The following is a 56,556-nucleotide window of genomic DNA, read 5'->3' as shown; positions in this document are numbered from 1 at the left end:
GCTGGTGTGAACTCTCTCCCACCGGCGGGGAAATCAGGGCCGGCGCCGGCAGCACCCCGGGAAAAAGTCTGATATCATCCCGTCTCTTTTACATGCCTCATTACTTGGATCTGGAGCTACATCTCAATGTCCCAATACGACTCTATCGAACAGAAGGCCAGCTATGGCATCGGCCGCAACATGGGTGATCAACTGGCGCAGCAAGCGTTCGCCGGTCTGGATATCCCGGCCCTGCAACAAGGTCTGGCAGATGCCCTGAATGGTCTGGAGTTCGCGGTCAGCCGTGACGATATCAACGATGCCTTCCAGGTCATCACCGCCCGCATGCAGGAACAGCAGGAAGCCGTTGCCAAGGCCGCTGCCGGTGAAGGCGAAGCCTTCCTGGCCGACAACGCCAAGCGCGCCGACGTCAAGGTGACCGACTCCGGTCTGCAATACGAAGTCATGGTGGAAGGCGATGGCGCCGTGCCGGTGGCCGGTCAGTCCGTGCGCGTGCACTACCACGGTACCTTCACCCACGGTGGCGTGTTCGACAGCTCAGTCGCCCGTGGCGAGCCGGCCGAATTCCCGGTGACCGGCGTCATCGCCGGTTGGGTGGAAGCGCTGCAGATGATGCCGGTAGGCTCCAAGTGGAAGCTCTACATCCCGCACGATCTGGCCTACGGTGCCCGTGGTGCCGGCTCCATCCCGCCGTACTCCGCGCTGGTATTCGAAGTGGAGCTGCTGGACATCCTGTGATCCGGCTGGCTTGATGCAAACGGCGACCCTTGGGTCGCCGTTTGTTTTTGGGGCCTCGGGGCCGGGCAATGGGCAGATGCCCGAGTTATAGTCAGGGCTTCTCCCAGGAGAGCGACCATGGCAGCCATCATCGAGGTCATCGACCTTATCAAGCACTTTCCCGGCGTCAAGGCGGTGGATGGCCTCAGCTTCGCCATTCCCGCCGGCAGTTGCTTCGGCCTGCTCGGGCCGAACGGGGCGGGCAAGACTACCACCATAGAGCTGCTGGAGGGGATCCTCACCCCGGACAGCGGCCAGATCCTGTTTCATGGCGCCCCCCGCGGCCCCGATTACCGCTCCCGTATCGGCATCCAGTTCCAGCACACGGCGCTGCAGGATTTCCTGACGGTGCACGATACCCTGCGTCTGTTTGCCAGTCTCTATCCCAATCCCCTGTCGCGGGAACTGCTCATCGAGCTGTGCGCCCTCGGCGAGTTTATCGATCGGGACAGCCGCAAGCTCTCCGGCGGCCAGCGTCAGCGCCTGCTGCTGGCGCTGGCGCTGCTCGGCGATCCCGAGCTGCTGTTTCTGGACGAACCCACCACCGGGCTGGATCCCCAGGCGCGTCATCACTTCTGGCAGCGTATCGAGGCGATCAAGGCCCAGGGCAAGACGGTGGTGCTCACCACCCACTACATGGACGAGGCGCAGCAGCTGTGCGACCGCATCGCCATCGTCGACCACGGTCACCTGCTCAGCCTGGATACGCCGGCGGCCCTGCTGGCCCGCCACTTCGACGGCGTGCTGGTGCGGCTGATGGATCACCCGGCCCTCGCCACCCTGGGCCATCCGCTGCAGCGCCATGGCGATCAGGTGGAGCTGAGCTGTCCCGACGTGGCGGCCCTGCTGCCGAGACTGCTCAGCCTGGGGGTGCCGCTGACCGGCATGCAGGTACGCTCCCCCAATCTGGAGGATCTCTTCCTCTACCTGACCGGCCACAGCCTGAGGAGTGGCTCATGAGCGGCTCGATGAAGCGCATAGGTGCACTCTTCCATGCCCGCAACCTCGAGGATCTCTTCCCGCAGCGGGTCGGCCATAGCCTGAGGAGCGGCGCATGAGCGGCTCGATGAAGCGCATAGGCGCACTCTTCCATGCCCGCAACCTCGAGTTTGTGCGGGACAGGGCGGCGTTGATCTGGAACCTGGCCTTCCCACTGCTGCTGGTGATCGGCTTCTCCCTCATCTTCTCCGGCCCCCCCAAGCCGCTGGTGCAGATCGGGGTGCTGGGGGCGCTGCCCGCCGCCTACCAGCCCCTCGGTGCCATTCCGCTGCTCAAGCTGATCCCCTATGAGGACGAGGGGAGAGGGCGGCTCAAGGTGCGCCACCATCAGCTGGATCTGCTGCTCTCGCCGGCGCAGGGTCGCTACTGGGTCAACCCGGATGCGCCCCAGGGGGCCATGGCGGAGTATTTGTTGCGCCAAGCTGTGCTCATGCCGCTGCAGAAGGAGACCCTGAGCGGCCAGGCCATCCGCTATGGCGACTGGCTGCTGCCCGGGGTGATCGGCATGAACCTGATGTTCTCCGGCCTGTTCGGGGTTGGTTTCGTCATAGTGCGCTATCGCAAGAACGGGGTGCTCAAGCGATTGCGAGCGACCCCGCTGTCGGCGGCCGAGTTCCTATGCGCGCAGCTGCTGTCGCGTGTCCTGATCACCCTGGTGGTGAGTCTGCTGGTGTTTCTGGTGGCGTACTGGCTGCTCGGCGTCCCGCTGCTTGGCTCGGGCTGGTTGCTGCTGCTGATCGCTCTGGCAGGTGGCGCCGCCATGGCTTCGCTCGGGCTGCTCATCGCTGCCCGCATCCAGAACGAAGAGCTGGCGAGCGGTTTGCTCAATCTCATCAGTCTGCCCATGATGTTCTTATCCGGCGTCTGGTTTTCGCTGGAAGGCTCTCCCCCCTGGTTGCAAGCGGTGGCGGCGCGTTTGCCGCTCAGTCAGATCATCGATGCGGCCCGCGCCGTGATGCTGGAGGGAGCCGGTTGGCAGGAGGTGGCTGGGCCATTGGCCCAGGTCGTCCTGTTCGCCCTGGTGTGTGTCACGCTGGGGGCCGCGTTGTTCAAATGGAGTGCAAAATGAAGTCAATGTGGTGGTTGCTACTGCTGGTTGCCACGCTGCCGGTGAGCGCCGGTACCCTGCGTTGCAAGAGTACCCTGCTGACCGAGGGGGATACCACGGCCGAGCTGCTGATCCGCTGCGGTCAGCCGATGCTCAGGGAGGACCTGACCCGTTACGAGGAGAACGGCTTTGGCGCCAGGATGACGGTCAAGTATGCCGAGCGCTGGACATACAACTTCGGCAAGAGCGAGTTCATGCAGTTTGTCACCGTCGAGAACGGCGTCATCACCGAGATCGAAGATGGCCCGCGCGGCGGCTGATCCCCTGGCCGCCCGGCTGCATTATCACAGAGCCAGTGCGGGCAGGGGCCAATGGTACCCCCGCCTATGGCGTCCCCTTGAGCCGGAAAGCCACAGGGCCATCGGCCCGTCCATCCCTGCCTTTCAGGGTCACGGCTCCCTGTGTTGGAGCCTGCTGACAGAAATCTGAGCTTAATGAATCTGTTATGAGGCCACTTCGTTGCCCCACCACGGTGCAGTCGCATTTTGTCGAAAAAATAATCCTCATGGAATGAATGGCCTATGACAGCAGGCTATTTGGTCGATAAGGGTCTATTTTCTATTCAAATGGTGCACCGCGAGCGGTTTAAACATTTTGTGCTGTTGCACCAGAAGTGGGCCAGGTTGCACCGATTGACAGGTTTTTAACCGGCTGGATAAGCTGCAAAAAGCAGAGAAAACCAAGGCATCTGATGAGGTTTGGGGTGCCAACTTTGAATCAAACCACAGGGAAGAGTGACATGAAGCAGATACACAAGGCAGGTATGGTGATAGTGCTGTCGCTGACGGCGGCCAATGTCTGGGCGGATGGGACCCTGGACGCAGTCAAGAAGAAGGGGTTCGTGCAGTGCGGGGTCGGCGATGGTCTGCCCGGATTCTCCAACCCGGATGCCAAGGGCACCTGGACTGGGCTGGACGTGGACGTCTGCCGCGCCGTCGCCGCCGCCGTGCTGGGGGATGCCGGCAAGGTCAAGTATGTCTCCCTCACCGCCAAGGAGCGTTTCACCGCCCTGCAATCCGGTGAGGTCGACCTGCTTTCCCGCAACACCACCTGGACCCTGACTCGTGACGGTTCGCTGGGCCTGACCTTCGCCGGCGTGAACTACTACGACGGCCAGGGCTTCCTGGTCAACAAGTCCCTCGGGGTCAAGAGCGCCAAGGAGCTGGACGGCGCCGCTGTCTGTATCCAGTCCGGTACCACCACCGAGCTCAATCTGGCGGACTACTTCCGCGCCAACGGTGGCATGAAATATACCCCTGTGGTGTTCGATACCTCGGATCAGACCGTCAAGGGATTTGAGGCGGGGCGCTGCGACGTGCTGACCTCGGATCAGTCCCAGCTCTATTCGCTCAGGATCAAGCTGTCCAAGCCGGGAGAGGCTGTGGTGCTGCCTGAGGTGATCTCCAAGGAGCCGCTGGGCCCGGCGGTGCGGCAAGGGGATGAGCAGTGGTTCAAGGTGGTGCGCTGGAGCCTCTACGCCATGCTCAATGCCGAGGAGGCGGGGGTCACCAGTGCCAACGTGGACGAGATGCTGAAATCCACCAATCCGGACATCCGCCGTCTGCTGGGGCTGGAAGAGCCCAAGGGCGCCGTGCTGGGGCTGGATGACAAGTGGGCCTACAACATCGTCAAGCAGGTCGGCAACTACGGCGAGTCGTTCGATCGCAACGTGGGGGCTGGGTCTCCGCTCAAGATCGATCGTGGCATCAACGCGCTGTGGAACAAGGGGGGCCTGATGTATGCCCCGCCCATCCGCTGAGTCGATGAACTGCCGGGGGGCCTGGCCCCCCATTTCCCTCTTGCCTTGGCCTTGCCGGAGTCATCCCTATGGCGTTACATGCACCGAACCAGAGGAAAGAACAGGGCCGCTGGTGGTATGACGCGAAGGTACGGGCTCTGATCTTCCAGTGCCTGGCCGTTGCGGCCGTGATCGCGTTTCTGTTCTACATCATCAACAATGCCCTGACCAATCTGGCCACCCGTGGCATCACCACCGGCTTCGACTTTCTGGGCAACACCGCCGGTTTCGGCATCTTGCAGAGCCTGATCCCCTACGACGAGACCTATACCTTCGGTCGCACCTTCGTGGTCGGCCTGCTCAATACCCTGCTGGTGTCGGTGCTCGGCATTCTGTTTGCCACCCTGCTCGGCTTCGTGCTCGGGGTGGCCCGGCTGTCGAGCAACTGGCTGGTGGCCAAGATTGCCACCGTCTACATCGAGACCTTTCGCAACATTCCGTTGCTGCTGCAGATCTTCTTCTGGTACTTCTCGGTGCTGCGCACCTTGCCCTCGCCGCGCCAGAGCGTAGAGCTGGGAGAACTCGCCTTCCTCAATGTGCGCGGCCTGTATATCCCCAAGCCCCTGTTCGAGGATGGCTTCGGTTATGTGCTGTGGGCGCTGCTGCTGGCGCTGTTGGTGAGCTGGGGCCTGCGTCGCTGGGCCCATCGCCGCCAGGAGCTGACTGGCAGGAGCTTCCCGGTCTGGCTCTGCTCCATAGGCCTGCTCATCCTGCTGCCCCTGCTTACCTTCCTGCTGGTGGGGAGCCCGCTCTCCTGGAGCATCCCGACCCTGCAGGGCTTCAACTTCAGGGGCGGGCTGACGGTGCTGCCCGAGCTGGCCGCTCTGCTGCTGGCGCTGACCATCTACACGGCGGCCTTCATCGCCGAGATAGTGCGCTCCGGCATCCAGGCCATCAGCAAGGGGCAGACGGAGGCCGCCTCCGCGCTGGGGCTGTCACCCACCAAGACCCTGCGGCTGGTGGTCATTCCGCAGGCGATGCGGGTCATCATACCCCCGCTCACCAGCCAGTATCTGAATCTCACCAAGAACTCTTCGCTGGCCACCGCCATCGGCTATCCGGATCTGGTCTCGGTGTTCATGGGCACCACCCTCAACCAGACCGGGCAGGCGATCGAGGTGATCGCCATGACCATGGGGGTCTATCTGCTCATCAGTATCACCACCTCGGTGCTGATGAACATCTACAACCGCAAGATGACGCTGGTGGAGCGCTAGGGAGGCAATATGTTTGTGAATGAGTTGCAAGAAGCGCTGCCGCCGCCCAGCAATCGTCGAGGGATCCTCGCCTGGATCAGGCAAAACCTGTTCCCCAACTGGTGGAACGGCCTGCTGACCCTGGGGCTGGCGTACCTGCTGTTGCCGGCTATCTGGTCCGCGCTGGATTGGGCCCTGTTCTCGGCCAGCTGGCTGGGGAGCAGCCGTGCCGATTGCGTGCAGGGAGGGGCCTGCTGGATCTTCATCGAGAGCCGGCTGGGGCAATACCTCTACGGCTTCTACCCGGTGGATCAGTACTGGCGCATCAACCTGGTGTTTGCCGGGCTGGCCGGGCTGCTGGCGTTGCTGATCTGGCCAAGGACCCCCCGCAAGGGCTGGCTGGCGATCTTTACCCTGCTGGTGTTCCCGGTCATCGCTTTCCTGCTGATCCACGGCGGAGTCGGCCTCGAGGTGGTGGAGACCAACCGCTGGGGCGGGCTGATGCTGACCCTGGTGCTGGCGGTGGTGGGCATAGCGGTGGCCCTGCCATTCGGGATCCTGCTGGCATTGGGGCGCCGCTCCCACATGCCGGTCATCTCCAGCCTGTCCACCGTCTATATCGAGTTCTGGCGGGCGGTGCCCCTGATCACTGTGCTGTTCATGGCCTCCGTCATGCTGCCACTGTTCATGACCACCGAGGTGGAGCTCGACAAGCTGTTGCGGGCCCTCATCGGCATCATATTGTTCCAGTCGGCCTATGTGGCCGAGGTGGTGCGCGGCGGCCTGCAGGCGATCCCCAAGGGGCAGTATGAGGCGGGGGATGCCCTTGGGCTTTCCTACTGGAAGGTGATGGGGCTCATCATCATGCCGCAGGCCCTCAAGATCACCATCCCCTCCCTGGTGAACACCTTCATCTCCCTGTTCAAGGACACCAGCCTGGTGCTGATCATCGGCCTGTTCGATCTGCTCGCCATCTCCAAGGTGGCGTTGGCGGATCCGGCCTGGCTGGGATTCTCCACCGAGGCCTATGTGTTCATCGCCATGATTTTCTGGATGTTCTGTTTTGGTATGTCCCGCTACTCCATCTATCTGGAGAACAAGCTCAACACGGGTCACAAGCGTTAGGAGTGATTGCAAGATGACAACAGAGATGATGGCCGCGCTCAAGGCCGCCTATCACAAACGGCATGGCGACTGTCATATGCAGCGCAATATCGCCCGACAGGGGTGGAATGGGGAAAAACGGATAATGGGAGCACAGAACCAGCGCTCACAAGAATCGGGAGTAGCTTCAACATGACAACGGACACCGTGGTTTCACTCAAAGACGTCAACAAATGGTATGGCGAGTTTCATGTGCTGCGAAACATCAACCTGCAGGTGGGCAAGGGGGAGAAGATCGTCATCTGCGGGCCATCCGGCTCGGGCAAGTCCACCATGATCCGCTGCATCAACCGGCTGGAGGAGCACCAGAGCGGCGACATCCTGGTCAGGGGCACAGTGCTCACCTCGGATCTCAAGCACATAGAGACGGTGCGCAAGGAGGTGGGGATGGTGTTCCAGCACTTCAACCTGTTTCCCCATCTGACCGTGCTGGAAAACTGCTGTCTGGCCCCCATCTGGGTCAAGCAGCTGCCCCGCAAGGAGGCCGAGGAGATCGCCATGACCTTCCTGCGCCGGGTCAGGATCCCGGAGCAGGCGCTCAAGTATCCGGGTCAGCTGTCCGGCGGGCAGCAGCAGCGGGTGGCCATCGCCCGCAGCCTCTGCATGAATCCGCAGGTCATGTTGTTTGACGAGCCGACCTCGGCGCTGGATCCCGAGATGGTGCGCGAGGTGCTGGATGTCATGGTGGAGCTGGCCCATGAGGGGATGACCATGCTCTGCGTGACCCACGAGATGGGGTTTGCCAAGCAGGTCGCGGATCGGGTGATCTTCATGGACAGAGGCCAGATCATCGAGGAGAACGTGCCGGATCAGTTCTTCGACCATCCCCAATCGGAGCGCACCAAGCTGTTCCTGTCCCAGATCCTGCAGCATTGAGCGCCGACTGCTGGGCGCGATAAAAACGCCCGCACGATCGGTGATCGGCGGGCAAAGACGTACATGGAAGCAGACTACCAACGGAAAGGAGTATGTCAGCCCGGCAACAGGGCGGTGGTGCGCAGATCGCGCACCGCCAGGTTGATCTGCCGGGCCAGGCGCAGCGCCTGATGGCAGCTCAGGGATTTCAGATCGATGATCCCGCCCTGAAACTCGAAGCGCCCCAGCGCCTCTATCATGAAGCTACCGTGATGGAAGCTCTTGATATAACGGGCAATCTGGCGTGGAGACAACTGCTTGAACACCTTCATGGCAAAACACCCTGTTGCTTGGACAGGGCACACTATGCCGCGCTCCCGTGACACTGATGTGACATTTTATAAAGGGTTGTATGAATCCTTCTTTCGGCGTTATCGCCCCCTGCGGGGCGGCGCGCCGGGCCGTGAAAAAAGGGTGCCTCGGCAGGCCGCTGCCCCGATATACTGCGGGTCATCGATGAGTTCAATGAAGGTGTCGCGAGTGGAGTGGGTGGACGTAGTGGATGCGCAGGATAGGGTGATCGGGGTCGCCGAGCGGGCCAAGGTGCGGCGGGAGAATCTGCGCCATCGTGCCAGCTATATCCTGGTGCTCGATGAGGCCGAGAGAGTGCTGGTGCAGCGCCGTACCCTCGGCAAGGATTTCTGCCCCGGCATGCTGGACGCCTGCGCCGGCGGCGTGGTGACCCATGGTGAGCAAATGGAACCCTCCGCCCGGCGCGAGCTGGCCGAGGAGCTGGGCATCCGCGAGGTGGCGTTGCAGGCGTTTGGCACCTTCTACGCCGAGGGGGAAGGCTATCGGGTCTGGGGCGGGCTGTTCAGCTGCTGCTATCAGGGGCCGCTGCAGCTGCAGGCGGAGGAGGTGAGCGAGGTGCACTGGATGAGCCTGGCCGAGATAGGGTTGCGGGCCGACGAGTTCACGCCGGATTCCCTGCTGGCCATCGCAACCTGGCAGGCGCGGCGGCACGGGTGAGGGGGGCGACGTGAGCCGCCGAGTTCACCCTGGATTCTCTGCTGGTCAACGCGGCCTGGCAGGCACGGCGGTACGGGTGAGCCGGTGTCGCCTCCTCCAGGGTTGGAGTAGACTGAGACTTCTTCCCTCCACTTAAGGACGAGACATCATGATCACTGTCGGCCAATCCCTGCCTGCGGGCGAATTCACCTTCCTGACTGCCGAGGGCAAGCAGGTGCAGGACAGCCAGGCCCTGTTTGCGGGCAAGAGAGTGGTGCTGTTCGCGGTGCCCGGCGCCTTCACCCCCACCTGCTCCAATGCCCATCTGCCCGGTTACGTGGTGCTGGCCGACCGGTTCAAGGCGCGCGGGGTCGATGCCATCTATTGCCTCTCGGTGAACGACGCCTTCGTGATGAGGGCGTGGCAGGAGACCCAGAATGCCGAAGCCATCACCATGCTGGCGGATGGCGACGGCAGCTGGACCCAGGCCCTGGGCCTTGCCAAGGAGACCGGCGCCTTCGGTGGCCTGCGGGCGCAACGCTTCGCCCTGATCGCCCAGGACGGCGTGGTGCAGCAGCTGTTCGTGGAGGCGCCGGGCAAGTTTGAGGTGTCCGATGCCGAGAGTCTGCTGGCCGCGCTCTGAACTGTTAATCATTGTTTGATTTCACCTTGAAATAGCAAGGCGGCTCGCTACACTGAGCCCACTTTTGGATGGAGCCAGGCTAGCAGCCTGGCTCTCGTGTTTGCAGTCGATGGGATAGAAGAATATGACCCTGGCTTTTGTTGCCCTGATTGCCGGACTGGCGCTGCTGGTCTGGAGTGCGGATAAATTTGTGGACGGCGCCGCCGCGACCGCCCGTTATGCCGGCATGCCACCGCTGCTGATCGGCATGGTGATCATAGGTTTTGGTACCTCGGCCCCGGAGATGGTGGTCTCCGCGCTGGCGGCGGCTCAGGGTAACCCTGGGCTGGCCCTCGGCAACGCCTATGGCTCCAACATCACCAACATCGCGCTGATCCTGGGTCTGACCGCCCTCATCAGCCCCATCGCCGTCTCCTCCCAGGTGGTACGCAAGGAGATCCCCATCCTGCTCGGCATCACCCTGCTCTCCGGTGCCCTGCTGATCGATGGCCACCTGGGTGGCACGGATGCGCTGATCCTGGGGGCCGTGTTCCTGGTGCTGATGGGTTGGTCCATCTGGGCCGGCATGACCGGCAAGGGAGATGCGCTCGATGCGGATATCGCGGACGATATCAGCAGCGAGGGCATGTCGCTCAAGCGCGCCATCGTCTGGCTCCTGGTTGGCCTGGTGCTGCTGATCGCCGCCTCCCGCCTGCTGGTGTGGGGCGCGGTGACCATAGCCCAGGCGCTTGGCATCAGCGATCTGGTGATCGGCCTGACCATAGTGGCGGTGGGCACCTCGCTGCCGGAGCTGGCCTCGTCCCTCATCGCCATTCGCAAGAAGGAGCACGATCTGGCGCTCGGCAACGTGCTCGGCTCCAACCTGTTCAACACCCTGGCCGTGGTCGGCATCGCCGCCGGCATAGCGCCGCTGGATGTGGACTCTGTGGTGCTTTCCCGTGACTGGAGCCTGATGATGGGGCTGACCCTGCTGCTGCTGATCATGTGTCTTGGCCGCAAGGGGCAGGGGCGGATCAACCGCTGGGAAGGGGGCCTGCTGCTCGCTATCTTCGTGGCCTATACCTCCTGGCTGCTGGGTAGCCAGTTCCTCTGATGCCAGAGTGACGCAGGGATAGATACGAAGAGGGGGAAGCATTTGCTTCCCCCTCTTGTTTGGTGCAATCCAGGCCGGATCAGGCCACCGCCACCAGCTTCTGCTTCTGGGCGCTGTCCAGGATCAGGATGCTCGCCTTGGGGAAGAAGTTGAAGGTGGAGGCCGAGGCCCAGGTGTAGGCCCCCATCACCCGACCGATGACCAGCTCGCCGATCGCCAGATCCGGCAGCATGATGCCGTCGCGGATCACGTCCACGCTGTCGCAGGTGGGGCCGGAGAGCACCGCATTGTGCAGTTCGCCGTGGGCATAGGGGGTGCTCACCGGGTAGGTGACGTGGTCATAGAGCTGACCGTTGTAGCTGCCGTAGAGGCCGTCATCCAGGTAGTACCAGATCTTGTCACCGCGGTGGGCCTTGCCCATCACGCTGGACACCGAGGTCATGGCCGGCGCGCTGATGAAGCGGCCCGGCTCGGCGATCTTCTGCACGGTGGCGGGTAGCTTGGCCAGCGCCGCGCGGATCGGGGCGCAGAAGCCGTCGATGTCGAACTCGCCGCCCTCATAGTCCACCGGGAAACCGCCGCCGATGTCCAGCACCCAGGGCTTGAGCCCGAGATCCCAGGCCTGCTCCATGATCTCGCGGCAGGCGTCGATGGCCTGCACGTGGCGACGGGAGTGGGGGACCTGGGAGCCGACGTGGAACGACAGCCCCATCACCTTGATCCCCTTGGCCTGGGCCAGTTGCAGCAGCGGCAGCGCCTGCTCCGGGGTGCAGCCAAACTTCTTGGAGAGATCGACCTTGGTCTCCGGGTTCGGGAAGCTGACTCGCAGCAGCAGCTTCACCTCGTCCTTGTAGGGAATGAACTTCTCCAGCTCCAGCGGGTTGTCATAGACAAACACGGTGCAGCCGAACTCCAGCGCATAGCGGATGTCGCTGTCGCGCTTGATGGGATGGGTATGAATACAGCGTCCCGGGCGAACCCCTTGGCTGCGCACCAGATCCACTTCGCCATTGGTGGCCAGATCGAAACAGGCCCCCTCTTCCTTCAAGACAGAGACCACCGCCTCATGGGGCAGGGGCTTGAGTGCATAGTGCAAGCGCACATCGGGCAGGGCGGCGGCCAGGGCCCGATACTGTTTGCGGACGGCTGCCTTGTCGAGCAGCAGCAGGGGGGAGCCAAATTGTTCAACCAGCTGACGGTAGTCTTGTGCGATCAGGGTCTCGTTCATTCTGTTTTGAAAGTCCTTAGGGGGCAGGTCTGCCCTAGCCTTGGTTTGTTGAGACGGCAGCGGCCGGCTCAGGCGAGTGGTCCGGAGGGACCCACCAGGCACAATGCATAACTCCTCGGCAAAGTGCTTAGTTATGCGCCGGATTATCGGCTTATTGCGTTTCTGTGCAAGCATTTTGATTGGATATGTTGGCAAGTTTTTCTGGTCGAGACGAAAGATGCTGTCGATATGCAACGAGGTGGCGAAGCTGTCTCGAGAATGGGTCGAATGAAACTCGGTAAGCTGTTGATAGTTAACGAACAAGTAACATTCTTCTTGATGCTGGTGCTAGCGGAAAAAAAGCGCGGCCCCGGGCGGCCGAGCGGGAGACAGCTCACAGTTTTTGGATTACCATGCCCGCTTCCTAATCCAAACTAGTTCGGATGAAGGTAGCAGGAGAGCGATGGGGGACCATCCACCGAAGAAGTGAATCTTTCAGGTACCGGGCAACCGGTGTGGACTGCTACTGGACGATACTCTGGAGAGACCCGTTAGATCGGGCGCCGAAGGAGCAAGGCACCATGACTGCATCGCAGGCAGGTGTCGGAAACTCTCAGGCAAAAGGACAGAGGGGATGGGATGGTTGTACCTGGGCTTGGCCCGCATCCGATCACCTCTGGCGATCGCGACACCTATGGGAAGATCATCCTTCTCCTCCTTAATTGTTGTTTTTTAAGGAGGATGCATGTCATCAATTCAATCGGCGTTAACCGCCATCGATAGCTTTATCTGGGGTCCGCCCCTGCTGATCCTGCTGGTCGGGACCGGTGTCTATCTCACCCTGCGTCTGGGTTTGCTTCAGGTCGTGCGCTTGCCGCTCGCCCTGCGACTGGTGTTTGGTCGCGATCAGGGCCATGGCAAGCAGGGGGATGTCTCCAGCTTCGCCGCGCTCTGCACCGCGCTATCCGCCACCATAGGCACCGGCAACATAGTCGGGGTTGCCACCGCCATCAAGCTCGGCGGCCCGGGTGCCCTGTTCTGGATGTGGATGGCGGCCCTGTTCGGCATGGCGACCAAGTACGCCGAGTGTCTGCTGGCGGTCAAGTATCGCCAGCAGGATGCCAACGGCCAGATGGCGGGTGGCCCCATGTACTATCTGGAGAAGGGGCTCGGCTCCAAGCCGCTCGCCAAGCTGTTCGCCCTGTTTGGCATAGGTGTCGCCTTCTTCGGCATCGGCACCTTCCCCCAGGTCAACGCCATCTCCGACGCCATGAGCCTCTCCTTCTCGGTGCCCCGCGAGGCGACCGCCGTGGTGCTGACGCTGATAGTGGCGCTGGTGACCCTGGGGGGCATCCAGTCCATCTCCAGCGTGTCGAGCAAGGTGGTGCCCTTCATGGCCATCTTCTACATCCTCGCCTGTGCCGGGGTGCTGGTGAACAATGCCGGCGCCCTGCCGGAGGCGGTGATGTTGGTCATCAACAGCGCCTTCACCGGCCATGCCGCCACCGGCGGCTTCGTCGGGGCCGGCATCATGCTGGCGATCCAGTCCGGGGTGGCGCGCGGTGTCTTCTCCAACGAATCCGGCCTCGGCTCTGCCCCCATAGCGGCGGCGGCGGCCAAGACGGATTCCTGCGTGGAGCAGGGGCTGGTCTCCATGACCGGCACCTTCATCGACACCCTCATCATCTGCACCATGACCGGCCTGACCCTGGTGGTCACCGGCGTCTGGAGCGGGGACCTTAGCGGTGCCGCCATGACCAGCGCCGCCTTCGCCCAGGGACTGGATGCGCAGATAGGCCAGTATCTGGTGAGCATAGGGCTGCTGTTCTTCGCCTTCACCACCATTCTCGGCTGGAACTACTACGGCGAGCGCTGCACCGAGTACCTGTTCGGGGTCAAGGCCATCAAGCCCTACCGCCTCATCTATCTGGTGCTGGTGGCGAGTGGCGCCTTCCTCCATCTGGACATGATTTGGCTGCTGGCCGACATCGTCAACGGCCTGATGGCGGTGCCGAACCTGATCGGCCTCATCGGCCTGCGCCACGTGGTGATCGCCGAGACCCGCGCCTACTTCAGCCGGGATCTGGATGTGGAATCCGAGCCCCAGACGGCCTGATTCTCTGTTGGTGCACCATGCTGACAGCCGAGACCCTGGTCTATTGCTTCAGCCGGAACCAGGATACCGAGTCGGAGCCCGAGCCGCAGACGGCCTGAGCCTGTCTTTGCTCCGTGCAGGAAATGACAAAGCCACGACCCCGGTCGTGGCTTTTTCGTTGGCGTCCTAGTGGTTAGCTCTCCTGCCCGTTGGAGAAGGGCGGGGGCCTAGCCGCCGATCAGCAGCACCTGCAGCCGCCGCCGGACCTGCGCCACCAGCTCCTCGGGACTGCCCTGCCAACCGATCTGCTGTGCCAGCGTGGTGGAGGTGCCGGGCAGGAAGCGCAGCTCTCCGCCCGCCAGCTCATAGAAGCGGCTCGCCATCCGGGTTCCCTCGTCCAGATCCCCCGCCACCAGCAGCATGGCCTGGGCCAACACGGCGCCGCCGTGATCCTGGGCCGGCGCCAGCCAGCGCTGGGCGGTGCCGGTGATCTTGCGACCCCCGATCACCAGATTGTACTGACCGTCGCAAAACGAACCGGGCACGAAGTCGTAGCCCCCCTGCAGGCCATAGTCCGCCAGCAGGGCCAGCAGCGGCGCCCCCAGCAGTTGGTAGTAGTGGCCAAGATCCGTGGTGGTGCGCGGCAGCAACAGGGAGAGGTTGAGGATGCCGGCGCCGTGGGGCACGGCAGTGCCGCCGCTGTCGCGCACATAGACGGGCCAGCCCTCGGCGGCGAGTTGCTCACAGGCGCTTTGATAGTGGGGCAGCCGCATGTCCTTGCGGGTGACGATGAGGCACTGGGGCGCCTGCCAGAGGTGGGCACCGGCCTGACCGTGGCGGGCGCAGTCGCGCAGCCACTGCTGCTCCTGGGCCAGCACGAGATCGGGGGGCTGGGGAGTGGATGGCGTATCAGGTGTCGGGCTGAGCAGGGAGTAGGGCATGGCGGCCTCCGGCGGCAGTGGTGCCAGCACAGTACCCGCGAGGAGGGGCAAGGTAAAGCCCCGCACGGCGGGGCTTCAAGGGGAGGAGGTCTGACCCGATCAGCGGCTGGTGTTGGCGCGAATGGGCAGCAGCAGGTTCATGATGATGGCGGTCAGGCCGCCGGTGGCGACGCCGTAGGAGAGCACGCTTCGGGCCAGCTCCGGCAGGTGCTGCAGCACCTCGGGCACCTGCGCCACCCCCAGCCCCATGGCGATCGACACCGCCAGTATCATCAGGGCGCGGCGGTCCAGCTCCTCGCGGGAGATGATGCGCACCCCGGCGGCGGCTATGGTGCCGAACATGACGATGGTGGCGCCACCCAGCACGGGCTCGGGGATCTGCTGTACCAGGCTGGCCACCGCCGGGAACAGGCCGAGCAGGGCCAGCATGGCGGCGATGAAGAGGCCGACGTGACGGCTGGCCACCCCGGTCAGCTGGATGACACCGTTGTTCTGGGCGAAGGTGGACATGGGGAAGGTGGAGAAGACCGCCGCCAGCATGGAGTTGGCCCCATCGGCCAGCACGCCGCCCTTGATCCGCGCCATGTAGACGGGGCCGTCCAGCGGCTCGCCGGAGATGTCGGAGGTGGCGGTCATGTCGCCTATGGCCTCCAGCGCCGTCACCACGAAGATGATGGCCAGCGGCACGAACAGCTGCCAGTCGAAGCCGAGGCCATAGTGCAGGGGGATGGGCACCATCACCAATGGGCCCTCGAAGGTCGGCGCGCTCACCTTGCCCAGCAGCAAGGCCGCCCCATAACCCACCAACATGGCGATCATGATGGCGGAGAGGCGCAGCCAGGGATTGCGACTGCGTTGCAGCAAGACGATGAGGCCGAGCACCAGCAGGGAGAGGAAGAGGTTGCTGTGGCTGGCGAAGCTGCCGTCGGCCAGGGCGCCATAGCCGCCGCCCATGCTGATGAGGCCCACCTTGATCAGAGTCAGACCGATGAGCAGCACCACTATGCCGGTCACCAGCGGGGTGATCACCCGCTTGACCAGATGCAGGAAGCGGCTCATCACCACTATGGTGAGGGCGGCCGCCAGCATGGTGCCAAACAGGGTGCCCAGCAGATCCTCGGTGGGCATGGCGGCCTGCTTGAGGGCGAGGCCTGAGGCGATGATGGGGCCGAGGAAGTTGAAGCTGGTGCCCTGCACCGACAGCAGTCCGGAGCCGAGCGGGCCGAAGCGGCGGGTCTGGATGAAGGAGGCGATGCCGGACATGACCAGCGACATGGAGACGATATAGCGGGTGTCGGCGGCGGGGAGGCCGAGGGCATTGGCGATGATGAGGGGCGGGGTGATGATGGCGACAAACATGGCGAGCATATGCTGCAGGGCGGCGAACAGGGTCTGGGGCAGGGGGGGAATATCGTCGATGCCGTAGACCAGTTCGCTGTGGGCTCGCCTGGGGGGATGTGCCTCTAGGGGGGCGCGCGTGGCGGCTGCCTGTTCCATAAATACCTCAAAAAATGGTGGGGAGGGGGATAAAATTGGGCGCTATTGTAGTGGCTGAGATGGGGCTGACCAGCGCTAATTGAGCGGGATCGGGTTTATTTCTGGATGGGTTGAAACGTTTGCGCGCGGCGATTATGATCCGCCGGTTTGTGTGACGGTGCTCGCCCTCAAATGGTCACTGTCGCATAGGGTTTTGAGGCTGTACGGCGTAGAATGAGCCCTCGTCTGTAACGTGGAGACTCTGGATGCTGAAGCTGTCGGAGTTTTGGAGTGCCAGAGAACACTCCGATGATTTTACCCTGACCCGCATGGGTTTCATGACGGTACGTCTGCGGCTGCTGACCTGTGTGCTGATGCTGGGTCTTCCCGCCTGGACGCTGGTGGATTGGCTGACCCTGGCCCCTGCCCAGTTCGACGAGTTGTTCAAGGCCCGCATCTTCTGCTTGCTGGCCCTCTCTCCGCTCATCCCCTTCTCCTATCTCATTCACTTCAAGCGCGAGCGGATGAAGCTGGCCTTAGGCTATCTGATGGCGGTGATGATGCTGTTTGCCCTCATCTGCCTGCACAGCTTCGGGCCGGATCAGGAGCTGCAGGCGGGCTACATGGCCTTCCCCTATCTGCTGATCAGCCTGTTTGCCATCTTCCCCATACCGCTCTCCCTCGGCCTGCAACTGGCGGGCGGCATCCTGGTCACCATGTTGCTGGGTAACTGGTGGCTGACCGAGCAGCCGCTGTGGAGCCTGCAGACCCTCAACCAGATCTGGCTGCTGGCGCTGTTCACGGTGGCGAGCGCCTGGGTGCAGTGCGGCCAGCTCAACATGCTGCTGCAGCTCTATCGGGAGTCCACCACGGACGAGCTGACCGGCATGATGAACCGCCGCCTGTTGATGAAGAGGATAGAGAAGGCCAGGGCCACCATGATCCACAAGCAGGCCCCCTTTGCGGTGTTGCTGCTGGATCTGGACAGATTCAAGCGCATCAATGACACCTTCGGCCACCTGGCGGGGGATGCGGTGCTCAGGGAAGTAGCGGCCACCCTGGCGGAGCAGCTGGAACCCGGCATGGTGCTCGGTCGTTACGGGGGTGAGGAGTTCGCCATCCTGCTGCCCGGTTGCGGCGAGCTGGCCAAGGCGAAGCGGATAGCGGAGCGGCTGAGGATAGCGGTGGAGGCGCGGCTGGTGAAGAGCCCGATCTCGGACGAATTGCTGGAGGTGACGGTGAGCATAGGGCTGACGCTGGCCCGCTCCGGGGAGAGCATCGAAGAGCTGCTCAACCGGGCCGACGAGTGTCTCTATCTGGCCAAGATGGCGGGGCGCAACTGCGTGATCGGCGAAAAACCCGTTCTGCCCAGCCCGGTCAACACGGATGCCGCCTGAGGGCGGCATCCCGATCCACAACGCCTGCGCCTAGTTCAGCCGGTACTTGCCGGACAGCTGCTGGGCCAGCAGCTTGAACATGTTGAACACCGCCATGGTCTTGCCGGTCGGGGTGCCATCCTCGGCCAGGAAGAATTCCCCCTTGAACACCAGGATCTCCCCCTTCTGCTCCACCGCGTCGGCGCGCATGCCGTGGATGAAGTCTTCGTGACTCTTGATGATGCCGTTGGCCATCTCCAGCAGGGCAGTCTCGGTGATCAGCTCTTTCTCTGGTTGCATGCTCGTCTCCTTAAACGACTACTGACAGGACACGGGCGCGCCCTGTCGCTGATTGAAGAGGGCGCTAGCATACTGCAAAGGGGGATTTTCTGTCATTGATATGACCCCGTTTTTTAGCCCATCACCAGGTTTTTGAGCCAGTGGCGCTGGCGGATCCTGCGCTGCACCAGCAGCACCTTGCACAGCTCCTCCAGCAGCACCACCGCCACCACCCAGGAGAGGGGCCAGCCCAGCAGGCTGACCGCCGCCCAGGCGCAGGGCAGGCCGATGCACCACATGGCGATGATGTCGATGAAGATGCTGTAGTTCACGTCCCCGCCGGAGCGCAGCACCCCTATGATGCCCACCATGTTGAACACCTTGAGCAGCATGCCGAGGCACATGATGGCGAGCACCTGGCCCGCCTCCCCCATCAGCTCAGCCGGCAGGTTGCCGACCCACTGCAGCAGGTTGGTCTGCAGCAGCCAGACCGCTATCCCCACCAGCAGGGCGCCGACGGGGGCGAGCAGCAGGAACAGCTGGGAGTGTTGCCAGGCGGCCTCGTACTCCTCGGCCCCGAGCCGGTGGCCGAGCAGGGTGGAGCAGGCCACCGCCAGCCCGAAGAACAGCGAGATGAGGATGCTCTCCAGGGTGCCGAGGGTGGTCATGATGGCCAGGGAGTCGGTGCCGAGGTGGGCGTAGAGGAAGCCATAGAGCAGCATGCCGAAGGCCCAGAGTCCGTCATGGAACAGCAGCGGCAGGGCGATCAGGGTGAAGCGCACCACCTCCTTGCGCCGAAAGGCGTCCCACCAGTCCTGTCTGCGTGGCACGAGACGCGGCTCCTGCCGCCACACATAGATCAGCAGCAGCACGGTCTGCAGCAGACGGGAGAGCGTGGTGCCCCAGGCCGAGCCCGCCACCCCCATGGCCTCGAAGCCGAAGTTACCGAAGATGAGGGCATAGTTGAGGATGACGTTGGTGATGATGGCGATGATACCGATCCGGGTCGGCGCCGCCGCGTTGCCCACCGAGCGCAGGGCCGCCTCCAGCGGCACGACGATGGCGGTGCAGAGGATGGTGGCGCCGGTGATCATCAGGAACTCGTCGGCCAGCAGGCGCAATGCGGGATCCTGGCTGGCAAAGCCGAGCACGCTGCCCGGCGAGAGCACATAGATGAGCGCAAACGGCAGGCTCACCAGCAGGGCACCCACCAGCGCCAGCGCCAGGGAGCGGCGCACCCCGCCCAGCTCGCCGCGGCCGTAATACTGTGCCGCCAACACCGAGACCCCGCCAGAGAGGCCCGCTATCACCAGCAGATTGAAGAAGAAGACCCGGTTGCCCAAGCCGACCGCCGCCACAGCCGTGGTACCAAGCTGGCTCACCATCATGATATCGATGAGACCCAGCAGGGAGAACATCATGGATTGCAGCGAAACCGGCAGGGCCAGCCGCCACAGTCGCGTCATGAACTCGCGATCGGTGGTTTGTTTTAAAATCGCTTGCCAATAATTCATTTATATTAACCGGGTGTGTAAAAGATGACACTTGTCAGGGATATGATAGGGGCTGACCGGGGTGGGGCCACTGTGAGTGACTCTCGGTTTTCTTGTGCAAAACTATCTTGTTGAGGTGTTATGGGCTTTGCTAGCGAGTGCCTGGAGATCGCCCCGAGCTGCGAGGAGCGGATGCTGGGACGGGAGGGTCTGCCCCTGCTCGGTGAGGCAGGCATCTTCCTGACCGGTCTCTCCCACCTGCGGGATCACTACCTCATCCGCCGCAACAGACCCGAGTTCCACATCCTGATGGTGAGCCACGACGAGGGGGGCGTGCTGCTGACCGGGGCGACCGAACAGCCCATTCCCGCGGGCGCGCTGGTGTTCCTGCCGGCGGCCGTGCCGGGCGGGTTGCGGCTTGTCGGCGAGTGCTGGCAGACCAGCTGGATCCTGCTCGACGACATACCGCGCTGGCGCCACCTGCACCGGCTCGGCCACCGCATCTGGCAAGGGGAGGAGGGGGAGCAGCTCTACCATCTGCTCAGCCTGATGCAGGGGGAGGGGGTCCGCTCCCCGCTGCAGCCGCAGCTGCTCAGCCCGCTGCAGCCGCAGCTGCTCAGCCTGCTGCTGGCCCTGCTGGACAGAACCCTGCAGGGGGAGGTGCGCGGCACCCCGGAGCTGAGGTTGCAGGCGCTGTTTCGGCGGGTGGAGGCACGCCTCGACGAGCCCTGGAGCGTGGCGCTGCTCGCCGGCCAGATGGCCTGCTCTGTACCCCATCTGCACCGCCTCTGCCGGCAGCTGTTCGGCATGGGCCCCATGGCCTGGCTCACCCGGTTGCGGATGAACAAGGCGCGTCAGCTGCTGCTCTATACCAACTGGCCGCTCGGCGAGCTCGCTGGCCGGGTCGGTTACAGTGACGGTGCCAACTTTGCCAACCGTTTTCGCCGCCTGACGGGGCAGACCCCGGGGGCCTTTCGTCGACTGGGTCGCAAACCTGTCGCCACGGATGCGCAAACTCTTTGAAATTGTTGGCCCAAGCCCATAGGATCGGCGGGCCACACAGTCAAGGTACAGATCCATGTTTGAAGATAATAATCAGAAACGTCCTCTCTACATTCCCTACGCCGGCCCGGCCCTGCTGGAGACGCCGCTGCTCAACAAGGGCAGCGCCTTCACCAGCGAGGAGCGCAGCAGCTTCAACCTGGAAGGCCTGCTGCCCCAGAACATCGAGACCATCGAAGAGCAGACCGTGCGGGCCTATCGCCAGTTCATGGCGTTTGGCAACGACATGGACAAGCACATCTACCTGCGCAACATCCAGGATACCAACGAGACCCTGTTCTATCGCCTGCTGACCAACCATCTGACCGAGATGCTGCCGGTCATCTACACCCCGACCGTGGGCAAGGCGTGCGAGGAGTTCTCCAACATCTACCGCCGTGCCCGCGGCCTGTTCATCTCCTATCCGGACAAGGACAGGATCGATGACATGCTGCAGAACGCCACCAAGCAGAACGTCAAGGTGATAGTGGTCACCGACGGCGAGCGGATCCTGGGTCTCGGCGATCAGGGCATCGGCGGCATGGGCATTCCCATCGGCAAGCTGTCGCTCTACACCGCCTGTGGCGGCATCTCCCCGGCCTATTGCCTGCCGGTGGTGCTGGATGTGGGCACCAACAACCAGCAGCTGCTCAACGATCCCTTCTACATGGGCTGGCGCAATCCGCGCATCTCGGGGGAGGAGTATGACGAGTTCGTCGATGCCTTCATCCAGGCGGTCAAGCGCCGCTGGCCCGAGATCCTGCTGCAGTTCGAGGATTTCGCCCAGGGCAATGCCACCCCGCTGCTCAATCGTTACAAGGATGAGCTGTGCTGCTTCAACGACGACATCCAGGGTACGGCCGCGGTGACGCTGGGCAGCCTGATCGCGGCCTGCAAGGCCTCCGGTGCCAAGCTCTCCGAGAAGCGGGTCGCCTTCCTCGGCGCCGGCAGCGCCGGTTGCGGCATCGCCGAGCAGATAGTGGCGCAGATGAAGGCCGAAGGGCTGAATGATGCCGAGGCGCGGGGCCGGGTGTTCATGGTCGACCGCTTCGGCCTCATCACCGACAAGATCCCGAACCAGCTGCCGTTCCAGCGCCGTCTCTCCCAGCCGGTGGAGCGGATCAAAGAGTGGCCGGTGGGGGACAACATCTCCCTGCTGGAGGTGATGGAGCACGGTCGGCCGGATATCCTGATCGGCGTCTCCGGTCAGCCGGGTCTGTTCACCGAAGAGGTGGTCAAGACCATGCACAAGCATTGCACCCGCCCCATCATCTTCCCGCTCTCCAACCCCACCTCCCGGGTGGAGGCCACCCCGGCGGACCTCATCCGCTGGACCGATGGCCAGGTGCTGGTGGCGACCGGCAGCCCGTTCGCGCCGGTGGAGCACAAGGGCAAGCGCTACGTCATCGCCCAGTGCAACAACTCCTTCATCTTCCCGGGGATCGGGCTCGGCGTCATCGCCTCCGGTGCCACCCGGGTGACCGATGCCATGCTGATGTCGGCCAGCCGTGCCCTGGCGGAGTGTTCACCGCTGGTGAAGGGGGAGGATGGCTCCTTGCTGCCGGATCTGGCGGATATCCACCAGGTGTCCCGCTACATCGCCAAGATGGTGGCCAAGACCGCCATGTTGCAGGGCAAGGCGGTGCAGACTCCGGATGAGGTGATCGATCAGGCCATAGAGGCGAACTTCTGGCGGCCGGAATACCGGCGCTATCGCCGCACCTCGTTCTGATCGGGGTCAATGGCACAGATGCAAAAAGGGATGCGGCAGCATCCCTTTTTTTGTGCACGGCATGAGTGCCGGTTGCTACTGTGCCGGTTGCTCGGCAGCCGGCTCGAGGGCGGGCTCAGTCGCTGGCTCAGAGGTGGCGGGCATGGCGGCGTCGGCATCCTGCACGCCGGTGACCCGGATCTCGACCCGGCGATCCGGGGCGAGGCAGTCGATGAGTGCGGCCCTGGGCTTGACCTCGTCACACTGGTTGCCGGTCACCGGGTTGCTCTCGCCATTGCCCTGAATGCTGACCTTGTCGGCCGGCAGGCCCTTGCCGATCAGGAAGTTGGCTACTGTGCTTGCGCGGGCTTCCGACAGCGCCTGGTTGTTGGCATCCGAGCCGATGCGGTCGGTGTAGCCCATCACCACGGCGCTGCCATTCTTGGGCTGGATGTCGACTATCTGCTGATAGAGCGACTCCAGCGCCTGCATCCCCTCAGGTTTCAGCTCCGCCTTGCCGAAGGCAAACAGCACGTCCGAGCTCAGGTTGAAGGTCTGATCCACGGGGGCCGGAGCCGGGGGCGGCGCCACTATGGGGGCGGCGACCACGGCCGCGGCCACGGTGCGGTTGGGGTGCAGCACCAGCTCCAAGGTGGCGGTGCTGATGTCGCTGACCCAGCGCTGGGTGCCGCTGCCCACCTTGTCGTTGTCCGAGTCATCACCCACCCGCACCATATAGCGATAGCGGGCCTGGATGTCGATCCAGTCGGTCAGCCTGGCGGTCATGCCAAGCCCGGCCAGCGGCGCCAGGTTCTCTTCGTTGCCGTTGATGGATTTGACGCTGTAGAGGTAGCCACCACCCTCGGCAAACACCGAGAAGATGTCATTCAATGGCAGCCGGCCCAGGATCGACAGGGTTGCCCCCTGATTGCTGAACTCGTGGCCATTGATGTCCCATTCGCCGCCGGACAGATAGCCCAGTTCGGCGCCCAGGTTTTCGGTGAAGTTATAGCCAGCGAAGACGTTGTAGGCGGTGTCATCGTCGCTGACATCCTGACTAAAGTCATCGATATCATGTGCCCATGCCCAGCCCGCCCCTGCCCCTATATACCAGTCGTGAACGGGGGCCGCCTGCGCCGCCGTGGTCGCCAATGCCAATGCAATCCATACCGGTTTCAGTCTTATGTTCATCGCGTATCCTCGTCGATGTTGGGTGTTATAGGGCTCCCAGCCCTTGTTATGCATAACCACCATTATGTATAGGCGATATAAGAGGTTTAACCACTTAAGTGGCGCATCCATATAGAAATTCTGTGAGACAACCGGCAGCTATTGTGATCCGGCCAGGGGGGCGGGCGGCAATATTTTGGCATAAAAAAAGGGGCCGTGCGGCCCCTTCTTTTCGTGCAAGCATGCAGCTTATTGCTGGACTTCCTGCACCCCGGTGACGCGCACTTCGACGCGACGATCCGGAGCCAGGCAGGAGATCAGCTCGTTCTTGCCCTTGACGCCATCGCACTGGGTGCCGGTGACCGGGTTGGCTTCGCCATGACCTTCGATGGCCACCTTGCCTGCCGGCAGGCCCTTGCCGACCAGGAAGTCGGCCACGGTACGGGCGCGTGCTTCGGACAGCTTCTGGTTGTAGGCATCGGAGCCGATGCGGTCGGTGTAACCCACCACCACGGCGCTGCCATCTTTCGGCTGAACGTCAACGATCTGCTGATACAGAGTATTGAGTGCGGCGGTCCCTTCCGGCTTCAGGGTGGATTTGCCGAAGGCAAACAGCACGTCTGAGCTCAGGGAGAAGTTCTTGTCGACCACGACGGGAGCCGGCTCGGCGACCACGGGGGCCACTACGGGAGCGACATAGGTGGTGCGGTTCGGGTGCATCACCAGTTCCAGGGTCGCGACGCTCATGTCGGTTTCCCAGGTCTTCTGCTCGTCACCCAGGCTCCACATGTAGCGGTAACGGGCCTGCACATCGATGAGATCGGAGAGCTTGGCGGTCAGACCCAGGCCGGCGAGGGGGGCCGTGCCGTTGTCGCTCTCACCATTGCCGTTGACGTGGTTGAAGTAGGCACCGCCTTCGGCAAACACGGAGAAGATGTCGCTCAGCGGCAGGCGGGCGATACCGGACAGAGTCGCACCCTGGGTCTTGAAGTCGACGCCATCGACGCCACCCTTGCCGGCGTAGAGATAACCCAGCTCAGCGGCAAAGTTCTCGTTGAAGTTGTAGCCACCAAACAGGGACAGCGCGGTGGCGTCCTTGTCGGCATCCTGGCCGAAGGAGTCAAGGTCATGGCCATATGCCCAACCGGCACCCATACCTGTGTACCAGTCGTCTGCCGCCTGGGCGGTGGAAGTTCCCATGGCTGCAATAGCCAGAGCAATCAGGGTTGGTGCCATTTTCATTTTCATCATTTTATCCTCGTTGAGTTGCCGTGCTATGGGCGTACTGCGCACTCTTCTGTTATACCGACCGCAGATGACAATTCATGCTGCGACGTCGTGAGCCGATCACGGGCGGCTTGAATAAAAAATGGATGGTAACCTGGATTCTCATGAAGCTAATTCTCCATGGACAACTAACCGGGCAATAAGCACTTTTAATAGTTCATCCAATGTCTTACAAGCGAGGCTACTGTATTCTTTTGACCCACATTGATCAAGTTTCTGTACAAACATCCAGCGAGGGACTAGCGGTGAGGAGGGGGAGACGGCAAGGGGGCAGGAGAGGGAGATCGTTGCCGTGACGCAGATCGCAGGCAAGCAAAAGGGGATGCCGTGGCATCCCCTTTTCGCATTATCTGAGCGGAGTCAGATTACTGCTGAACTTCCTGAACGCCGGAGATGCGAACTTCTACGCGACGGTCCGGGGCCAGGCAGGAGATCAGCTCAGCCTTGGCCTTGACGCCGTTACACTTGGTACCGGTGACAGGGTTGGCTTCGCCACGACCTTCGATACCGACTTTGCTGGCAGCCATACCCTTGCTGACCAGGAAGTTGGCAACGGTGCGGGCACGAGCTTCGGACAGCTTCTGGTTGTAAGCGTCAGAACCGATGCGGTCGGTGTAACCAACGACTACGGCGTTGCCGTCTTTCGGTTGGAACTCAACGATCTGCTGGTACAGAGCGTTCAGAGCGTCAACACCTTCGGCCTTCAGGCTGTCTTTGCCAAAGGCAAACAGCACGTCGGAGTTCAGGGCGAAGTTCTTCTCAACGATCTGCGGAGCAGGAGCGGCTTCTTCAACAACAGGAGCGGCAACCGGTGCTACGTAGGAAGTACGGAACGGGTGGTAAACGGCTTCCAGGGTAGCCACGCTCTGGTTGGACTTGTACTGCTCGCCAGTGGCGGTAGTCAGGTCAGCCACGTCCCACATGTAACGGTAACGAGCTTGCAGATCCAGAGCGTCGTTAACCTTGTAGGTCACACCGGCGCCAGCCAGCGGGGATACTTTGGTATCGCTGGTGCCCATACCGTCGGTGTGGCCCCAGTAGGCGCCAGCTTCACCGAACAGGGAGAAGTCGTTACCCAGCGGCAGACGAGCGATACCGGACAGGGTGGCACCCTGGCTCTCGTAACGGTTGCCATCGGTGTTACCACGGCCGGTGTACTGGTAGCCCAGCTCGGAACCGAAGTATTCGTTGAAGTTGTAACCTACGAAGGCATTTGCAGCAGCTGCGTCTTCTTCACCGGCGGTAACGCCTTCGATCTTGTTCAGACCGTTGAAGTGAGTAGCACCGACACCGGCACCGAAGTAGATGTCGTCAGCGGCGTGTGCAGCAGTTGCGCCCATGGTAGCCATAGCGATGGCGATCAGGGAAGGAGCCATTTTCATCATAAAAAAATCCTCGTTGAGATGGCACGTAGTCCACGTGCTTCGCATTTTTTAATTTATGTAAGCTGCTGGCTCTGCCGGGCAACAATGGTTGCACCGAGCAGGGATCCTAGATCCATCCAGGAGGCACGTATCTGGGTGCACAGGTGAACGGGTTGCATTGTCGACAATGCTTCCCCCTTCACGAACAGCCGATGTCATTCCGATGACGTGGCGCACTTTATGCTCATTTCAAAACATGATCAAGCTCACAGATAATCGATAAGGCAATTTGTGTCGTGTGAGTAACTGGCTGTTTATCCGAATTTATTAGTGATCCAAGTAGGCGCGGTGCAGCTTTTTTTCAAGCTTCATATAGGCCTCAACCCAGGCCGGCCGTGCCGTGGCTCCAGACTCCCGCGTGGAAAATACCGCCAGGTAATCGGCCTCGGTTGCTTCGCACAGCAAGGGGGTGAAGCTGAGGAGAAAATGGCGGGCGAGATAGGGGTCGAGGGGCCAGATATTGAGGATGGCCCGCGCCACGGGCTGAACTGCTGCTGAACAAATGAAATTTCGATGTCCGGCCTCCAGCCACAGCGCCATCTCGCACAGACCCTGTTCGGGCACCAGGCCGCCATCTCCTTGCGTCACGGCAAGCTTCATATGGTTACCATTGCCGAGCAGCAGGGTGCCATCCTCCTGCAAGACGCCGTCGTGGCCGCGCAGGGGCTGCGTGCCGGGCTGCTCGAGGTAAAGGCTGCACCGGTCGGAGAGGGCCGCCAGCACTGACGCGGCCTCGCTTTGCAGGGCGGCTGGCAACCAGAACGCCTCGGCTCGGGTTTGCTGGCCCTGAAGGAGCTGTCGAGCGAGGGTCGCGGGGTCCGAATCGGGATGAAGACGGGAGATGATGCCTGGAAATGCCATGCTGATTACTCTTTAAGGGATAACCGGCGGATTATACGAGTTATGGCCGTGGCAACAATAAGGTTTCTTTTCGAGACTGTTTACCTGAGGCTGCTCTGCGATTACCATCCCCGATGTTTGTTAGGGTTGTCGTCGAAAGACGCTTATTAAAGATAGAGGCTCGACCATAACGAGTCCGTTCAAAACTGATACACTTGACTACGAGTCGTCGCGAAAAATACAGGTGGAGTGAATCCGCCGAACGGAGTATGGAACACCATGAATTCAAATATCGTAACTGTTGGCAAGAAGATCCGTCAGATCCGCGAAGCGGTTGGCCTGAGCCGTCCCAAGTTTGCCGATCTGCTGGGTGTCCCCCCGACTACCCTGAAGAACTATGAACTGGGTTATCGTGAAGTCGGAGGCGCCTTCCTGGTCGCCCTGGCTCATCACCCGGAATTGCACAAGTTCACCCTCTGGCTGCTGGCTGACAAGAAAGTCGCCGAAATCGGTCAGATCGGTCCGGACGATATTGCCAAGGCCTGATCATCGGAGCTTTGGTAAAAGTGCCGCCCTCGAGGCGGCATTTTTTTATCCATCAAAATACCGCTGAATTTAATTAAATGCTGTCGGCTGTGCTCTGCGCAGTGATTTTAATTAAAACCACTTGGCAAGCTGGATTAATCCCCAGAGAATTCCGACCCTTGAATGGGGAGCCTCCTCCCGTGATGCGTACAGTGAGACAAGCATGAGTCAAACCATACCGAAAGCCAGAGATGGCTTCACCAGCACCTTCGGCGTGCTCGCCGCCACCCTGGGCTCGGCCGTCGGCCTCGGCAATATCTGGAAATTCCCCTACCTGACCGGGGAAAATGGCGGCGCCGGCTTCCTGCTGGTCTATGTCATCGCCACCTTGCTGGTGGGCTTGCCGGTGATGATCTCGGAGATCATGCTGGGCCGTCAGGCCAAATCCGACGCGGTGAGCGGACTCATCAAGCTGGCGCCCAAGGGACAGCCCTGGTGGCTGATCGCGGCCATGGGAGTCACCGCGGCCTTCCTTATTATGTCCTTCTACTCCGAGGTGGCGGCCTGGGTGTTCGCCTACATCTTCAAGGCGATCAGCGGGGAGATCCTGTCGACCGATCCCGCCGTCACCGGTGCGGCCTTCAACTCCTTGATCACCGACCCGCTGCAGAGCCTGCTGTGGCAGTGGCTGGTGCTGGCGCTGATGGGGGGGATACTGTTGATGGGGGTCGCCAAGGGGATAGAGGCGGTGACCAAGAGGCTGATGCCGGTGCTGTTCATCCTGCTGCTGGTGATCGGCCTGCGCAGCCTGACCCTGCCGGGGGCGAGCGAGGGGCTGCGCTTCCTGTTCTCCCCGGACTTCTCCAAGATCACCGCCGGCGTGGTGCTGACGGCCATGGGGCTGGCGTTCTTCAAGCTCTCCATCGGCATGGGCTGCATGATGACCTATGGCAGCTATTTCCGGGACGATCAGCACATCCCGTTGACCACGGTCCGGGTCATGTGTGCTGACCTGTTCGTCTCCATGCTGGCGGGGATCGCCATCTTCCCTGCGGTGTTTGCGTTTGGCTTCGAGCCCTCGGCCGGCCCCTCCCTGCTGTTCATCACCATTCCGGCGGTGTTCGCCAGTATCCCGTTCGGCCATCTGTTCATGGTGCTGTTCTTCGTGCTCTCCGCCATCGCGGCGACCGGCGCCATGCTCTCCATCCTGGAGGTGCCGGTCTCGGTGCTGTCGGAGCGCTTCCACATGAGCCGCCCCAAGGCGACCCTGATCAACCTGCTGGTGCTGGGGGGGGTCGGCTCGACCTGTGCGCTCTCCAACAGCACCCTGGCGGAGGTGCAGATCGCCGGCAAGACCTTCTTCGATCTGTTCGACTTCATCTCGTCCAACGTGCTGATGCCGCTCGGCGGGATCTTCCTCTGCCTGTTTGTCGGCTGGGTCTGGGGCTATGAGCGGATGGCGGCGGCGCTGACCAATGGGGGCAAGCTGGAGCTGAAGATCCTCAAGCCGCTGTTCTTCATCATCCGTTATGTGTCGCCCTTGCTGATCCTGATCGTGATGCTCAAGGGGCTGGGGCTGTTCTGATCCCCTTCCCTGAGATAAAAAAGAGCGCCCGGTGGCGCTCTTTTTTTATGGCGAGTAGCAGGGCTTAGATGAGCCTGAGCCGGGACAACTCCTCCTTGAGCTGCTCCAGGTTACGTTCGACGCAGGCCTCGCCCTCGCCGATGGCGTCGCTCGCCCGATGGAAATCCATGATGGAGAAGCTGCCAAGACGCGGGCAGAGCTGGATCTCGGGGGGGTCCCCGGCCATACGGGCGCGGGTGATGCGCTCCTGCATGATGTTGATGGAGCCCGTCATCACGCTCCACATGCCGGGGGTGCTCGGTTCACCCCGATTCAGCCACTGGCTGAACCGGCCGCCCTGAACGGGTTCGTCGGAGTCGTCAGCCCAGGGCTGGTGCATATCGGCGTTGAGGTTGACGGCGATCACCACCTCGGCCCCCATGGCGCGGGCGAGGGAGATGGGCACAGGATTGACCACGGCGCCATCCACCAGCCACTGATCGTCGACCCGGGTCGGGGTCAGGATACCGGGCATGCCGCAGGAGGCGCGCACGCATTGGCGCAGCGGGCCCTCTTGCAGCCAGATCTCGCGCCCGGTGTTGAGTTCGGTGGCGACGCAGGCGAAGGGCAGCGGCAGGCTCTCGATGGGGGGATCGCCGAGGTGGTTGGCGGCGATGCCAAACACCTTCTCGCCGCGAAACAGGCCGCCGGAGAGGGCGGGATCGAGCAGTCCCATCACCTGCAGCCGGCTGAAGCCGCGTACCCAGGACTCCAGCTTGTCCAGCTCACCGGCGGCGTAGGCGGCGCCCACGAAGCTGCCGATGGAGCAACCGGCCACCAGATCCGGTTTGACGCCGAGCCGCTCCAGTGCCCGTATGATGCCTATGTGTGCCCAGCCTCGGGCAGCGCCGCTGCCCAGAGCCAGTCCCAAACGGGGTTTTCGTGACACGGTGCGTCTCCTTGCATGAGTAAGGGCTCCAGCTTACTCCCTGTTTTCCCGGCCGTCATCCTGCTAGCCCTCACCCTGAGTGCGGCCGCAAGCCTGGGCCCGACCTAGGGTCAGATTCACCAGTCACAGGCGAGTCTGATGATCTTTCGCCCTGGCTGTTACGATTTGTCACATTTATACATAGTCGCGGCATAGTCAGGAGTTACCATGATGCCATCATTGATGAAGTCTCCCCGTTTCTCCTACATTGCATGGATTGTTTGATGAAAATGCGCATATGGTTGTGGCTCCTCCCGCTCGCCCTGCTGGTGGCGGGCCTCTGGTATCTTCGTCAGGCCGAACCGGTCAGCAAACCCCAGCCGAAGCAAGTCAATATCCGGGCGCAGACAGTCCGGCAGAGCCTGGCCGAGCCCTCCATCAAGCTGGTCAGCAAGCTGGCGGCGAATCGCTCAGTGGCGGTCAGTCCCGAGGTCACCGGCCGCATCGTCAAGATAGGAGTGCGCTCCGGTCAGCGGGTCAAGCAGGGGGAGACCCTGATCGCCCTGGATGAGGGCAAGCAGCGGGCGGAGCTGGCCGAGCAGAGCGCCAGCCTGCGCGATGAGAAGCGCAAGTTGCGCGACATGCGCCGGCTGGTGGAGCGCGGCGCCATCACCAATTCGGAGCTGGAAGGGCAGGAGGCGACCGTGGCCCAGGCCCAGGCCAGGGTCGACGCGGCCCAGTACGAGCTGTCGCTGCGCACCCTGCCGGCCCCCTTCAACGGCACCGTCAGCCTGATCGATCTCAGCGAGGGCGCCCTGGTCAACAGCGGCGACGTGCTGCTCCACCTGGATGAACTCGCCAAGCTGCGGCTCGATCTGGCGGTGCCCGAGCGTTATCTCGCCCTGCTGAGGCCGGGCATGGCGGTGACGACCACCAGCTCGGCCTGGCCGGACCAATCCTTCTCCGGCGTGCTGGAGACGCTCGACAGCCGGATCTCCAACGAGACCCAAAACATCAAGGCCCGCGTCATCATCCCCAATCCCACCGGCCAGCTGCGGCCCGGCATGATGATGAACGTGGAGCTCTCCCTGCCCGCCCAGAAGATGACCCTGATCCCGGCCCAATCGGTGGAGTACGCCGGCGAGCAGCGCTTCGTCTACCGGCTGGAGACGGATGGCCGGGTGAAGCGCATCCCGGTGGAGCTGGGGGATACCCATGGCGAGGAGGTGTGGGTCATCAAGGGGCTGAGCGTCGGCGATCGCATCGCGGTCGAGGGGCTGGTCAACCTGCGTGACGGTGCCTATGTGCGCGATCTGGCAGAGGTAAAAGGCTGATGTGGCTCTCCGATATGTCAGTGCGCCGCCCGCTGGTGGCGGTGGTCATCAGTGCCCTGCTCACGGTGTTCGGCCTGGTGGCCTTCAGCAAATTGACGGTGCGGGAGATGCCGGACGTGCAGACCCCGTCCGTCTCCATCACCACCACCTATGACGGCGCCGCCCCCGAGGTCATGGAGAGCCAGGTCACCAAGCCCATCGAAGATCAGCTCTCCGGCATCAGCGGCATCAAGAACATCAATTCTGTGACCCGCAAGGGGCGCTCCTCCATCACGGTGGAGTTCAAGCTCGGCTGGAACATGGTAGAAGGCACCTCGGATGTGCGTGACGCCATCTCCCGCGCCCGTCCCAAGTTGCCGGACGAGGTGGACGAGCCCATGGTCACCAAGGACAACGGTAACGGGGATGTGGCGATCTGGCTCAACTTCAGCAGCACCCAGATGGACCGCACCGCCCTGACCGATTACGCCAACCGGGTGCTGGTCGACCCCCTGAGTCTGGTGGACGGGGTGAGCGAGATCTCCCTGTCCGGCGATCTGACCCAGGTGATGTATGTCAGGCTGCGTCCCGCCGACATGGCGGCCCGCGGCATCACGGTGGCGGACGTGCAGGATGCCCTCAAGCGGGAGAACATCGAGCTGCCGGGCGGGGAGATCCGCAACAACAGCATGACGATGGCGGTGCAGATCGCCCGTCTCTACCACAGTGCCGAGGATTTTCGCTCCCTGCCGGTGGCGACCGCCGCCAATGGCCAGAGCATCTACCTGGCCGACATCGCCGACGTGGAGGTGGGGGCCAAGAACGAAGACAGCGCCTACCAGCGCAATGGCAAGGAGAGCCTGGGGATTGGCATAGTCGCCCAGTCCACCGCCAACCCGCTGGCGGTGGCGCAGGGGATAGAGCAGAAGATGAGCGAGATGCAGCGCTTCCTGCCGGAGGGGGCCAAGCTCGAGGTGGATTACGACTCCACCGTCTTCATCAAGCAGGCCATCCACGAGGTGTATATCACCCTGGCCATCTGCGCCGTGCTGGTGGTGGCCGTGCTCTATCTGTTCCTGGGGCAGGGGCGAACTACCCTGATCCCGGCCATCACCGTGCCGGTGTCGCTCATCTCCGCCTTCATCGGCGCCTGGTACCTCGGCTTCTCCATCAACCTCATCACATTGCTCGCCCTTATTCTCGCCATCGGCCTGGTGGTGGACGACGCCATAGTGGTGGTGGAGAACATCCATCACCATCTGCAGCGGGGGGAGCCCCCGCTGATGGCGGCCTGGCACGGTACCCGCGAGGTGGGCTTTGCGGTGATCGCGACCACGGCCGTGCTGGTGATGGTGTTCGTGCCCATCGCCTTCATGGATGGCATGGTGGGGCGGCTCTTCACCGAGTTTGCCATCCTGCTGTCGCTCGCCGTGCTGTTCTCCTCCCTGGTGGCGCTGACTCTGACTCCGGCCATGGGCTCCTGGCTGATGCGCGCGGTCGACAAGCCCAACGCCCTGACCGCGACCCTGGACCGTGGCCTCGGTTGGGTGGAGTTGCACTACCGGCGTCTGCTGGGCTGGGTGCTGCGCCGCTCCGCCTGGACCCCGCTGGTGCTGGTGCTCTGCCTCGGCGGCATCGGCGCCCTGTTTAGCCAGCTGCCCGCCAGCCTGACCCCGACCGAGGACAGGGGCGTGCTCTATGTGTTCGTCAAGGGGGCCGAGGGCACCAGCATAGAGCGGATGAAGCGCAACATGCAGCAGGTGGAGGCCGCGGTCATGCCGCTGCTCGGCAAGGGGGTGGTGCAGGCCATGAGCTTCAGCACCCCGGCCTTCGGCCGCGGTGGCGATCAGACCGGGATGGCGATCATCCAGCTGACCGACTGGGCGGTGCGCGGCGAGACCGCGACCGAGTTCGCCCGCACCCTCAGCACACGCCTCGCCGCCATTCCTGACGTGATGATCCGCACCTTCCAGCCCGGCTTCAAGGGCGGTTCCAACGCCGCCGTGCAGTTCGTGCTGCAGGGTTCGGACTATGCCGAGATCTACCAGCAGGGGCTGGTGTTGCAGCAGGCCGCCGCCCAGAGTGGTCTGATGCTGGCGCCGGATCTGGACTACGCCGAGAAGACCCCCGAGCTGCAGGTGACCATAGAGCGGGACAGGGCCAGCCAGCTCGGCATCCCTGTCTCCACCGTGGCCAGCTCGTTGCAGGCCCTGCTCGGCGGTGTCAGCCAGACCACCTATGTGGACAGGGGCGAGGAGTATGACGTCTACCTGCGCGCCAATCAGAGCGACTTCAACGGCATCTCGGATGTCAGCCGCATCTATCTGAAGGCGGCCAGCGGCGAGATGGTGAGCCTGTCGACCCTGGCCACCGTCAAGCAGGTGGCGAGCCCGCAGCGCCTCAACCACTACCAGCGCCAGAAGGCGATCGCCCTCACCGCGGACGTGGCCCCCGGCCACACCCTGGGGGAGGCGCTCGACTTCCTCGACGGCTGGGCCAGCACCCATCTGCCCGCCGGCATGACGGTGGACTATGCCGGCGACTCCAAGGACTACCGTGACAACCAGGGCGAGATGCTGATGGTGTTCGGCCTGGCCCTGCTGGTGGTCTATCTGGTGCTGGTGGCGCAGTTCGAGAGCCTGTTGACCCCGACCGTGGTGATGGTGACTGTGCCGCTCGGCATCTTCGGTGGCCTGCTGGGCTTGTGGCTGACGGGGCAGGAGCTGAGCATCTACAGCCAGATCGGCATGATCATGCTGATCGGCATGGTGACCAAGAACGGCATCCTCATCGTCGAGTTCATCAACCAGCTGCGCCAGCGTGGCGAGGGATTCGAGGAGGCGATCATCGCGGCCTCGGTGCGCCGCCTGCGGCCCATACTGATGACCTCGCTGACCGCCATCATAGGCGCCGTGCCGCTGATGATCTCCATGGGGGCCGGCTACGAGAGCCGGATGGCGGTGGGGACTGTGGTGTTCTTCGGCCTCTCCCTGGCGACCCTGGTGACCCTGGTGATGGTGCCGGCCATCTATCACCTGCTGGCCAGACGGGCCGGCATGACGGGCGCGCGGGATCTGCTGGTGGACGAGGCGCTGGCGCTGGACAGCGAGCCCGAGCAGCGGGGCAAGCCGGCGGCCTGAGCGGCCAGGCCGAAGTCGCTGGATTGAGAAGGGCGCCTGCGGGCGCCCTCTTTGTTGGCCGGTTGTCGGCGCTGCCTGCCACCACGGCGGCGGTGCGCCTCGCCTCACGGGCACTCACGGCTTATCCCTCTGGGTTTATGGGGGTAAAAAGCCATCGCTCCCGCACGGCTCTGCCGGTATAATGCGCGACCCGAATTGTTCCAGGTGTTCAAAATGCAGCCGGTTACCCACCTTTTCTCCTATCCCCGCTACTGGGCCGAGTGCTACGGCACGGCGCCCTTCCTGCCCATGTCCCGCGCGGAGATGGACAAGCTCGGCTGGGACAGCTGCGACATCGTCCTGGTGACCGGTGACGCCTACGTGGATCACCCGAGTTTCGGCATGGCGGTCATCGGCCGCATGCTGGAATCCCAGGGCTTTCGGGTCGGCATCATCGCCCAGCCGGACTGGTCCTCCAAGGATGACTTCATGCGCCTGGGCAAGCCGAACCTCTTCTATGGGGTGACCGCGGGCAACATGGACTCCATGATCAACCGCTACACCTCCGACAAGAAGCTGCGCCACGACGACGCCTACACCCCCGGGGATGTGGGCGGCAAGCGGCCCGATCGCGCCACCCTGGTCTACACCCAGCGCTGCAAGGAGGCCTTCAAGGAGGTGCCTGTGGTGATAGGTGGCATCGAGGCGTCCCTGCGCCGCATAGCTCACTACGACTACTGGTCCGAGACCATACGTCGCTCCATCCTGCTGGACGCCAAGGCCGACATCCTGATCTACGGCAACGCCGAGCGGCCGCTGATCGAGGTGGCGCACCGCATCGCCAACGGCGAGACCATGGAGACCATGCAGGACATCCGCGGCACCGCCGTGATCCGCAAGGAGCCGCTGCCCGAGTGGCGCGGGGTGGATTCGAGCAAGCTGGATCAGATCGGCCGCATCGACCCCATCATGAACCCCTACATGGAAGGGGTGCCCTGCTCCGATGACGCCACCGAGGTGGCGCCGGCGGCGCAGGAGGCCAAGCCGGTGCTGGTGCAGCCGCCCAAGCAGAAGCCATGGGAGAAAACCTATGTGAAGTTGCCGGCGTTCGAGCGGGTGAAGGAAGACAAGGTGCTCTACGCCCATGCGTCGCGCATCCTGCACCACGAGACCAATCCGGGCTGTGCCCGCGCGCTCTCCCAGGCTCACGGCGATCGCATCGTCTGGGTCAACCCGCCCGCCTTCCCGCTGGAAACCGACGAGATGGACGGGGTGTTCGGCCTGCCGTATCAGCGGGTGCCGCACCCGGCCTATGGCAAGGAGAAGATCCCGGCCTACGAGATGATCAAGACCTCGGTCAACATCATGCGCGGCTGCTTCGGCGGCTGCTCCTTCTGCTCCATCACCGAGCACGAGGGGCGCATCATCCAGAGCCGCTCGGAAGAGTCGATCATCAAAGAGATCGAAGAGATCCGCGACAAGGTGCCGGGCTTCACCGGCGTCATCTCGGATCTCGGCGGCCCCACCGCCAACATGTACAAGCTGCGCTGCAAGAGCCCAAGGGCCGAGCAGACCTGCCGCCGCGCCTCCTGTGTCTGGCCGACCATCTGCCCGCACATGGACACCGACCATACCCCGACCATCGATCTCTATCGCAAGGCGCGGGATGTGAAGGGCATCAAGAAGATACTGATCGCCTCCGGGGTGCGCTACGACATCGCGGTGGAAGATCCGCGCTACATCAAGGAGCTGGCCAAGTACCACGTCGGCGGCTACCTGAAGATTGCCCCCGAGCACACCGAGGAGGGTCCGCTCTCCAAGATGATGAAGCCGGGCATGGGCAGCTACTACCAGTTCAAGGAGCTGTTCGACAAGTATTCGAAAGAGGCGGGCAAGCAGCAGTACCTGATCCCCTACTTCATCTCGGCCCACCCGGGCACCACGGATGAGGACATGGTGAACATGGCGCTCTGGGTCAAGACCAACCGCTTCAAGCTGGATCAGGTGCAGAACTTCTACCCGTCGCCGCTCGCGAACGCCACCACCATGTATTACACCGAGAAAAACCCGCTCAACAAGGTGAGCCGCCAGGGCGGGGACGTATTCGTGGTCAAGGGTGAGCGCCGTCGCCGCCTGCACAAGGCGCTGCTGCGCTACCACGATCCGGCCGGCTGGCCCATGATCCGCGAAGCGCTGCTCGAGATGGGCAAGGGTCACCTGATCGGCAACGGCCCCGACTGCCTGGTGCCGCCGGAAGGACGCGGCGAGGTCAAGGCCGAACGCAGTATCAACAAGGGCCTCAAGCCTGCATTGACTCGCCACAGCAATATCGTCCATCAGCGGGGCAATGGGGCTGGTAACAAGGCGGCTGGCGGTAAGGGTGCAGGCGCGCAAGGGGCCGCCGCCTCCCAAGGCAAGCCTCGCAGCGACACCCCTGCCGCCAGCAAGGGCGGCAAGGCGGGCAATGGCAAGCCAGTAGGCTCCCAGCTCAGCAAAGGGGCTGGCAACGGCAAACCCGCCGCTCAAGGGGCTGGTCAAGGCAAACCGGCTGGCAAACCCGCCCATAAGGGCAAGGAGCCGACCCGGGCTGGCTCTGCCAAGCCGGGTGCCAAACCAGCAGCCAAAGGGAATGCAGCCAAGCGACCGGCAAGGTGATATTCCTGATTTGGGAAGTGATATAAAATAAAAAAGGCGACCATATGGTCGCCTTTTTATTCAGCCTTTAGGTTGGGATGGCTCGTGAAGTCTAATGTATGAGATAACACCATGTCAGACGAATATTAAATGTTTAGCGCGATACAAATCAACATTAATAAGTTTTCTGTTATAGGATTATTTTACCCATATTCCCAAATCAAAGTTTACATCTTTAACCTTCTGTTTGTAATTAGCTTGGGCTAGCGCAATTCCAACTGTGGTTAATTGTATCTTTGATAGTTTCTTATCTTCTCCATCCCAGTTTTCAAACAAAAACTCTAGCTCTGGCATCTTATTATCTAACCACATTTTTACTTCATTTGAGTTCATTAATTTAGCGTTGAAGTAATTTTTTAGCTTTTGAATATCTTCATTTTCAATGCCAATCTCCTTAGCTTGCTCAGCTAGAAGCCTGTCATTTATGAGGTTGAATTGATATAGGTTTATTGTATGAAAACAAACCATCAATAGTTGGTTGAAGTCAGACATTGGTTTGCCAATAAAACCTTCAAATTCTTCTTTTTCAAAACCCTTTTGAAACATAGCTGGATATTGATTCAGCATCAATTCAGGTATTGACTTATACGAGGAGGCATCTAAAAGTGTTACGCAACCACTATAAGCTAAGTGCTCGAACCACGACTGATGGTAATCTACATTCTTGTCTACAAATATTAAAACCTCAGTTCTAATATAGTTTATCAAACTCTCTAGATTGTTAATATTATTACGAAAAAGGCGAGTTAGAGAAAAATTTAAGGAGAGAATATTTAACTGTTGATTTGTTAGTTTGCTCACGACTTCTAAAGCCTCATCTAAAACAATTTGTTTTGTACTTCGCTCGGAAGTAGAGGCTCGCTGCACGAGGATATCGACTAGCATATATTCTAATTCATGATCGCCAGATTTTGCATATTGTTTCTGAGCTTCATAAAGTGCTGCTTGCATAGCCGGTTGTTTCATTTCTTCAATTGCAGCCTCATTTGTTTCCTTGAGCTTTTGTAGAAAACAGTCTGTTAACTCTACTGCTCTATTTCTTGCCAATTCAGCTGCATCATTAGATAGCTGTATAAAGTTTGACCTATAAACATCAAGGGCAATATCACGGGCATCCGAATAACTGATACCTTGATTTATTACAATAGATTGACCTTGAAGATTTGTTGATGAATCCCCACCTTGTTGTTTTTGAACTTGATCATTTATCATTTTTCTTACCTATATTTATATCACCGCCAGCTTGATAATTTTTAGAACTCTTACCAGATTTCTGGGTTTGTTTTAGCTCAGAATTTTTCTTAAATATTGAAAAAATAAAAACGACAACAGAAACACCAACGCCACTGAAAACCCACTCTTTATTTTCTAACAGCCAACTCATGATATACCTCAGTATTAACTTTCAATTCAAACATTGTAGTGCCGGCTTCCAATAATTCCATTGACCAGCGGGACCATCATCCCTAATTATCAATAAGGATAGATAGGTAGACTAATCTCGTATGTTGGGCTTCGCAGGCTCAGCACCAACCTACACTGTTAAATAATATCGTAGGTTGTGGCTGATCTCGTATGTTGGGCTTCGCAGGCTCAGCACCAACCTACAATGTCAATTAATGTCGTAGGTTGTGGCTGAGCGGAGCGAAGCCCAACGTTTACCCAAAAGATGTTTATCCTTGATAAGTTGAATTTTCATTTTTAAATAAATTTTTACCTCGTAACCATGTTCATTACTCTACATCCAAATCAATATCAAGGGCCCAATCGCTATTTATCCATCCTCGCCTGATATAAAGGTGGATGGAGGAATAAGGCCAGTCGACAGGCTTGATGCAATAACCGTGTTTGACCGGGTTGAAATGGATGTAATTAACGTGGGCCTGTAAATCCATGTCATTCCGGATCAAATGCTCCCAATACCGTCGCTGCCAAATGCCGCGTTCCCGCTTGGTTACCCGGCTTTCTCTTATCCGTTCTGTTTTAGGAAGGGCGCGGGAGAAACCTGCCTTTATCAAGGCCCAACGGATGGAATAATCACTATCGTCTGGCGGCAATCGCCAGATAGTGTGCAGATGATCCGGCATCGCCACCATGGCAATGATCTCGAACGGATGTTGCTTCTTGACGTGGCGGATGACTCCGCGCAACAGATCGATATGGCGGATCAGCAGATCTTGCTTGCGGTTGGCCAGATTGACGGTGAAGAACCAACAGGCTCCGCTGGCTTGGGCGCGGCGATAGCGCATTGATTTCCTTATCGTTGGCTACGAGCTTGTGGATGTCCGGATTTTTGGGGATCTCGAATGTTCGGTAAACGTTGGGCTTCACTTCGTTCAGCGCCAACCTACGCCACCACCGCCGACAGGGAAATCCCACGCTACCGCCCGTGGATGACCGCTTCCAACATGCTTCATTGATCAGCGGCGCAGCAACCCATCGCGGTTCAACAGGTTCTGGATAGTCATGCTAAGCCAAACGAAGCTGGGCCAGCGAGCATAAAACGGAGGTAACCATCAGAAAATCATTGTTATTTGAAGCAGATCATCAAAGCGCATCACCATGCTCAATCAAAAGCGGCCAGGTGATAGTAGCTTTGCTATCTTGACGGCTGGCTAATAGGGGAGGAGGGAATGGTCTCTTCCCTAGACATATTGCAGCGGACATCCCTGCACAGGAGGAGTGAGCGGATGGCGATTAAAGCGAGATCTAGAAGAGAGAAGATTGGCAGCGGGCTCGGGCTGGTGATGGGGCTCATTGCCTTTAACCTGATCGCGCCCCTGCTCCTTGAATCAAAAGATATCTCGAATATGAACCGGATGATCGGGGCCATGGTCAGCGCAATGATCTGCTCCGAGCTGGGTGCCAGAGTCGGCAAATGGCTGGATGCCAGAGAGCAGGCCAAGGGGCTCTCGAAAGAGCTCGAATAGAAAGCGCCGGATGTTACCCTGTGCCATCGCATCCATGACAAGGAGTTCCCATGCGCATTGCCCTGATTGGCCTCGGCGATATCGCCCAGAAGGCCTATCTGCCGCTGCTCGCCAGCGATGAGCGGGTCACCCCGCTGCTCTGCACCCGCAACCCGGCGGTGCTGGACAAGCTTGGCCGCCAGTACCGGATCCCAGAGTGCTTTACCGAGGTGGATGCGCTGCTGGCGAGCCGCCCGGATGCCGTGATGATCCATGCCGCCACCGCCGTGCATGGCAGGCTGGCGGAGCAGTGCCTGCGCGCCGGCATCCCCACCTTTGTCGACAAGCCGCTCTGTGACAGCGCCGCCGAGGTGGAGGCGCTGGGCAATCTGGCCATGGCGAAGGATTGTCCGCTGTTCGTGGGCTTCAACCGCCGTTATCTGCCCGCACTCGCGGCCGCTCGTCAGCAGCCGGTGACCGAGCTGCACTGGCAGAAGCACCGCCATGCCCTGCCCGGGTTGCCCCGCCAGTTCCTGTTCGATGACTTTATCCATGTGCTCGACAGCCTCTGCCACTATGGCGGTGCGCCCACCGGCCCCTTGCATGCCGTGCTCAGGCGCAGTAGCCAGCAGCCCGAGCTGCTGGCCGGGGTGAGCGTGGCCTGGCAGAGCGGGCAGGCGGCGGTGAGCGGCAGCATGAACCGCAGCGCCGGGATCACCGAGGAGCGCATCAGCCTCTATGGCGAGGATCTGTCGCTGCAGGTGGAGAACTGCACCCAGGGCACCCTCGCCCGTGGCAAGCAGCTGAGCAGCATCGCGGTGGATGACTGGCAGCCGGTGCTGGCGCGGCGCGGTTTCAATGCCATGCTGGCGCACTGGTATGCACAGATTGAGGCGGGCAAGGCCGATGGCGCTCTCATCGACAGTTATCTGCGCAGCCATCAACTGGCCGAGCAGCTGGTGACCCTGGCCGGGGAGTAACGCTCGGGTGGGGAGGGGGGATTTACGCTGGCATGGGCCACGGCTTGATGGGGCGCACTGGTCAGTGCGTCGCCATACCACTGTATAAGATGGTGCTTCCGCGCGCAGTCAGCGGGCCAGCCTGCGGCTATGCGAGCCAAGCGGGGGCTTGTTTGCTATCTTGGCGCCCATGATCTGCCTTTAGAGCAACGATGGTTTCATGAGCATTATTTTGGGGATAGATCCGGGTTCGCGGATCACCGGCTACGGCGTGATCCGTATAGTCGCAGGCAAGGCGGAGTATCTGGGGTCTGGCTGCATCCGTACCGACTTGGGCGAGCTGCCGTCGCGCCTCAAGCAGGTGTATGACGGGGTGAGCGAGATCATCACCCAGTTCAAGCCAGACGAGTTCGCCATCGAGCGGGTGTTCATGGCCCGCAACGCCGATTCGGCCTTGAAGCTCGGTCAGGCCAGGGGCAGCGCCATAGTCGCGGCGGTCAACGCCCTGCTGCCGGTCAGCGAATACTCGGCGACCCAGATCAAGCTGGCGGTGGTGGGCACGGGCGGGGCGGCCAAGGAGCAGGTGCAGCACATGGTGACTCATCTGCTCAAGCTGTCGGCTACGCCCCAGGCGGATGCGGCGGATGCCCTCGGGGTGGCGCTCTGCCACTTCCATACCCGCCAGAGCCTGATCAAGATGGCGGGGCGGGTGACCGGCTCGGTGCGCGGCCGCTATCGCTGAGCGCGGGCACGGTCCATCCGGTCCGGCAAAACGTTTCGCCGCTGTTGATTAAATCAGCACTGTTGCCGCAGCCTGTCGCAGGCTCCGGTCGGACCAGTGAGGTCCATAGCGCGTGATAATGACAATCCTCTTAATTAATCAATAACTTGTGATGCTAGTCACATTTCATAGACAAAATGGGCTCACTTCATCTTCTTGATTCACACTCCCATAATGTGGCGCCTGTTTAATGACAGTGTCCGCATGAGCCCCGGCTCATATTTCATCATCATGGGAGATTATTAGCGTGAAACCATATGCAGCTGAGTTTATGGGCACCTTCTGGCTGGTGCTGGGGGGTTGTGGCAGTGCGGTGCTGGCGGCGGCATTCCCCAATGTAGGAATAGGTCTGCTCGGGGTCTCCCTGGCGTTTGGTCTGACCGTGTTGACCATGGCCTTCGCCATCGGCCACATCTCAGGTTGCCACCTGAACCCGGCCGTGACCGTTGGCCTGTGGGCCGGTGGTCGTTTCCCTGCCTCTGGCGTGCTGCCCTATATCGTGGCTCAGGTGCTGGGCGGGATAGCGGCGGGTGCCGTGCTCTATGTGATCGCCAGCGGTCAGGCCGGCTTCGATGTGACTGCCGGCTTTGCTTCCAATGGCTATGGCGAGCATTCACCGGGTGGTTACAGCCTGCTGGCGGCCCTGGTGTGTGAAGTGGTGATGACAGGCTTCTTCCTGTTCGTGATCATGGGCGCCACCGACAGCCGCGCGCCGGCCGGTTTCGCACCGATCGCCATCGGTCTGTGCCTGACCCTGATCCACCTCATCAGCATTCCGGTGACCAACACCTCGGTCAACCCGGCGCGCAGCACAGGTGTGGCGCTGTTTGTGGGTGACTGGGCCGTCAGCCAGCTGTGGCTGTTCTGGGTTGCCCCCATCGTCGGCGGCATCCTGGGTGCCCTGGCCTATCGCATGGTGGCGACCGAGCAGAAATAAGCTCGCGCAACATGCTGCTCTAGAACACGCCTTCGGGCGTGTTTTTTGTTTTATGGGGCCGTGAGTTTTACAAGCTCCGTGTGCTCGGCCGCTTCTTGTGGTGCCGGTGTGGCAGTGGAATCCGAACCATATGGGGGCGGGTCTCGGCATAGGGCGGGATAATGTGGGCTTTACAGGCCCCGGGCGCTTAGCAGCGCCTTGTGGCGCCGGTGCGGCAGTGGCACCTGCGCCACCATATGGGGGGCGGGTCTCGGTATCGGGGATCGCGGGGGAATGTTGATGCTTTACAGGCCCCGGGCGCTCAGCATATCCCGGTAGCGTTGGTGCAGCAGTTTGACTCGCTCCACGTAGGCGCGAGTCTCCGCATAGGGCGGGATGCCGCCGTGTTTCTGCACGGCACCGGCCCCGGCGTTGTAGGCGGCGGTGGCCAAAGAGATGTTGCCGTCATACTGCTTGAGTAAGCCCGCCAGGTACTTCACCCCGCCGAAGATGTTCTGCTCCGCCAGCAGGGCGTTGCCCACCCCGAGCTCGCGGGCGGTGGCCGGCATCAGCTGGGTCAGCCCCATGGCGCCCTTGCGGGAGACGGCCAGCGGGTTGAAGGCGGATTCGGCGTGGATAAGCGCGCGGATGAGGGCGGGATCGACGCTGTAGGTCTTGGCCGCCGCCTTGATGGTGCTGGCATAGTCATAGAGGAAGAGGCCTGTGGTGCGCCAGTTGACCTTGGAGGCGGGATCGCAGGCGTAGCAGTCGTTGAACAGCAGCAGCTCGTAGTGACCCTGATCGGGCATGATGTCGGAGTAGCGGATCACGCCGTTCTTCTGTACCGACTTGTAGACCTGGATCTGGCGGGAGGCCGGCACTGGGGCCGCGGCCACGACCGTTGGCGTTGCTACGATCGTTGGCGTTGCCACGGGCGGTGGGGGAGGTGCCACGGCAGGCACTGAGGGCGGCGCCTCGGCGGCCAGGATCACCACCTCGGCCGGCGGCGGTATCTGGCTCCAGACGGACAGGGGAAACAGTGGGATGGCTCCCAGCAACATCCATGCTTTCAACGGCTTGCTCCTTAAGCCTCGGTAGCCCCGTTGAGTAAAGCATCAGGGGCGAGGCAGAACAAGCTCGGCGAGGCGCCGGGCCGCAATAAAAGCGGGAACCATGAAGGCCGCCCACAGGCGGCCTTCGCTCAGGGCGTCAGCTCGCTCACTCCTGCCGCCAGAGCCGGGCGCTGCGCGCCGGGATGGCGACCCGCACCCACTGGCTCTGCACATTGAGGGTGGCCGCCTGCTCGAGCACGTCTCTATAGGTGCGATACCAGTCCAGCTCGAACTTGGCGGTGTCGAGCCAGTACTCCTGCTCGTAGTCGCACTTGTTGATGCCGACCAGCCCCTGCTTGCCACGCTTGAACAGCACGAAGCAATCGCCGCTGCCGAGCAGATAGGCATAGGCCAGCCTCTCGTCGGTCTGGTTCAGGATCTGGTAGCGAAAACCGTCGTTGGTTGGAATATCGTGGGTGATGGCCGGTTGCGCGGCAGGCACCCGACTCAGGCCGCGACAGCGCTGGGCTAGAGCGAAGTTTCATCATGGGAGGCAGGCTCAAAATGCCACTCGCATGGCGCCATTTGTTGGGCCAAACATCAATGATGCATGGCTAATGAATGTTTACATTTTCAGCTTCTTATTTTAAATCAGTATCTTGAGAGCGTTTCTGTGGCATAGATGCGTAAAACGGGTAGGATGGATCCATCAGCATCGCACCGACGTCTACGCTAAGTGCAGCGCCGGGAGTCATGCCAGGCCGGCCACCAGGGTTACAGAGCGTGATATCAATAACACCGTTTTTTGTGACGCCAAGGCGTGCTATCTTGGCTGTGGTCTGACCTGTCAGGTTGACTAGGCACGGATGATGAATGGAAAGAGAGGGCCGCTGGGCCAAGGGTGAAATGGGTGTGACAAGCAGGCGGGCAATGGAGTTCAGTTTCGAAGAGTACTGCGATGCGGATCTCTCCCTGATCAGGGACTATTACGAGACGACATTCTCCCACTATGTGCCGGATCTGGCCGAGCGGATCTTCGTGGTGCGCGATGCCCACTGGCTGGTGGGCGCCGTGCGCCTGCGCGACGAGCAGGATTACTATCACCTGTGCGGTTTCAGGCTGTTGCCGCACTACCAGTCCCTGGGCCTGGGTTCCCGCCTGTTGCAGCGGGCCTGTCACGATCTGCTGGACAAGCCGGTGGTCTGCCACGCCCTGCCATTCGAGAAACCCTTCTACTTCAAGGCGGGCTTCGCCCATCTGCCCCTGCACGAGCTGGGCGGGCCGCTCCATACCTTGTATCACCAGCAGCGCGAGCAGGGTTACCAGATCGATCTGCTGGTGCGCCAGGCCAATACCCCGGCTTACAACTGAGCGCTTACTGGGGCTTGGTCAGCAGGTGGATCTTGCCAGGTGACAGCTCCAGCCCCACCAGATTTTCCTTGAGCCAGAGCTGATTGGGATCCTTGGCGTCGAGCCGATAGACGGGTTGAGTCTCCAGCCGCTTCTCCATGCTCTGCAGCAGCATCCTGAGCATGAAACCGAACTTCTGCTCGGCCTCTGCCGGCTCCAGCTTGTAGTCGATCAGCTTCATGTTATCGAGAAACAGTGCGCTCTGGGCCTTGTCGTAGCGCGGTCTCGCCTCGTAGGTCATGTTCAGCAGCGCGTCGTACTGGGTCTGGTCCGGCAGGGAGATCTTCAGCTTGCCCTTGCCAAACACCCGGGCGGTATCCGGGCTCTGGCGCCCGATCTGGACGTCGCTCTGCTCGAGCTGGACATGGGCCTTGATGATGCCGGGCAATTCCAGCTGTTTGTCGACTTGCACCTGGGATTGCAGGTACTGGTTTATCTGCTGCTCATTGATGTCATATGAGCCTTGACCTAACATGGCCAGGCTCAGCAGCACAGATTGCAGGATCATGCTAACGACCTGATAGAATGGGTTTGTGCTACAGCATACCATTCTGATCCCCCGGGATCTGCCCACGTCATTTGTTCATTGCACCAAGGAATCGCCTTGCTCGACGGTTTGGAATACGACATCCAGTTGCTGTTTTCCCGCTTCCTCGGCTGGCTGCTGCTGCTGTTTCACACCGTGATAGTGGCGGGGATCTCGCTGCGGGTAGTGATGAAAAGGCGCCCCATCGGGGTCTCCCTCGCCTGGCTGTCGCTCATCTATGCCATCCCGTTCGCCGGGGTCGGCTTCTATGTGCTGTTTGGCGAGATAAGGCTCGGTCGCAAGCGGGCCGAACGTGCCCAGGCCATGTACCGTCCCTATGCTATCTGGATCCGCCAGCTGGCCCGCCTCTTCCCCCAGCACTGCTGCGAGGTGGGCAGCAAGGCGCGGCCGCTGCACGATCTGATCCAGGGGCGGTTGGCCATGCCCATGCTCTCCGGCAACCGGATGACGCTGCTGCACAAGCCACAGAGCATCTTGCAGGAGATAGTGCGCGACATCCGTCAATCCTCCCAATCCTGCTATCTGGAGTTCTACATCTGGCATCCCGGCGGGGACGCCGACACAGTGTGCGAGGCGCTGATCGAGGTGGCGCAACGCGGCGTGGATTGTCGCGTGTTGCTCGATTCCATCGGCAGCAAGACCTTCTTCCGCTCCGCCTGGCCGCGGCAGCTGCGCAAGGCCGGGGTCAAGCTGGTGGAGGTGCTGCCGGTCGGGGCCTGGCGCATCCCGTTCCAGCGCCAGGATCTGCGCATGCACCGCAAGCTGGTGGTGATCGATGACAGGGTCGGCTACACCGGCTCCATGAACATGGTGGACCCCCGCTTCTTCAAGCAGGACGCGGGCGTGGGCCAGTGGGTCGACATCATGATCCGGGTGCAGGGGCCAGTGGTGCCGCTGATGTGGTCCACCTTCGTCTGGGACTGGGAGATGGAAACCGGCGAGCGCCTGCTCGACAGCCTGCAGCACGAGCCCGAAGCCTGGCCGCAGACCAACTACCGGGCCCAGCTCATCCCCTCAGGCCCCTTCGTCGGCGGCGACTGCATCCAGCAGAGCCTGCTGCTGGCCATCTACCAGGCGCGCCACCATCTGGTGCTGACCACCCCCTATTTCGTGCCCGATGATCCGCTGGCGGCGGCGCTCTCCTCGGCGGCGGCCCGCGGCGTGCTGGTGCAGCTGGTGCTGCCCCATCGCAACGACTCCCTGATGGCAAACCACGCCAGCAACTCCTTCATGGAAGATCTGCTGGCGGCCGGGGTCGAGATCTATCGCTACGATGCCGGCTTGCTGCACACCAAGAGCGTGCTGGTGGATGACGATTTCGCCCTGGTGGGGACGGTCAACCTCGATCGGCGCAGCCTCTGGCTCAACTTCGAAGTGACCCTGCTCATCGACAACCCGGCGTTCGTGGCCGAGATGAATCAGCTGGTGCAGGGCTACATGCTGGAGGCGACCCCCATGTCGCTGGTCAAGTGGCGGGCCCGCCCCTGGTACAAGAAATTGCTGGAGAACATCTTCTACATGTTCAGCCCCCTGCTATGACGCCAGCCAGTGGCTCGTGTCCTGGTGGCTGACGCGTCGCTTACCGCTGCAGATAGCGGCTGGCGAGGGGCCTGAGCGGTCCGCTTAGCCCCTTGTTATGACACAAGATAATAAGCCTCGACCCGGCATGGGGCTTGCCTCATCGCACCTCTGCCCCGTAGAGTGCGCCAATGAGCCTTTGGAGATGACATCAAGATGAAGAAGAGAGTGGCGCTGGCCGTCGGTGCGGCATTGGTGGTGGGCGGGCTGGGTGCCTGCTGGTACACGGGAAATACCTTCGACCAGACCCTGGCCGAGCAGATCATCAAGGTCAAACAGGAGAGCGGCATCGAGCTGAGCTGGATCCCGTCCAGCCAGAATCTGTTTAGCCGCGACGGCGTGCTCAAGGTGGTGGTGACGCCGCAGACCCTGGCCAGCTTCGATCCCCAGCTGGCGGGGAGTGAGCCCATCGAGGTGCAGCTCAGCTTCAACAACCGCATTCTGCCGCTCTATATCAAGAGCCATCTGCTGCTCGATACAGCCCAAGGCACCCTGGCGCCGGTCTTCACCGCGCTTGGCATGCAGCAGTGGCAAGTCGGCATGGAGTCGGCAAGCAGCCTCTGGACCATGGGCAACAGCGCCCGCTTCTGGGCCAATGACTTCAAGCTCAAGGACGGGGTCAGCGAGTTAAGCTTCCTGCCCATGACCGGTACCTACAGCGGCGATCTGGAGGGCAATGGCCATGTGGTCTTCCAGTGGCAAGGCATGACGCTGCATGAGGCACAGGGCAAGCTGGACATGGTGCTGGCGGATCTCAAGGGCAGCGCCGATCTGGCCGAGATCAGCGGGATCTGGCTCTCCCCCCGCAGCGACGCGACCCTGTCTGCCTTCTCCCTGACCCTGCCGGAGAGTGTCAGGGTCTCCCTGCAGGGGATGAGCACGACCACCCAGCTGGCGGGGGACGATGCCCAGACGCTCTCCAGCCGTTATCAGATGAAGGTGGCGACCCTCAACCTGGAGAATGAGAGCGACACCCTGGCGCTGACGCAGGGCAACCTGAACCTGGAGCTGAAGGGGCTGGATCTGGAAGGCTACCAGGCCTTGCAGGAGGTCAGCGGCCAGCGGGTGGATGAGGTGGCCATCCAGCAGGCCCTGGACAAGATGCTGCAACGCGGCGCCACGCTGCAACTGACGGATCTCAGCGCCCAGCTCAATGGCGAACCCGTCAGCCTGCAGGGGGAGGTCAAGCTGGCACCGACCTCGCTGGAGCAGCTGGTGGGCAGTGAGGAGGGGATGCAGGCCTTGTCCGGTCTGCTCCATGCCAAACTCGGCGACCAGCTGGGCAAGGCCGTCCCGCAGCTGGCGCCCATGCTGGCGCAGTTCACCGCCCAGGGTTATCTGAAGGCGGAGCCTGAACAGCTCAGTGCCGAGCTGAAGCTCGACAAGGGCGTGGCCACCATCAACGGCCTGGCGCTGCACGAATGACAGACCGCACATGAAAAAGGCTCCCTCGGGAGCCTTTTTGTTGGGTGTTCGGTGAGCCGCGGCTTACTTGAACACCACCGTCTTGTTGCCGTAGACGAACACGCGCTCGTTCAGCACCAGCTCCAGCGCCCGGCTCAGCACGGATTTCTCCACATCCCGGCCGGCCTTGGCCATGTCGTCGGCGCTGAAGGCATGGCCGACGTGGATCACGTCCTGCTCTATGATGGGACCTTCATCCAGATCGTCGGTGACGAAGTGGGCGGTGGCACCGATCAGCTTGACCCCGCGATCGAACGCCTGGCGATAGGGGCGGGCCCCGATGAAGGCGGGCAGGAAGGAGTGATGGATGTTGATGAGCTTGCGCGGATAGGCCTCCACGAAGCTCGGGGTCAGCACCCGCATGTACTTGGCCAGGATCACGTAATCTGGCTGGTAGCCGTCGATGATGGCGCGCACCTGCTCTTCGTGCTCGGTGCGGCTCAGATCCTCGTGGCTCACGGCATGGAACGGGATCTCGAACTTGCCCGTCAACTCGGCGAGGGTGTCGTAGTTGCCGATCACCGCCACTATGTCCATGTCCAGGGCGCCGGCGTAATTCTTCATCAGGATGTCGCCGAGGCAGTGGGTTTCCTTGGTCACCAGGATGACGATCCGCTTCTTGCCCGCCTTGACCAGGCGGCGCTGGGCGCCCGCCGGCAGGGCGTCATCGAGATCCGCCAGCAGGGTCTCATCGTTGAAGCGGCCTTCCAGCTCGGTGCGCATGAAGAAACGACCGTTCTCGTGGTCCACGAACTCGTCGTTCTTGTTGATGTTGAGCTGGTGCTTGTAGCAGATGTTGGTGATCTTGGCGATGAGGCCCTTGGCGTCGGGGCAATCCGTCAGCAGTATTTTCTTTTCCATCTCTGTCATGATTCCGTTTGTGGTGTTGGCGCCCGAGTCTGCGCGGGCTGCGCGTTTTTTCAGGCACTATGCCATAAACAAAATCAGAAAGGACAGCGCGCCGTGCGCCGTCAGATCAAGTCGATACCAGCGGGGCCCATATTTATCCTTGATGGGTTTTGCGCTGGTATCCCAGGTTTTTTTTCTTTAGGCTATCGGTGCTTATTCTCAGGGCGGGGTGAAATTCCCCACCGGCGGTATCCCGATCTGACTCGGGGAGCCCGCGAGCGCCCGACCTTGGTGTAGAACCGGGGCCGGGGTCAGCAGATCCGGTGAGATGCCGGAGCCGACGGTCACAGTCCGGATGAAAGAGGATAAGACAGAGTTTGCCAGTCGGGCCCTCCTTGGGCTGGCTGCCGCATGCCTACTTCTGTCTGCCTTTCCATGCCCTGATTCTGGTCCTTGTCTTATTTAGGAGTCTTACCATGAATCAGTCTCTACTCAGTGAATTTGGTGATCCCATTACCCGTGTCGAAATGGCGCTGGCCGCATTGCGTGCCGGCCGTGGCGTGCTGGTGGCCGATGATGAAGATCGCGAGAACGAAGGGGATCTCATCTTCGCAGCGCAAACCATGACCAACGAACAGATGGCCATGATGATCCGCGAATGCTCCGGCATCGTCTGCCTCTGCCTGACCGATGAGCGGGTACGCCAGCTCGAGCTGCCGATGATGGTAGAGGCGAACTCCAGCCATTATCAGACCGCCTTCACCGTCACCATAGAAGCGGCCCAGGGCGTCACCACCGGGGTCTCCGCCGCCGATCGCATCACCACCATCCGGGCCGCCATCGCCGACGGCGCCCAGCCATCGGATCTGCACCGTCCCGGTCACGTCTTCCCGTTGCGGGCTCGCACCGGTGGCGTGCTGACCCGGCGTGGTCACACCGAAGCCACGGTCGATCTGATGCAGCTGGCTGGACTCAAACCGTACGGGGTGCTGTGCGAACTGACCAAGCTGGATGGCTCCATGGCCAGGCTGCCCGATCTGGTGGAATTTGGTCGCCAGCATCAGATGCCGGTGTTGACCATCGAAGATTTGGTGCAATACCGTCAATTATTGGCAGAACGTTCAGCCTGAGCTTCATACGAAATTGTAATAAGTACATTTTTTGGTTACGCTTGGTGCGAACCTCATCCAGAGCACTCGTTTTTGACTTAAGTTTGCACAAAAAGTGTACGTTTAAAAAAAAATGAGAGTTTTAATGCATTTATCTGTGGTGGGGCCTATCCAAACTCGTATTTATTTGTGCCATAATCACGCCGCTTGCTAAACGTCTGGCGAGTTAAAGGGAGCTTTAAAAATGAAAAAATTGTTGTTGGTAGGTGTTGTTGGTCTGTCTGCCCTGCTGGGCGGTTGTGCGAACACCAGCGAACTGGAAACCTCCGTTCAGAATCTGTCTAACAAAGTTGACCAACTGGCTCAAGATGTTAGCGCAGTTCGTGCTGATCAATCCAAGATGGCTGCTGATATCGCAACTGCTAATCAAGAAGCTGCGCGTGCTAACCAGCGCATCGACAACATGGCTACTTCCTACAAGAAGTAATCCATGCGAAAAAATGGCGCATTTTAATGCGCCATTTTTTTTTGCCTGAAATTTGTCATTTCCCTTATTACCGCACTTCCTGCCTGAACAAGGCAATGCCGATTGCTCGGCATCCCCTGATTTCTTCATCGATCAATAAAGCAGGCTATAGAGCTTGCGACGATAACTCTGCGCCGCCGGATGGGCACCCATGGTGGTCAGGATATCGAGATAGATCTTCTTGGCATCGCCAAACGCCATATCGCGTCTGAGAATGGTAAACAGCAGCGCCAATGCCTCCTCCTGTCGGCCGACCTGGCTGTACTGCACTGCCAGCTCCTGGGTGAGGGTCGCATCGTCCGGGTTCTCTGCGTGACGAAGCTCCAGCGCGCGCAGCTCGGGGCTGTCGGCGGCCTGCAGTGCCAGCGCCAGTCGGGAGCTCAGGGTCTGATAATGATCGTCCTGCGCCACCATGGGGATGGTCGCGAGCAGCGCTTGTGCCTCATCCAGCAGATTCAGATCCAGCGCGGCCTGCACCAGCCACAGGCTGATGTCGTGTCGGGTCGGCGCCAGCTGATGGGCCTTGGTGAGGTGGGCGTGCGCCACATCGGGCAGTTCTTCGGCAAGTGCCTGCTGGCCCTGTTCGAGCAGCAACTCCTCTTCCTTGGGGGCAAAGGCGGCGAAGAATTGGCGCAGGGTCGCTTCGTCCTGCGGGCCTTCCAGGATGGCCTGCTCGTCCGAGCGGCCCTGATGGAACAGCACCAGGGCGGGCAGGGCGCGCAGGCCGAGCTGGCTGGCCAGCGGCTGCAGCTGGGGATCATTCATGTCGACCATGGCCAGGGTGACCTGGGGATTGGCCGGGCCGACCAGGCTCTCCACCAGCGGGGTCATGCCCTGGCATTCGGGCATCTGGGGAGCGTGGAAATAGATGACGACCGGCTTCTTCATGGACGCATCGATCAGTTCGGCGTGAAAGTTCTGGGGATTGATGTCGACGATCATGAGGCTGACTCTCGAAAAATGGTGTGAGTTAACATGGGGTCTAGGGGGGTGGATTTCAAGCGCTCGTCCAGCAGGTAGCCATTGACGTTGCGGGTCGGGGCGGCGAGGCAGAGCCAGCCGCCGTCGAGCGGCCAGTCTTGCACCTGATAGGTGTGGGCATCGAGCCGATTATCCAGCCGCCACCCCTCCTCGGGCACAAAACACAGCTTGTCGAGTCCGGCGGCGATGCCATCCCCTTGGGCCTTCAGTACCGCCTCCTTGCGTGACCAGAGCCGATAGAAGGCCGATTCCTGCGCCTGCGCAGGCAGGGAGAGCAGCCATGCGTATTCACTGGCTGCATAGAAGCGTCTGGCCAGCGGCAGGATCTGGCGGCGGCGCAGTCCCATCTCGACATCCACCCCGAGCGGTCCCTCCTGGCAGAGTGCCAGCACCAGCCAGTCGCCGCTGTGGCTGAGGTTGAACTGCCAACTCTCGTCGCACAAGACGGGTTTGCCGTGAGGGCCGGTACAAAACACCAGTTCATCGGCAGGGCAGTGGAGTCGCTCGGCCAGCAGACGGCGGAGCAGCACCCGGCCCAGCAGGTACTCCTGCCGGCGGTTTGGCTGCTGGATAGCGTGCCAGAGCTGATGTTCTTCCCGGGAGAGTTCATGGGGCAGCGTATTCAGCTGCTCGGCACAGATCTGAGCCGGTTTTAACAAATAGAGATCCGCTGAGATCATAATTTTTCACTTAAAAAAGGGGGTGAAGCAGCGATAAAAATCAGTTTTAACTGGCCCTGATGGCCACTTTCGCGATTGTATATTGTTTGGGCATGATCACATTAATTATGAAAAATAATGCATTTCCTTGCGAAAATGTGATGTCGATAGGGATTTTCACTTGCCTCGATAGAATTCTTGGATATAGTCGGGTGCTGTTGCCTTATAAATTGCCCTCTACGGCCGTATTTTAACAATGTTTACTCTTTTGCGGGGATAAAGGATTGCGCCACCTGATGCTACTGCTGGCCGCGCTCGGAATGGTGGGTTGTGCCTCGGCACCCCAGACCGAGGTCGCGAGCAAGATCGAAGTTTCCATGATGGAACCCGTGGTTGAACCGGAAGCTTCGCAGACACCCGATGTAAACGAAATCCTGACCGTATATAAAGAGTGGCGTGGTGTTCCCTACCGCATGGGCGGGAGCAGTCAACGCGGTATCGATTGTTCTGCCTTCGCCCGTGAAGTGTTCCGCAATGCGGTCGGCATCGAGCTGCCACGGGATACTCGCTCCCAGGTACACGAAGGGACCCGGGTAGCCAAACGGGATCTGATGGAAGGGGATCTGGTCTTCTTCAAGATCAGCAAGCGTCTGAACCACGTGGGCATCTATGTCGGCAACGGTGAATTCATCCATGCCTCCACCCGGGCCGGGGTCACCCGCTCCAGACTGGACAACGCTTACTGGCGCGGCAAATTCTGGCAGGCACGCCGGATCGAGATCTGAGTTAGGCTGGACAAACGGCTCGCAGTACGGACTGTTTTTCCAACCTCACTTGAACCGGGCTCAGGCAGCCCGGTTTTTTATGGCCGTCGTTTAGACTTTCCGGGGCCGACTCTCTATAGTGTGGCCCCCCGTTCCTCGGCAGACTCAGCATGAAGACCCACTCCGATCGCAAATCCGGCTTGCATCCGCGCAACCGCCATCAGGCGCCCTACGACTTCGACGCGCTCTGTCAGCGCACGCCAGAGCTGTTGCCCTTCGTATTCATCAATGAGCACGGCACCCGCACCCTGGATTTCGCCGATCCTGCCGCCGTCAAGACGCTGAACCGTGCCCTGCTGGCGCTGCACTATGGCATCAAGCATTGGGATCTGCCGCCGGGCTACCTCTGCCCCCCCATCCCGGGGCGGGTGGATTATCTGCACCGGGTGGCGGATCTGCTGGCAGAGAGCGCGGGCCAGGTGCCGACGGGCAAGGGGGTGCGGGTGCTGGACATCGGCGTGGGGGCGAACTGCATCTATCCACTGCTGGGGGCCCGTGAATATGGCTGGCGCTTCGTGGGCTCGGATATAGACCCGGTGTCGGTCAAGGCGGCGACCCTGCTGGCGGGCAGCAATGGCCTGGCGGGGCAGATCGAATGCCGCCATCAGGCCAACCCCAAACACATCTTTCGTGGCATTGTCGGCCCGAAGGAGCGCTTCGCCCTGACGCTCTGCAACCCGCCGTTTCATGCGTCGCTGGCCGAGGCGAGCAAGGGCTCGGAGCGCAAGCTGCGCAACCTCGGGAAGGCGGTGACGGGGGCGCCGCTGCTCAACTTCGGTGGCCAGAAGGCCGAACTCTGGTGTGAGGGGGGCGAGGCGGCGTTTCTGGCGGGCATGGTAGACCAGAGCATGGAGTTCGCCACCCAGTGCCTCTGGTTCAGCTCGCTGGTGTCGAAGAAAGAGAACCTGCCTGCCGCCAAGAAGGCATTGGCCCAGGCCGGGGCACGCCAGGTGCGGGTGCTCGACATGGCCCAGGGCAACAAGGTGAGCCGGATCCTGGCATGGAGCTTCCTGGAGCCCGAGGCTCATGGTCACTGGTGGTCTGCCGGGAAAAAATGATCGGAAAACGGGGCTCTGATGGCAGAAACAGGTCGAGCAGAGCCCTTTTCGGATTCGCTCTGCTCTCGTGACGTTGCCATCAAGATAATCGTTTTTCCCGCCAGAACAGCCCCCATTCAGCCTTCCGGTTAGTGATCACTCTCACCCCCGGTACAGTTGTACGCCGAGATTTTTTTGTACTTACCATTGAAACTTTCATAAAATGGGACTGGTTAGACCTCTTTACAGGCATGGAATCGAATAGGGATCGGTAAATGAAAGTTGTCGATTTTCTGAAGCACAAGCGCGAGATACTGGCGCAACACCCCTTTGAGCTCAAGGATTGGCTCTCTCCGGCGATCCGCGACTACTGGCGTGAGTTTCAGCAAAAGGCACACCTTCACCCTTTGCTGGGGCGGGTGCTCGACCTGCAGGCCGACCATCAGCTGGTGCGGCGACGGGGCAGATCCCAGGCCCAGGCGGTCAACAGCCAGCCGGCCCTGGCCGAGGACGACCTGATTGAGCTGGATGGTGAGGCGGCCAGCCTGTACGCCGAGCTGCAGACCCGGATCGGGGAAGAGACCCATGTCGGCGAGTGGCTGCAGGTCAGCCAGCCGCTGATCGATCAGTTTGCCGCCGTCACCGGCGATCATCAGTGGATCCACACCGATCCCGAGCGGGCGGCGGCCGAGTCGCCGTTCAAGACCACCATAGCCCACGGCTTCCTGACCCTGGCCCTGTTACCCCAGCTGACCGGTTCGGTGGATGAGGCGACCCCGGAGTTTCCAAGCGCCCGCATGGTGGTGAACTTCGGTCTGGAGCAGGTGCGTTTCCCCTATCCGATCAAGGTGGACAGCAACATCCGTGCGCGCACCAGGCTCTCCCGCGTGACGCCGATCAAGGGCGGGCTCGAGTTGCTCAAAGAGATCAAGATAGAGATAGAGGGCATTCGCCGCCCCGGCTGCGTCATCGAATCGGTCACCCGAGTCTATTTCTGACCCTGGTCCCGCTTGCTGCAGATAAACACAGGCCCACTTCGGTGGGCCTGTGTCGTTTCCGGGGTTGGGTGTCCGTGGCGGGCCAGGTCAGCGTTAGAAGCTGGCACCCAGGGTGATGGTATGGCGCCACTCCTTGTCATCCAGACTCTGCTGATCTCCGCCATATTCGAGCCAGTTATCGTCCCAGCTCAGTTCACTCGACCAGGAGAGGCGCAGGTGGTCGTTGAAGTAGTACCTGAGCCCCAGGCTGCCGTTGACGGATTGATTCCTGGTCAGGTAGGGGGAGGGCTGATCGATGAACTTCTCGTAGGTTCCCTTGCTGAACAACTCGAATCTTTGCTGCCAAACGGAGATGGGCTGACGATAGTCCCAGCCGAGGTTGATGAAGGGGTAGTTGATGATGCGTTCATCGAACAGAACCGAATCGCTCCAGACCTCGGGGGTGAAGTAGGAACGCTGCAAGCCCAGCTGACTGATAAACTCCAGTCGCCTCTGCTTGTCGTTCCAGAAGCGGTAACCCGGGCCAGAGGCATAGCTCAGCTCCAGATAGTTGCTGTCGATCAGGTTGTAGTCGGCATCGAGGGAGGATCGCAGGAACCAGTGCTCATCGAAGAAGAAGTCCAGCTTGGGGCTGAGGGTGTATTCATGGCTGTCGGTGATGCTGTTCGCCGTCTCGTAGATGTATTCTCCATCCAGGGTATAACGCCAGTCCAGATTGGCCAGCTCGGTCGACACCTTGAGGTTGACGTTGTTGGTCTTCTTGTCGTTTTCCTTCAACTTGATGTTTAGATCACCGGTGCCGCTCAAGAGCCAGGCATTGAGCCCGTCGGGCG

At 61.1% G+C, this 56,556-nt stretch carries 52 protein-coding genes, 1 pseudogene and 2 riboswitches (1 of these 55 cut by a window edge); of the genes and pseudogenes, 32 read left to right on the top strand and 21 right to left on the bottom strand.

From position 1 onward, the window contains the following. Positions 1–126 precede the first annotated feature (126 nt). The 8 genes from KW825_RS08340 to KW825_RS08305 all read left to right on the top strand — a co-directional run bounded on the left by KW825_RS08340 (position 127) and on the right by KW825_RS08305 (position 7,918). Positions 127–738, top strand: a complete 612-nt coding sequence (locus KW825_RS08340) for an FKBP-type peptidyl-prolyl cis-trans isomerase (RefSeq protein ID WP_042653994.1) — start codon at positions 127–129, stop codon at positions 736–738. A 117-nt stretch (positions 739–855) separates the two neighbouring features. Further along, the gene (locus tag KW825_RS08335) at positions 856–1,737 is read left to right on the top strand and encodes an ABC transporter ATP-binding protein (protein WP_218328914.1); all 882 of its coding nucleotides are present in this window, start codon (positions 856–858) and stop codon (positions 1,735–1,737) included. Positions 1,738–1,831: 94 nt separating this feature from the next. Next, positions 1,832–2,845 carry an ABC transporter permease gene (locus KW825_RS08330; protein ID WP_218328913.1) on the top strand — a complete coding sequence of 338 codons (1,014 nt, stop codon included), beginning with the start codon at positions 1,832–1,834 and terminating at the stop codon, positions 2,843–2,845. Next, a complete protein-coding gene (locus KW825_RS08325) occupies positions 2,830–3,144 on the top strand; it encodes a DUF2845 domain-containing protein (RefSeq protein WP_218328912.1) in 315 nt (104 codons plus the stop codon). The genes KW825_RS08330 and KW825_RS08325 overlap by 16 nt, the downstream gene beginning before the upstream one ends. A gap of 479 nt (positions 3,145–3,623) precedes the next feature. Continuing rightward, positions 3,624–4,643, top strand: coding sequence for an amino acid ABC transporter substrate-binding protein (locus KW825_RS08320; RefSeq protein WP_042653990.1), 1,020 nt, complete (start codon positions 3,624–3,626; stop codon positions 4,641–4,643). 68 nt (positions 4,644–4,711) lie between these two features. After that, positions 4,712–5,899, top strand: coding sequence for an amino acid ABC transporter permease (locus KW825_RS08315; RefSeq protein ID WP_252994820.1), 1,188 nt, complete (start codon positions 4,712–4,714; stop codon positions 5,897–5,899). A gap of 9 nt (positions 5,900–5,908) precedes the next feature. After that, positions 5,909–7,003 carry an amino acid ABC transporter permease gene (locus tag KW825_RS08310; RefSeq protein ID WP_042653988.1) on the top strand — a complete coding sequence of 365 codons (1,095 nt, stop codon included), beginning with the start codon at positions 5,909–5,911 and terminating at the stop codon, positions 7,001–7,003. 171 nt (positions 7,004–7,174) lie between these two features. Continuing rightward, a complete protein-coding gene (locus tag KW825_RS08305) occupies positions 7,175–7,918 on the top strand; it encodes an amino acid ABC transporter ATP-binding protein (RefSeq protein WP_042653987.1) in 744 nt (247 codons plus the stop codon). A gap of 95 nt (positions 7,919–8,013) precedes the next feature. Here the strand turns inward: KW825_RS08305 and KW825_RS08300 are convergent, their stop codons facing one another. Continuing rightward, entirely contained in the window at positions 8,014–8,229 is a 216-nt protein-coding gene (locus KW825_RS08300; RefSeq protein ID WP_218289910.1) for a DUF1107 family protein, read from the bottom strand. A gap of 184 nt (positions 8,230–8,413) precedes the next feature. On the opposite strand from KW825_RS08300, the gene yfcD reads away from it, so the two are divergent. The 3 genes from yfcD (at position 8,414) to KW825_RS08285 (ending at position 10,641) form a co-directional block, all read left to right on the top strand. Beyond that, a complete protein-coding gene (gene yfcD, locus KW825_RS08295) occupies positions 8,414–8,926 on the top strand; it encodes an NUDIX hydrolase YfcD (protein WP_371315790.1) in 513 nt (170 codons plus the stop codon). 148 nt (positions 8,927–9,074) lie between these two features. Further along, positions 9,075–9,548, top strand: a complete 474-nt coding sequence (locus KW825_RS08290) for a peroxiredoxin (protein ID WP_218328911.1) — start codon at positions 9,075–9,077, stop codon at positions 9,546–9,548. 124 nt (positions 9,549–9,672) lie between these two features. Next, the gene (locus KW825_RS08285) at positions 9,673–10,641 is read left to right on the top strand and encodes a calcium/sodium antiporter (protein WP_042653983.1); all 969 of its coding nucleotides are present in this window, start codon (positions 9,673–9,675) and stop codon (positions 10,639–10,641) included. 79 nt (positions 10,642–10,720) lie between these two features. Here the strand turns inward: KW825_RS08285 and KW825_RS08280 are convergent, their stop codons facing one another. Next, on the bottom strand, positions 10,721–11,869 hold the full coding sequence (locus KW825_RS08280; RefSeq protein WP_042653982.1) for a type III PLP-dependent enzyme: 1,149 nt from the start codon (positions 11,867–11,869) through the stop codon (positions 10,721–10,723). 507 nt (positions 11,870–12,376) lie between these two features. After that, positions 12,377–12,487: riboswitch (glycine riboswitch) on the top strand. Between the two features lie 106 nt (positions 12,488–12,593). On the opposite strand from KW825_RS08280, the gene KW825_RS08275 reads away from it, so the two are divergent. Beyond that, a complete protein-coding gene (locus KW825_RS08275) occupies positions 12,594–13,964 on the top strand; it encodes a sodium:alanine symporter family protein (RefSeq protein WP_218328910.1) in 1,371 nt (456 codons plus the stop codon). Positions 13,965–14,170: 206 nt separating this feature from the next. Here the strand turns inward: KW825_RS08275 and KW825_RS08270 are convergent, their stop codons facing one another. Continuing rightward, a complete protein-coding gene (locus KW825_RS08270) occupies positions 14,171–14,884 on the bottom strand; it encodes a protein ligase (RefSeq protein ID WP_042653980.1) in 714 nt (237 codons plus the stop codon). A gap of 99 nt (positions 14,885–14,983) precedes the next feature. After that, the gene (locus KW825_RS08265; RefSeq protein WP_218328909.1) at positions 14,984–16,381 is read right to left on the bottom strand and encodes a nucleobase:cation symporter-2 family protein; all 1,398 of its coding nucleotides are present in this window, start codon (positions 16,379–16,381) and stop codon (positions 14,984–14,986) included. Between the two features lie 245 nt (positions 16,382–16,626). Between KW825_RS08265 and KW825_RS08260 the strand changes: the two genes are divergently transcribed. Continuing rightward, the gene (locus tag KW825_RS08260; protein WP_218328908.1) at positions 16,627–17,757 is read left to right on the top strand and encodes a GGDEF domain-containing protein; all 1,131 of its coding nucleotides are present in this window, start codon (positions 16,627–16,629) and stop codon (positions 17,755–17,757) included. Positions 17,758–17,787: 30 nt separating this feature from the next. On the opposite strand, the gene KW825_RS08255 is transcribed toward KW825_RS08260, so the two are convergent. Together KW825_RS08255 and KW825_RS08250 are read right to left on the bottom strand one after the other, a co-directional pair. Then, entirely contained in the window at positions 17,788–18,036 is a 249-nt protein-coding gene (locus KW825_RS08255; protein ID WP_042653977.1) for a DUF2498 family protein, read from the bottom strand. A 113-nt stretch (positions 18,037–18,149) separates the two neighbouring features. Then, positions 18,150–19,529: an MATE family efflux transporter gene (locus KW825_RS08250; RefSeq protein ID WP_218328907.1), complete on the bottom strand. Its 1,380-nt coding sequence runs from the start codon at positions 19,527–19,529 to the stop codon at positions 18,150–18,152. A gap of 120 nt (positions 19,530–19,649) precedes the next feature. On the opposite strand from KW825_RS08250, the gene KW825_RS08245 reads away from it, so the two are divergent. Beyond that, positions 19,650–20,531: an AraC family transcriptional regulator gene (locus KW825_RS08245; RefSeq protein ID WP_218328906.1), complete on the top strand. Its 882-nt coding sequence runs from the start codon at positions 19,650–19,652 to the stop codon at positions 20,529–20,531. 55 nt (positions 20,532–20,586) lie between these two features. Further along, on the top strand, positions 20,587–22,281 hold the full coding sequence (locus KW825_RS08240) for an NAD-dependent malic enzyme (RefSeq protein WP_218328905.1): 1,695 nt from the start codon (positions 20,587–20,589) through the stop codon (positions 22,279–22,281). 75 nt (positions 22,282–22,356) lie between these two features. On the opposite strand, the gene KW825_RS08235 is transcribed toward KW825_RS08240, so the two are convergent. The 4 genes from KW825_RS08235 to KW825_RS08220 all read right to left on the bottom strand — a co-directional run bounded on the left by KW825_RS08235 (position 22,357) and on the right by KW825_RS08220 (position 27,002). Then, on the bottom strand, positions 22,357–23,451 hold the full coding sequence (locus tag KW825_RS08235) for an OmpA family protein (protein WP_218328904.1): 1,095 nt from the start codon (positions 23,449–23,451) through the stop codon (positions 22,357–22,359). Between the two features lie 228 nt (positions 23,452–23,679). Continuing rightward, a complete protein-coding gene (gene ompA, locus KW825_RS08230) occupies positions 23,680–24,678 on the bottom strand; it encodes a porin OmpA (RefSeq protein ID WP_218289921.1) in 999 nt (332 codons plus the stop codon). Between the two features lie 404 nt (positions 24,679–25,082). Next, complete coding sequence (locus KW825_RS08225; RefSeq protein WP_042653971.1) at positions 25,083–26,102, bottom strand: porin OmpA; 1,020 nt, start codon at positions 26,100–26,102, stop codon at positions 25,083–25,085. A 306-nt stretch (positions 26,103–26,408) separates the two neighbouring features. Next, entirely contained in the window at positions 26,409–27,002 is a 594-nt protein-coding gene (locus KW825_RS08220) for a hypothetical protein (RefSeq protein ID WP_218328903.1), read from the bottom strand. A 258-nt stretch (positions 27,003–27,260) separates the two neighbouring features. Between KW825_RS08220 and KW825_RS08215 the strand changes: the two genes are divergently transcribed. Together KW825_RS08215 and KW825_RS08210 are read left to right on the top strand one after the other, a co-directional pair. Further along, the gene (locus KW825_RS08215; protein ID WP_005298604.1) at positions 27,261–27,527 is read left to right on the top strand and encodes a DNA-binding transcriptional regulator; all 267 of its coding nucleotides are present in this window, start codon (positions 27,261–27,263) and stop codon (positions 27,525–27,527) included. A 202-nt stretch (positions 27,528–27,729) separates the two neighbouring features. Next, the gene (locus KW825_RS08210) at positions 27,730–29,091 is read left to right on the top strand and encodes a sodium-dependent transporter (RefSeq protein WP_218328902.1); all 1,362 of its coding nucleotides are present in this window, start codon (positions 27,730–27,732) and stop codon (positions 29,089–29,091) included. Between the two features lie 64 nt (positions 29,092–29,155). On the opposite strand, the gene rssA is transcribed toward KW825_RS08210, so the two are convergent. After that, positions 29,156–30,019 carry a patatin-like phospholipase RssA gene (gene rssA / locus KW825_RS08205; protein WP_218289923.1) on the bottom strand — a complete coding sequence of 288 codons (864 nt, stop codon included), beginning with the start codon at positions 30,017–30,019 and terminating at the stop codon, positions 29,156–29,158. A gap of 263 nt (positions 30,020–30,282) precedes the next feature. Here rssA and KW825_RS08200 point away from each other — a divergent pair, with 263 nt between their 5' ends. From KW825_RS08200 to KW825_RS08190, 3 genes are all read left to right on the top strand, one after another. Then, a complete protein-coding gene (locus KW825_RS08200) occupies positions 30,283–31,332 on the top strand; it encodes an efflux RND transporter periplasmic adaptor subunit (RefSeq protein ID WP_218328901.1) in 1,050 nt (349 codons plus the stop codon). After that, the gene (locus tag KW825_RS08195) at positions 31,332–34,451 is read left to right on the top strand and encodes an efflux RND transporter permease subunit (RefSeq protein WP_218328900.1); all 3,120 of its coding nucleotides are present in this window, start codon (positions 31,332–31,334) and stop codon (positions 34,449–34,451) included. The genes KW825_RS08200 and KW825_RS08195 overlap by 1 nt, the downstream gene beginning before the upstream one ends. Positions 34,452–34,664: 213 nt before the next feature. Next, complete coding sequence (locus KW825_RS08190) at positions 34,665–37,085, top strand: YgiQ family radical SAM protein (protein WP_218328899.1); 2,421 nt, start codon at positions 34,665–34,667, stop codon at positions 37,083–37,085. 177 nt (positions 37,086–37,262) lie between these two features. On the opposite strand, the gene KW825_RS08185 is transcribed toward KW825_RS08190, so the two are convergent. The 3 genes from KW825_RS08185 to KW825_RS08175 form a co-directional block, all read right to left on the bottom strand. Further along, positions 37,263–38,336, bottom strand: coding sequence for an LPO_1073/Vpar_1526 family protein (locus KW825_RS08185; protein ID WP_218328898.1), 1,074 nt, complete (start codon positions 38,334–38,336; stop codon positions 37,263–37,265). Then, positions 38,326–38,508: a hypothetical protein gene (locus tag KW825_RS08180; RefSeq protein WP_218328897.1), complete on the bottom strand. Its 183-nt coding sequence runs from the start codon at positions 38,506–38,508 to the stop codon at positions 38,326–38,328. Before KW825_RS08180 ends, KW825_RS08185 begins: the two co-directional genes overlap by 11 nt. A 349-nt stretch (positions 38,509–38,857) precedes the next feature. Beyond that, positions 38,858–39,373, bottom strand: coding sequence for a transposase (locus tag KW825_RS08175; protein WP_218328896.1), 516 nt, complete (start codon positions 39,371–39,373; stop codon positions 38,858–38,860). Positions 39,374–39,814: 441 nt separating this feature from the next. Here KW825_RS08175 and KW825_RS08170 point away from each other — a divergent pair, with 441 nt between their 5' ends. The 4 genes from KW825_RS08170 to aqpZ all read left to right on the top strand — a co-directional run bounded on the left by KW825_RS08170 (position 39,815) and on the right by aqpZ (position 42,710). Continuing rightward, the gene (locus KW825_RS08170) at positions 39,815–40,054 is read left to right on the top strand and encodes a hypothetical protein (protein WP_218328895.1); all 240 of its coding nucleotides are present in this window, start codon (positions 39,815–39,817) and stop codon (positions 40,052–40,054) included. 50 nt (positions 40,055–40,104) lie between these two features. Then, a complete protein-coding gene (locus KW825_RS08165; RefSeq protein ID WP_218328894.1) occupies positions 40,105–41,013 on the top strand; it encodes a Gfo/Idh/MocA family protein in 909 nt (302 codons plus the stop codon). 199 nt (positions 41,014–41,212) lie between these two features. Next, positions 41,213–41,734: a crossover junction endodeoxyribonuclease RuvC gene (gene ruvC / locus KW825_RS08160; RefSeq protein WP_042653963.1), complete on the top strand. Its 522-nt coding sequence runs from the start codon at positions 41,213–41,215 to the stop codon at positions 41,732–41,734. A gap of 286 nt (positions 41,735–42,020) precedes the next feature. Continuing rightward, positions 42,021–42,710 carry an aquaporin Z gene (gene aqpZ / locus KW825_RS08155; RefSeq protein ID WP_042653962.1) on the top strand — a complete coding sequence of 230 codons (690 nt, stop codon included), beginning with the start codon at positions 42,021–42,023 and terminating at the stop codon, positions 42,708–42,710. 284 nt (positions 42,711–42,994) lie between these two features. Here aqpZ and KW825_RS08150 read toward each other — a convergent pair whose 3' ends face one another. Next, on the bottom strand, positions 42,995–43,750 hold the full coding sequence (locus tag KW825_RS08150; protein WP_218328979.1) for a lytic transglycosylase domain-containing protein: 756 nt from the start codon (positions 43,748–43,750) through the stop codon (positions 42,995–42,997). A gap of 157 nt (positions 43,751–43,907) precedes the next feature. Beyond that, a pseudogene (locus KW825_RS08145) lies at positions 43,908–44,225 on the bottom strand (alpha-amylase); the annotation flags it as partial. Between the two features lie 446 nt (positions 44,226–44,671). Here KW825_RS08145 and KW825_RS08140 point away from each other — a divergent pair. Next, positions 44,672–45,112 (top strand): GNAT family N-acetyltransferase, encoded by a 441-nt coding sequence (locus KW825_RS08140; protein ID WP_218328893.1) that lies wholly within the window; start codon positions 44,672–44,674, stop codon positions 45,110–45,112. A gap of 4 nt (positions 45,113–45,116) precedes the next feature. On the opposite strand, the gene KW825_RS08135 is transcribed toward KW825_RS08140, so the two are convergent. Next, positions 45,117–45,659, bottom strand: coding sequence for a DUF1439 domain-containing protein (locus KW825_RS08135; RefSeq protein ID WP_042653958.1), 543 nt, complete (start codon positions 45,657–45,659; stop codon positions 45,117–45,119). Positions 45,660–45,755: 96 nt separating this feature from the next. Between KW825_RS08135 and cls the strand changes: the two genes are divergently transcribed. Both cls and KW825_RS08125 read left to right on the top strand, forming a co-directional pair. Beyond that, positions 45,756–47,237: a cardiolipin synthase gene (gene cls / locus KW825_RS08130; protein ID WP_042653957.1), complete on the top strand. Its 1,482-nt coding sequence runs from the start codon at positions 45,756–45,758 to the stop codon at positions 47,235–47,237. Positions 47,238–47,432: 195 nt separating this feature from the next. Next, a complete protein-coding gene (locus KW825_RS08125; protein ID WP_042653956.1) occupies positions 47,433–48,701 on the top strand; it encodes a DUF945 family protein in 1,269 nt (422 codons plus the stop codon). Between the two features lie 63 nt (positions 48,702–48,764). Here KW825_RS08125 and purU read toward each other — a convergent pair whose 3' ends face one another. After that, positions 48,765–49,601: a formyltetrahydrofolate deformylase gene (purU, locus tag KW825_RS08120; RefSeq protein WP_042653955.1), complete on the bottom strand. Its 837-nt coding sequence runs from the start codon at positions 49,599–49,601 to the stop codon at positions 48,765–48,767. A gap of 199 nt (positions 49,602–49,800) precedes the next feature. Then, a riboswitch (FMN riboswitch) is annotated at positions 49,801–49,960 on the top strand. Between the two features lie 105 nt (positions 49,961–50,065). Between purU and ribB the strand changes: the two genes are divergently transcribed. Together ribB and KW825_RS08110 are read left to right on the top strand one after the other, a co-directional pair. After that, positions 50,066–50,719 (top strand): 3,4-dihydroxy-2-butanone-4-phosphate synthase, encoded by a 654-nt coding sequence (ribB, locus tag KW825_RS08115; RefSeq protein WP_042653954.1) that lies wholly within the window; start codon positions 50,066–50,068, stop codon positions 50,717–50,719. Between the two features lie 223 nt (positions 50,720–50,942). Further along, positions 50,943–51,185: an Lpp/OprI family alanine-zipper lipoprotein gene (locus tag KW825_RS08110; protein ID WP_042653953.1), complete on the top strand. Its 243-nt coding sequence runs from the start codon at positions 50,943–50,945 to the stop codon at positions 51,183–51,185. Between the two features lie 132 nt (positions 51,186–51,317). Here KW825_RS08110 and KW825_RS08105 read toward each other — a convergent pair whose 3' ends face one another. Together KW825_RS08105 and KW825_RS08100 are read right to left on the bottom strand one after the other, a co-directional pair. Then, positions 51,318–52,166 carry a tetratricopeptide repeat protein gene (locus KW825_RS08105; protein WP_218328892.1) on the bottom strand — a complete coding sequence of 283 codons (849 nt, stop codon included), beginning with the start codon at positions 52,164–52,166 and terminating at the stop codon, positions 51,318–51,320. Continuing rightward, the gene (locus KW825_RS08100; RefSeq protein WP_218328891.1) at positions 52,163–52,885 is read right to left on the bottom strand and encodes a 4'-phosphopantetheinyl transferase superfamily protein; all 723 of its coding nucleotides are present in this window, start codon (positions 52,883–52,885) and stop codon (positions 52,163–52,165) included. Before KW825_RS08100 ends, KW825_RS08105 begins: the two co-directional genes overlap by 4 nt. Positions 52,886–53,160: 275 nt before the next feature. On the opposite strand from KW825_RS08100, the gene KW825_RS08095 reads away from it, so the two are divergent. The 3 genes from KW825_RS08095 (at position 53,161) to KW825_RS08085 (ending at position 55,723) form a co-directional block, all read left to right on the top strand. Then, positions 53,161–53,649, top strand: coding sequence for a C40 family peptidase (locus KW825_RS08095; RefSeq protein ID WP_218328890.1), 489 nt, complete (start codon positions 53,161–53,163; stop codon positions 53,647–53,649). Between the two features lie 149 nt (positions 53,650–53,798). After that, positions 53,799–54,746, top strand: a complete 948-nt coding sequence (gene rlmF / locus KW825_RS08090) for a 23S rRNA (adenine(1618)-N(6))-methyltransferase RlmF (RefSeq protein WP_218328889.1) — start codon at positions 53,799–53,801, stop codon at positions 54,744–54,746. A 254-nt stretch (positions 54,747–55,000) separates the two neighbouring features. Further along, complete coding sequence (locus KW825_RS08085; protein WP_218328888.1) at positions 55,001–55,723, top strand: MaoC family dehydratase; 723 nt, start codon at positions 55,001–55,003, stop codon at positions 55,721–55,723. Positions 55,724–55,816: 93 nt separating this feature from the next. Here the strand turns inward: KW825_RS08085 and KW825_RS08080 are convergent, their stop codons facing one another. Then, positions 55,817–56,556, bottom strand: the 3' portion of a protein-coding gene (locus tag KW825_RS08080) for a DUF481 domain-containing protein (RefSeq protein WP_218328887.1). Its footprint extends 247 nt past the window's final position; only the last 740 of its 987 coding nucleotides appear in the window; its start codon lies beyond the right edge, outside the window; it ends in the stop codon at positions 55,817–55,819.

Source organism: Aeromonas sp. sif2433 (assembly GCF_019218705.1).
Lineage (GTDB): Bacteria > Pseudomonadota > Gammaproteobacteria > Enterobacterales > Aeromonadaceae > Aeromonas > Aeromonas encheleia.
The sequence above is the reverse complement of the archived record's forward strand: the minus strand, read 5'-3'. Positions and strand labels throughout refer to the sequence as shown.

Coding starts and splice junctions, on each gene's coding strand:
- KW825_RS08340 (WP_042653994.1), top strand. CDS start 127: ATGTCCCAATACGACTCTATCGAACAGAAGGCCAGCTATGGCATCGGC.
- KW825_RS08335 (WP_218328914.1), top strand. CDS start 856: ATGGCAGCCATCATCGAGGTCATCGACCTTATCAAGCACTTTCCCGGC.
- KW825_RS08330 (WP_218328913.1), top strand. CDS start 1,832: ATGAGCGGCTCGATGAAGCGCATAGGCGCACTCTTCCATGCCCGCAAC.
- KW825_RS08325 (WP_218328912.1), top strand. CDS start 2,830: ATGGAGTGCAAAATGAAGTCAATGTGGTGGTTGCTACTGCTGGTTGCC.
- KW825_RS08320 (WP_042653990.1), top strand. CDS start 3,624: ATGAAGCAGATACACAAGGCAGGTATGGTGATAGTGCTGTCGCTGACG.
- KW825_RS08315 (WP_252994820.1), top strand. CDS start 4,712: ATGGCGTTACATGCACCGAACCAGAGGAAAGAACAGGGCCGCTGGTGG.
- KW825_RS08310 (WP_042653988.1), top strand. CDS start 5,909: ATGTTTGTGAATGAGTTGCAAGAAGCGCTGCCGCCGCCCAGCAATCGT.
- KW825_RS08305 (WP_042653987.1), top strand. CDS start 7,175: ATGACAACGGACACCGTGGTTTCACTCAAAGACGTCAACAAATGGTAT.
- KW825_RS08300 (WP_218289910.1), bottom strand. CDS start 8,229: ATGAAGGTGTTCAAGCAGTTGTCTCCACGCCAGATTGCCCGTTATATC.
- yfcD (WP_371315790.1), top strand. CDS start 8,414: ATGAGTTCAATGAAGGTGTCGCGAGTGGAGTGGGTGGACGTAGTGGAT.
- KW825_RS08290 (WP_218328911.1), top strand. CDS start 9,075: ATGATCACTGTCGGCCAATCCCTGCCTGCGGGCGAATTCACCTTCCTG.
- KW825_RS08285 (WP_042653983.1), top strand. CDS start 9,673: ATGACCCTGGCTTTTGTTGCCCTGATTGCCGGACTGGCGCTGCTGGTC.
- KW825_RS08280 (WP_042653982.1), bottom strand. CDS start 11,869: ATGAACGAGACCCTGATCGCACAAGACTACCGTCAGCTGGTTGAACAA.
- KW825_RS08275 (WP_218328910.1), top strand. CDS start 12,594: ATGTCATCAATTCAATCGGCGTTAACCGCCATCGATAGCTTTATCTGG.
- KW825_RS08270 (WP_042653980.1), bottom strand. CDS start 14,884: ATGCCCTACTCCCTGCTCAGCCCGACACCTGATACGCCATCCACTCCC.
- KW825_RS08265 (WP_218328909.1), bottom strand. CDS start 16,381: ATGGAACAGGCAGCCGCCACGCGCGCCCCCCTAGAGGCACATCCCCCC.
- KW825_RS08260 (WP_218328908.1), top strand. CDS start 16,627: ATGCTGAAGCTGTCGGAGTTTTGGAGTGCCAGAGAACACTCCGATGAT.
- KW825_RS08255 (WP_042653977.1), bottom strand. CDS start 18,036: ATGCAACCAGAGAAAGAGCTGATCACCGAGACTGCCCTGCTGGAGATG.
- KW825_RS08250 (WP_218328907.1), bottom strand. CDS start 19,529: ATGAATTATTGGCAAGCGATTTTAAAACAAACCACCGATCGCGAGTTC.
- KW825_RS08245 (WP_218328906.1), top strand. CDS start 19,650: ATGGGCTTTGCTAGCGAGTGCCTGGAGATCGCCCCGAGCTGCGAGGAG.
- KW825_RS08240 (WP_218328905.1), top strand. CDS start 20,587: ATGTTTGAAGATAATAATCAGAAACGTCCTCTCTACATTCCCTACGCC.
- KW825_RS08235 (WP_218328904.1), bottom strand. CDS start 23,451: ATGAACATAAGACTGAAACCGGTATGGATTGCATTGGCATTGGCGACC.
- ompA (WP_218289921.1), bottom strand. CDS start 24,678: ATGAAAATGAAAATGGCACCAACCCTGATTGCTCTGGCTATTGCAGCC.
- KW825_RS08225 (WP_042653971.1), bottom strand. CDS start 26,102: ATGATGAAAATGGCTCCTTCCCTGATCGCCATCGCTATGGCTACCATG.
- KW825_RS08220 (WP_218328903.1), bottom strand. CDS start 27,002: ATGGCATTTCCAGGCATCATCTCCCGTCTTCATCCCGATTCGGACCCC.
- KW825_RS08215 (WP_005298604.1), top strand. CDS start 27,261: ATGAATTCAAATATCGTAACTGTTGGCAAGAAGATCCGTCAGATCCGC.
- KW825_RS08210 (WP_218328902.1), top strand. CDS start 27,730: ATGAGTCAAACCATACCGAAAGCCAGAGATGGCTTCACCAGCACCTTC.
- KW825_RS08200 (WP_218328901.1), top strand. CDS start 30,283: ATGAAAATGCGCATATGGTTGTGGCTCCTCCCGCTCGCCCTGCTGGTG.
- KW825_RS08195 (WP_218328900.1), top strand. CDS start 31,332: ATGTGGCTCTCCGATATGTCAGTGCGCCGCCCGCTGGTGGCGGTGGTC.
- KW825_RS08190 (WP_218328899.1), top strand. CDS start 34,665: ATGCAGCCGGTTACCCACCTTTTCTCCTATCCCCGCTACTGGGCCGAG.
- KW825_RS08185 (WP_218328898.1), bottom strand. CDS start 38,336: ATGATAAATGATCAAGTTCAAAAACAACAAGGTGGGGATTCATCAACA.
- KW825_RS08180 (WP_218328897.1), bottom strand. CDS start 38,508: ATGAGTTGGCTGTTAGAAAATAAAGAGTGGGTTTTCAGTGGCGTTGGT.
- KW825_RS08175 (WP_218328896.1), bottom strand. CDS start 39,373: ATGCGCTATCGCCGCGCCCAAGCCAGCGGAGCCTGTTGGTTCTTCACC.
- KW825_RS08170 (WP_218328895.1), top strand. CDS start 39,815: ATGGCGATTAAAGCGAGATCTAGAAGAGAGAAGATTGGCAGCGGGCTC.
- KW825_RS08165 (WP_218328894.1), top strand. CDS start 40,105: ATGCGCATTGCCCTGATTGGCCTCGGCGATATCGCCCAGAAGGCCTAT.
- ruvC (WP_042653963.1), top strand. CDS start 41,213: ATGAGCATTATTTTGGGGATAGATCCGGGTTCGCGGATCACCGGCTAC.
- KW825_RS08150 (WP_218328979.1), bottom strand. CDS start 43,750: ATGTTGCTGGGAGCCATCCCACTGTTTCCCCTGTCCGTCTGGAGCCAG.
- KW825_RS08140 (WP_218328893.1), top strand. CDS start 44,672: ATGGAGTTCAGTTTCGAAGAGTACTGCGATGCGGATCTCTCCCTGATC.
- KW825_RS08135 (WP_042653958.1), bottom strand. CDS start 45,659: ATGATCCTGCAATCTGTGCTGCTGAGCCTGGCCATGTTAGGTCAAGGC.
- KW825_RS08125 (WP_042653956.1), top strand. CDS start 47,433: ATGAAGAAGAGAGTGGCGCTGGCCGTCGGTGCGGCATTGGTGGTGGGC.
- purU (WP_042653955.1), bottom strand. CDS start 49,601: ATGGAAAAGAAAATACTGCTGACGGATTGCCCCGACGCCAAGGGCCTC.
- ribB (WP_042653954.1), top strand. CDS start 50,066: ATGAATCAGTCTCTACTCAGTGAATTTGGTGATCCCATTACCCGTGTC.
- KW825_RS08110 (WP_042653953.1), top strand. CDS start 50,943: ATGAAAAAATTGTTGTTGGTAGGTGTTGTTGGTCTGTCTGCCCTGCTG.
- KW825_RS08105 (WP_218328892.1), bottom strand. CDS start 52,166: ATGATCGTCGACATCAATCCCCAGAACTTTCACGCCGAACTGATCGAT.
- KW825_RS08100 (WP_218328891.1), bottom strand. CDS start 52,885: ATGATCTCAGCGGATCTCTATTTGTTAAAACCGGCTCAGATCTGTGCC.
- KW825_RS08095 (WP_218328890.1), top strand. CDS start 53,161: ATGCTACTGCTGGCCGCGCTCGGAATGGTGGGTTGTGCCTCGGCACCC.
- rlmF (WP_218328889.1), top strand. CDS start 53,799: ATGAAGACCCACTCCGATCGCAAATCCGGCTTGCATCCGCGCAACCGC.
- KW825_RS08085 (WP_218328888.1), top strand. CDS start 55,001: ATGAAAGTTGTCGATTTTCTGAAGCACAAGCGCGAGATACTGGCGCAA.